Genomic DNA, 57115 nt, shown 5'->3' with positions numbered 1-57115 from the left:
CGGGCCGAGCCGCGCATCGACCTGTTATGAAGAAGGCGGCAAGGTACGCTCGCGTGGTTTCGAAGCAGAGGTCAGCGGAGAAGTGCTGCCGGGCTGGAACGTCATGAGCGGCTATACCTACAGCCACGCGGAATATGTGGCGGGCACCAAGAAAGGCCAGGACTACGCGACCGATACCTCACCCCAGCGCCTGTTCAAACTGGCGACCATCTATCAATTGCCCGGCGCGTTCGACGACTGGCGAGTGGGTGGGGATCTGTATCACCAGAGCAGGATATATCGCAACGCGGTAACGCAGGGTGCCTATAACCTGGTCAACCTGAATACTCAGTACCGGATCAACCAGAACCTCAGCGTTCAGTTGAACATCAACAACGTGTTCGACAAGACGTACTACTCCTCGATCTATGACGTGAACCTGGGGAATTATTACGGTGATCCACGTAATTTCGCGGTGACGTTGCGGTATCAGAACTGAACAAGCGAAGTTCACCTTCGAGAGACTGTCGCCGTACGTGCGCAACCACTACTGGCGTCAGGCGCTCGATTCGGCAGTCGCGTCTCTTGCACTGGCTGATCGCCGGTGCAAGGGCCTCAATGGCGACGCTTACCAGGAACGACGGGCGCGGCCGGAAAGCTCCGGCATCGAGGCCATCGGGTAGAAAAAATCAGAGCCAATCCGCGGATGCTCATCACCTAGAGCCCAGGATCATTTCAGCGTTGGATACACCGCCCCCCAATCCCGCGCCCAACAGCAGCCATGGGAATACCCGGCGCGCTCGATCACCTGGGCATGGCGCATCTGCCCGGTAAAACCCCTCACCAGTGCCGGCGGCACGACCCTGTCATCGCTACCGACAAAATGCCATTGCGGCAGATCGCGCAGGCGAGCGATCGCGGCCATGGGATCCAGCGACCCCGCCAACGGCGTCACCCGATGAAAGCGCGCCCAGGCTTGTATATCGACATTGCCCGCCACGGTGATCCAGGCCCTGACATCCCGCCGTCGTTCGGCCAATAACGCGGTGATCGCGGCGCCGCCGGAATAGCCCACCAAGACCACGCTTTGCGCATGACGTTGCTGTTTCAGGGAGTTGATCGCTTGATCCATGGCATCCAGCACTTCGCCACTGAAGCGCTTGTCGGTCCAGTAGGCGCTCTCGCAGCGAGCATCTGCCTTGAGGGTGTACTGGCAGGGCCGGGCCAGATAGACCGCGTCTCCCAACGGCTGCGCAACGGCCATGGCCAAGACCATGGGCTGCGTGGGGGTCGGGTCATCCGAGGGGGTGGAGCTATCGAACCAAGCCAGGCCATCGCCTTCGACGTACAGGGTCAGCACAGTGCCGGTGGCAGGTTTGCTGGGCACCCAGGCTTGCAGGGTGAAGGTCGAGGTATGCAGCACTTGCGCCCGCCACCCCTGCCCCGCCGCCACGTCGCTCGCGCGTTGCACGCGAGCATCGAGGTCCGGCAGGCTGCTGCAACCCTGCAGGAGCAGGGTGCAGCACAGGGCGACAGTGGCAAGCAGGCTGTTGGGCACGGCTCATCTCCTTAAAAAACAACCGCGCCCTACCATCAAAAGGCCCAGCGCACCTCGGCCGAGGCCGTCTGGTTGCTGAACGACTTGCGCGCTTCGGCATCGTAGCGCACACCCACCTGCACCCGCTCGTTGACCTTATAGGCCGCGCCCACGCCGCCACGGCCGATCCAATGCTGGGCCGCGTTGCCGTAGGTGGTGAAGCCCGCGCCAGGTGCGCCGGCGTAGGTGGTGGTGATCGAGTTGCGGTCGGCGAGGAAATCGTAGCCGACCCCCGCGTTCAGGCTCACGGTGAGCTTGTCGCTCACATCATGCGCCACCTTGCCATCGACCCCGAGGATCAACGAGTCGGTGCTGCGCGACTTGCTCTGCAGGTTCAGCGCGTCGGCGCCTTTTTCGGTGTAGCTGTCGTCTTTGATCCAGGTGTAGTCGGCGCGTATCGACGGGGTCACGCGGGTCTTGGGCGCCAAGGTATAGGTGCGGTCCACCGAGGTGCCGGCGTGAGCGGTCCAACTGGAGTACTTGGACTTGGCCTGCAGGCCGGCGAAGCTGATGTCACGCTTGCCGTCGTTACGGTTCTGGCCGCCATCGAGCTGGAAGTTGAGCGCCGTGATCGGGTCCAACTGGTAGCTGCCGTAGCCGATCAACTGGAACACGTCGGTGTCCAGCGACTGGCGCGGCGCATCGCCGGTGTTGTGGCTGTTGACGTTGGCGTAGACGAACGCGGCACCTAGGGTCAGGTTGTCGTTGCGCTTGCCGTCGGCGCCCACAGCGAGGCCGCCGACCGAGGCTTTCATGTCGGCGCCGCCGTCGCTACCGTCCTGGCGTGCCCAGGAACCGAAAGGCTTGAGCCAGACGTGGCCATCGCTGACGAAGCCTTCACCCGAGGCCAGGCCGCGCATCAGGTCGCTGCGTGCCTTGATGACCTGGTTCATGCTGGCGATCGCGGTGCTGGCTGCGGTGGTCGAGGCGTTCGGCGCCGGCAGGGTTTCGCTGACCGCGCGCGAGACCTGGCCGGTGGTGGTCAGCGGTACGAAGTAGCTTGCCAGGCGCCCGTTGGGAGCGCTGGCGAAGGTAGCGTCGAGCACCCGGGCAGCGCGCAGGCCGAACTGATTGTTGTTGGCCAGTACGCTGCTGACGGTCGTTTGCACACTCGGGGTTGGCACGCTCGGGGCAGGCGCGCTCGGGACAGGCGCGCTCGGCGTTGGCGCGCCCGGCTCGACCACAGCGGCCGACACCACGTTCATGCCCACCGTGGTGCTGGTGTAGGTCGGCGTGAAGTTGAACAGCAGGCTGTTGTCGCTGACCGTCGCGAATCGGCCCGTGATGGCGTTGGCGCTGATCACCGGCGTCAGGGTGTTGCCCAGTGCCAGACTGTTGCCCTGGCTGACGTCCACGGCCAGGGTACCGGCGAGCTGCGCGCTGCCGCTGACCACCAGCTTGTCGAACTGGTTGCCGCTCAGGGCACGCACGGTCAGGGTACCGCTGCTGGTCTGGATAAAGCTGCCGGTGGTCAGGGTATTCATCGCGGACGTGCCACCGCCCAGATTGAGGTTACCGGCGTTGTTCAGCGCGCCGGCCAGAATGGCGTTGGCACCCTGCAGCGTACCGCCTTGGGCGACCGCGACGGTGCCATCAACCTGACTGGCGTCGCTGAGCACGAAGGTGCCGCCGCTGACGTTGACGCCGCCCAGCAGCTCGGTGTTGTGGTCCAGGGTCAGGCTGCCGGCGAGCACGTTCCAGGTTTCACCCACGGCGTCGATGCCTTGCAGCAGCCAGTTGCTCAAGCCTTCTTTGGTGTAGGTGCTGAAGCCCTGGTACTGCCCGTTGACGCTGGCGAGGTCGAACAGGTTGCCACCTTGCGCGGTGGTGTCGCCGCCCAGTGCCAGGGTGTCGCTGCCGTTGAGGCTGACCACGTTGCCCTGGATGTTGGAGCCGTTTTCGAGGACGAGCTTGTTGCCGCCGTTGCTGAGTTCGATGGCGTTGGCCTGGACGCCGTTACCGTTGTCGGCGAAACCGCCAGCGATAAGCCCCGCGTTGTAGATCGTGGTGTTGCCAGTGGCCTGAACGCCTACGCCGCCAAAGCCGTAGGTGCCGCTGCTGCCGTGGAGGCCCGCGGTGCCAGCGGTGCCGTTGCTGGATCCATTGTTGTAGTTGTAGAACTGGCCGGCTTGGCCCCCCGCGCCACCCGTACTGCCAGTGCCGCCGTTGCCGCCGATGATGGAGCCGGTGTTGATCAGCGTAGAGGCATTGGCGACCACGCCAGCGCCGCCGGTGCCCCCACTGCCGCCGTTGCCGCCATTACCGCCATTGCCACTGGTGCTGATGTTGGCGACCCCGCTGCCATAGTAGTTGTAAACGTAGCCGCCATTAGCGGCCGCGCCGCCCGCACCGCCGATGCCGCCGTTGCCGCCAGCGATAGAACCGCTGTTGGTGACTTGCGAGGCCGTGGCGATAACGCCCGCGCCGCCATCGCCACCATTGCCACCGGCGCCACCATTGCCACCGGCGCCACCATTGCCGCCCGAACCGCTGGTTATGCTGGTCGAGCCGCTGGTGCTGTAGTAATTCTCAAGGTAGGCAGCCCCGGCGTTGCTGCCACTACCGCCGGCGCCGCCATCGCCACCGTTGCCGCCGATGATTGCCAACCCATTGGTGACGTTTGCACTGCTGACCGCAAGCCCGGCGCCCGCTGCTGCACCCGCGCCGCCTGCGCCACCCGAGCCGCCGGCACTGCCCAGGACCGTGTTGCTATACGTCAGGTTGGTATTGGAGTAGTAATCCCTGAACAGGTAGGTGATGCTGGTGCCGCCAGCGTTGCCACCGCGACCACCGTTGCCCCCGGCCCCGCCGGTGAGTGTGCCGTTATTCAGCAGGTCAACGGCATGACCCGACACCGCCGCCCCCCCGGCCCCTCCCAGACCACCGGCGCCCCCATTGCCGGCATTGCCACCGGTGACCGAAATATTTCCAACCGCGCTGTTACTGCCCAGGTAGCTATCGTAATAGACCGTGCTCGTGGCGCCTCCGGTACCCCCAGCGCCACCGGTACCGCCCGATCCGCCGCTGATCTGCGCGCTGTTGGTCACCGAGCTGTCGTTGGCAACCACGCCAGAGCCGCCAGCGCCACCGGCGCCACCGGCGCCTGCGCTGCCACCCTTGCCGCCCACGACCGCCTGGTCCGCTGTGGAGCTATTGTTATAGGCGTCACTGTAGGCATAGCCCCCACCGCCGCCGTTCCCTCCCGTGCCGCCACTACCACCCGCGCCACCCAAAACATCGGCGCTGTTGGTCAGGGTGCTGCGAATGAGGTTGATGCCCGTCCCACCGGCACCGGCGCCCGCTCCGAGCCCACCCGCAGCGCCATCGCCGGCCACGGCGGATGTGAGGTTCTGGTACGAATAGCTATTGCCCCCGGCGCCGCCGGCTTGGCCATTGCCGCCAATGCCACCGCTGCCGCCGCTGACACCGGCGCTGTTGTCCAGCGTCACATCGCTAGCGTCCAGGCCTATGCCGCCCAGCCCGCCGAGACCGCCATTGCCGCCCGCACCGCCCGATGTGCTCGCCGTGGCGGTTCCGTTGGAACCTGAGTAGCCACTGCCCCCCGTGCCGCCGGCGCCACCGCTGCCGCCGCTGCCGCCGGTCAACATGTCGAGGCTGCTGTAGCTTCCCTGTGGCGAAACCAAGGCAGTACCGCCGTTGCCGCCGTCAGCCCCGGCACCAGCGGCGCCGCCCATCGTCGCAGCGTCGCTCGAGGCCGTGCCGTTGGTGCCGACGGTGCCGCCGTTGCCGGCCGTTCCGTAGGCTCCCGCGGGCACCGCCATCGCGCTCCCGGCCACACACGCCGCCAGCATCGCCAGCGGCCACGCCACGCGCCTGGCCGCACGGTTTAGCGCCGGCGCTGCGGCTTTACCGCCGCCACAACGGCCCCGTGCCTTGGCCAACTCAGAAGCCACCTGCAAAGCTCCCACGCTGTGATTCCACACAAGCCGGTAGATGGATTTATTCACGTACAACGCTCCTTTGATTTTCCTTATCGGCTTGAGCGGCCTTGCAGCACTTCTTTTGCCGGCAATGGGGGCGTCACGGCCGGTTGGAAGTTTCAGGCCCGTTGACATTCCATTGGGTCGGCCGACTTTCGCTTTACTGGAGGGAGACTGGTCGTTCTGTGCACTTTTCTGCCGAGCGGCGCATTGCCAGCATGCTGAACCCATTGGCTTTGCAATGGGGCCGATTCATAGAAGGCAAAGGCCTATCAGACAAAAGCCCCTGGACTTGCGTCTAGGGGCTTGTCAGCGATCTGAAACGGCGGGCCAGGGAACGCGCTGCTTCAGTGCCAGTGGTCATCCGATCAGCGCGATACCCGCTGGCGGTGCTACGGCTTGGCGATATCGATACGCGCCGACGCCTCTTTTTCCAGACTGGCCCGCACTGCCTTGACCTGCTCGGCGCTTGCCGCAGGTGCCTGGTTACCCCAGCTGTTGCGGATGAAGGTCAGCAACTGCGCCACCTCCTGATCCGACATGCGCCAGGCGAAGCCCGGCATGCCCAGGTCCGACGGCGCGGCGCCGGTAGAAGGCAAACGACTGCCGTCCAGCACCAGGCGAATCATCGACACCGGGTCTTGCGACAGCACCGACGAGTTGCCCGCGATGCGTGGGAACACCCGCGCGTCACCCATGCCATTGGTGCGGTGGCAAGCGGCGCAGTTGTCGATGTACAACTCGGCGCCGCGACTGCCTTCCTGGCCGGCGGCGAGCGCCTTGGCGGTGGCCGGGTCGGCCTGGAAACTCGAAACCTGGTGGGCACTGGCCGGCAAGGTCTTGAGGTACGCGGCCACGGCTTGCAGGTCGGCGTCGCTGAGGTGCTGGGTGCTGTGCACCACCACGTCGCTCATCGCCCCGCCCAATACCGCATGACTGGCGTTACGGGCGCTGCGCAGGGTGGCGACGATGTCCTCGTTGCTCCACTGGCCCAGGCCGTCGGCGGTGTTGCCACGCAGGTTGACCGCCAGCCAGCCATCGATCACCGGGCCGCCGGAGAGAAACTCCGGCCCCGACTCATCCAGTGCCTTCTCCTGCAAGGTCAACGCCCGTGGCGTGTGGCAACTGCCGCAATGCCCCAGGCCCTGCACCAGGTAGGCACCGCGCGCCACCTCGGCGTTCGGGTAGCGCTCGGACTTGAACGCCACGGCATCCGGAGCCGGCGCGAACACCTTGCGCCAGATCGCCAGCGGCCAGCGCATCGACAACGGCCACGGTACGTCGTTGGCGCGGTTGCCCGCATCCACCGCCGCCACGCCGTGCATGAAGTACGCATACAGCGCCTGCAAGTCACTGTCGCCGATGCGTGCATAGGCCGGGTACGGCATCGCCGGGTACAGGCTGCTGCCATTGGCGGCGATGCCGTGACGCAACGCGCGGTCAAAGTCGTTCAAGGTGTAGTTGCCGATGCCCGTGGCCTTGTCCGGCGTGATGTTGGTGCTGTAGAGCGTGCCAATGGGTGAAGCGATCGGCAGCCCGCCGGCGAACGGCTGGCCGCCCTTGACGGTATGGCACGCGGTGCAGTCGCCCGCGTCGGCCAGATAGCGACCGCGCTCGACCAATGCCGCCTGGTCAGCGGCGACCGGTGCCGCGACTTCACGGGTGCTGGTGGGCCACAGCGCGAACGCCAGGGCCAAGACCACTACCAGCAGGGCCAGGCTGAGCAGGCTCAGGAATAACTTTTTCATCGCCGTCTCCTTATGCCTGAACCAGCGGGCCGGGGTTTTTCAGGTACTGCTCGCGAATCGCCTTGGCCGACCAGTACGCCAGCGCGCCGACCATGCCGGTCGGGTTGTAGCCGTTGTTCTGCGGGAAGGCGTTGGCGCCGATGGCGAACACGTTGTGCACGTCCCACGACTGCAGGTAGCGGTTGAGCGCCGAGGTCTTCGGGTCGTTGCCCATGATCGCGCCACCGCAAGTGTGGGTGCTCTGGTACTTGGTGATGTTGTAGTGCTCGCCTGGCTTCTTGGCATCGCCCGACAGCGCCGTGGGGTTGAGGATCTTCGACATTTCCATGGCCTTGCCGACCAGGAATTGCGAGGCCTTGACCTCGTTGTCGTGCCAATCGAAGGTCATGCGCAGCAATGGCCGGCCGAAGGCGTCCTTGTAGGTCGGATCGAGGCTCAGGTAGTGCTGCTGGTACGACATGCACGCACCCTGCACTTCGAAATAGAACGAGTGACGGAAGCTGTCGCTGGCCGCCTGTTTCCACGCGGTGCCCCAGTTCGGCGTGCCCGGCGGCACGTTGATGCCGCGCACCGGCCCGGCGCCCGGTTGGCGCGCCCAGATGATGCCGCCACCGACGAAACCGGCCTTGCCGTTGTCCAGTTGGTTGCCGTTGAGGTTGTCCATGGTGGTGCCGGCGCCGCCGATGCCGATGAACTGGTTGGCCTGCACGTCCTTGTCGAAGAACAGCACCACGCGGTTGAGGTTCTGGTACGAATAGTTGCGGCCGATGGTGCCCTGCCCGGTTTGCGGGTCGTAGGGCTTGCCGATACCGGACAGCAGCATCAGGTGCACGTTGTACAGCGAGAACGCGCACAGCAGCACCAGGTCGGCCTGCTGCTCCACCTCACGGCCTTGAGCATCCAGGTAGGTGACGCCGGTGGCCTTCTTGCCATCGCTGTCGAGGTTGACCTTGAGCACCTGGGCGTGGGTGCGCAGCTCGAAGTTCTTGCGCTGGCGCAGTACCGGCAGAATGCTGATGTTGGGGCTGGCCTTGGAGTAGTTCAGGCAGCCGTAGTCGCTGCAGAAACCGCAGGCGTTGCAGGGGCCCATTTGGCATCCGTACGGGTTGACGTAAGGCGCCGAAGCATTGGAAGCGGGAATCGGATAAGGGTCCCAGCCCATCTCGCGCGCCGCACCGTAGAACATCTGCGCGCCAAGGTAATCGGGGTTCGGGCCCAGGGGGAATTCACGGGAGCGCGAGCCTTCGAACGGGTTGCCGCCGGGCTGCTTGACGCCCTGGATGATGCCGCCCTTGCCGGAGGTACCACACACGTACTCGAAGTGGTCGAAATGCGGTTCCAGGTCTTCGTAGCTGACGGGGAAGTCCTGGATGCTCATGTCGCTGGGGATGAAGCTCTTGCCGTAGCGCTGCTCGACATTGCTGCGCAGCTTGAAATCTTCCGGCAGCGCGCGGAAATGGCAGCCCGACCAGTGGCTGCCGGCGCCACCGACGCCGGTGCCGGGCTTGAACGAGCCCATCTGCCGATACGGCACGGCGGTACTGGTGACGTTGTGGCGGACGGTGACGGTTTCCTGTCCCAGGCTTTGCAGGTAGCGACGGTGCACTGAGCCTTCCAGTTCGTCGACCACCTTGGGGTAGGCGAAATCCGGCTGCGTATCACGGTCTGCGCCGCGTTCCAGCGCCACTACATGCAGGCCGGCGTCGGTGAGCTCCTTGGCGAGAATCGCGCCGGTCCAGCCCATGCCGACGATCACGGCGTCCACTTTTGCTTTTGCGTTGGCCATGCTCAACCCCTCTTCCCGGACAGATCCACGGGTGGTAGCGGATACGGCTTGTCGCGCACCGTGATCCAGTCCATGTAGTCGGCGCGCATGCCGGGATAGCCGATCATCTTCCACGCGCCCATGTTCTTGTTGCCGCCGTAGGACGGGTCGGCAAAGTAGCCGTTGCGCACTTCATTGAGCAGGTTGGCGAAGAAGGTCTTCGACGAGATGCCTTCGAGCTCCAGCTTGCCGCCCTCGGCGGCCTTGAGCAGCGCTTCCTGATCACCGTGGGACAGCTCGGCGAACACCTTGCCGGCGAACTGCTTCTGGCAGCTGGCGTCCATGGCCTTGATGCCGATGCGGATCAGTTCGCGCAAGTTCAGCCGGCCCTGGTAGCCGAACTCGGCCGGGGCTTCGATGAACGGGCCCTGCATGTACCAGATGGCGCCGTTGGCGTAAGGGGTTTGCAGGTGGCGGTCGAGGAACTCCGGCACGCCCAGCTCCACCGCGCCCGGGCCGACGTGGTCGGCGGGAATCAAGCGGTCGCAGGCGGCGACCACGAAGGCCCACTCCTGGGGGGTGAAGAAGCTCGGTTTGTAGTCGCCGGCCGGCATCGCCACGGCGGCGGCAGGCTGGTCGGAGGGCGTCTGGGCAAAGGCCTGGCTGCCAAGGCCAGTGCTGGCCAGGGTTACCACGGGAATCAGCGTCAACGACTTGCGCAGAAACTCGCGACGCGCAGGGATAGCGTCATCATCGGACATCGTTCTCTCACTCTAAGGGTCTGAACACGGTGGTGTTGCGGGCTTTTATTGTTATGGCGGGCGCCTGCGCCAAGGGGGTCGAATGGACCCTGGTCATGGGCAGGCTGTATGTCAGGCACCACCATCTCCTGGTGGCGCCCGTCATGCGGGTCAAATCTTGAATTGGCCGACCAGGCTGCTGAGGCTGCTGCCCACCCGCGAAACGTCCTGCATGGTGCGGGCGCTCTGTTCGGTCTGCTCGGCCAGGTTCTCTACCGCGCCGGCAATCTGGTGCACGCTGCGGTTGATCTCTTCGGCCACCGAGGTTTGCTCTTCGGCGGCGCTGGCGATCTGCGCGTTCATCGAGTTGATGGTGCCGATCAGGCCGGAGATGGAGTCCAGCGAGCTGCCGACCTGGTTGGTCTGCTCGTTGGCCTGCTGGCCAGCGTCGGTAGAGCGGCGCATGGCCTCGACCGAGGCTTGGGTACCGGTTTCCAGACGGGTAATCATGCCCTGGATTTCGCTGGTGCTTTGCTGGGTGCGGCTGGCTAGCGCGCGCACTTCGTCGGCAACCACGGCGAAGCCGCGGCCGGCTTCACCGGCGCGGGCCGCTTCGATGGCGGCGTTGAGGGCCAGCAGGTTGGTCTGCTCGGCGATCGAGCGGATCACGTCGAGCACCGAGACGATGGCGCGCACATCCTGCTGCAGGCTGTCGAGGCTGGTGCCGCTGAGGCGAATGTCGCTGACCAGCGCGTTCATGCCGGTGATGCTGCTGCCGACCACCTTGCGCGCGGCATGGCCTTGCTGGTCGGTCTGGTCGGCGGCTTCGGCGGCGCGCTGGGCGCTCGAGGCTACTTCCTGGGCGGCCGAGGACATCTCGTTGATGGCGGTGGCCACCTGGTCCGTCTCTTCGCGCTGGCGCTGCATCGCCTGCTCGGAGCGCAGGGTCTGCTGGGTGGCCTGCTGGACCAGGCCGCCGAGTTCGGTGGTCATCTGCGCGACCTGGCGCACCATGGCGTGGATCTTGTCGACGAAGCGGTTGAAGGAGGCGGCCAGGTCGCCAAGTTCGTCGCTGCTGGTGATGTGCAGACGGTGGGTCAGGTCACCGTCGCCGGCGGCGATGTCGTCCAGGTTGCCCTTGAGGGTGCGCAGCGGGCGTACCACCCCATTGGCGATGACCACGCCCGCGGCGGCGGTCATCAACAGCAGGATCAGGGTGACGATCACGATGCCGGAGAGAATGTCCTTGGTACGCGCCTGCACAGCCTGCTGTTCCAGCAACATGGTGGCGTCGATATCGTCCATGTTGATGGCACTGCCCAGCACCAGATCCCACTTGTCCAGCAGGAGGGTGTAGCCCAGCTTCGGCACCTGCACGCTTTCATCGCCAGGCTTGGGCGCGGCGTAGTCGATGTAGTGTTTGCCGTTGCGGGCCACTTCGACAAAGGTCCGGTAGTGGTAGCTGCCGTCAGCGTCGCGGCTGTCCCAGAAGCTATTGCCGATGCCAGCCGTGCTGTCGCCGCGAAAGACCCGAACGCCCTTGGTATCGTAGCCGAAGAAGTAACCCTCTTCGCCGTACTTCATCGCCTTGAGCAGTTCCAGTGCCTTGTCGCGGGCCGCCAGATCGCCAGGCGCCGAGGCATCGTAAATAGGCTTGATAGTGGAAAGTGCAACTTCGACGAAGTTCTTCAATACTTCGCGGTTGCGTTCGACCAGTCGGGTGCGGGTGTCTTGCATTTCCTGCGCCGCACTGCGCTGGAGCATCCACGCGGCAAGACCGCTGAGAATGACTGCAAATAACAATGCTGGAACTATGCCCAAGCACATCAACTTTGATTTAACGGTCAGTTTCACCAGCGCATTTCCTATGATCGGCCAAATGGTTAGTGACCTATCGACTAAAGGTGAAGGCACTTTAACGATATTTTTATGTACTGAATGGTTAATAACCGCAGTAATAGAAGTTCAGATTTAGTACCGATGGCACAACTGCCGAGACTGAAACCATTCAGCTGCGGCATATTGCCATTATTTTATCAAGATGAAGAAAAACTCAGGATCGTGAATTAGCTGGGACTGTCTTGCGCAGTCGCTCCAATGTGATCGCGTTGCCCGCTCATGGGTGCGGGTTTGAGCGTCGCCGGATGGTCGTCAGTCATCTGTACGCCAGTGGCATTGGGCAGGCAAAGCGCGGCAACGAAAGCGATCCCATAGGAGACGATCGCGAACGTCCCCATGGCCGCCGCCAACCCCATGCTCGCCGACGCAAAACCCACGGCTGCGGGCATGACCGAACCGAAACCACGACCAAAGCTGGTACAGAAGCCCGCACCGTTGGCTCGAATGCGCGTGGGATAGAGCTCCGAGAACGCCACCGGCAGGCCAGAGGCCAAGCCACCCTGGAAGGCGCCGAGCAGCAGGCCAAGGCCGAGCAATACCGTCATGTCGACCGCAGCGAACATGTACACCGCCACCACCAGCGCCTGGCACAGCAGAAACGCCATGAACGCCCGCCCGCGGCCGATGCGGTCGCTGATGCGCCCGTAAATGAAAGGCCCCAGCAGCGACCCGATGATATTCACCGCCAGGTAGGCCGACGTCGACGCGATCGGCAGATTGAGCACCAGGCGCATGTAGGTCGGCAGCCAGGTGATCATGATGTAGGCGCCGCCGAATATACCGCTGGCGAGGATGGTGCTGATCAACGTCACGCGCCGGTGCTCGGCGCTGAAGATAATGCGCAGGTCGAATTTCTTGCGTTGCTGGCTGGCGAGGGTGAAGGCTTGCGACTCGGGCACCAACCGGCGAATGAACCAGATCAACAGCGCTGGCAGCAGGCCGATGGCAAAGAACGCGCGCCAGGCGATGTGCTCGGGCAGCCAGTTGAACACCACCGGCATCAGCCCGAGCGAAATGGCATAACCCACGGCATAGCCGCTTTGCACCGATGCTGCCACGCGGCCGCGCAGGGCTGGGGCGATCACTTCACTGATCAGCACCGCGCCGACCACTGCTTCGCCGCCGTAGCCGATCCCCTGCAGGAAACGCACTGGCAGGAATTGCCAGAAGCTGCTGCACAGCCCCGCCATGCAGGTGAAGGTCGCCACCCACAAGACGGTGCCCTGCATCACCCGTACACGCCCGAAACGGTCTGCCAGCAAGCCGGCCCCCCAACCGCCCAAAGCGCTGCCGATCAAAGACACCGAGCCCAGCAAGCCGGCGTCGGATTTGCTGAAACTCAGGACCGTCATAAGTACCGGCATCATCAGCGCGTAAATAGTCGAGTCCATTGAATCGAGGGTAAAACCCCCGAAGCAGGCCCAATAGGTGCGCTTCTCTTGCGGCGTGAGTGCCGAATACCAACCTAATTGCATAGCTATTACCGTTTGTTGTTGTATGCGAACAACTACGGTAACCATCCTGAAGCACGGCGGGACTGCGAAATGCTGATAGGGGATGCGGTTTTGCTTATGGGATGAAAGTTGTTCGGCGGCTCTCGTACGGCTATCGGGCTGTAAGCCTTGTTGCCTCACAAGGTCATGCTAACCGCCTTCACTTCCGTGAAGGTATGGATCGCCTCCGCCCCCTGCTCTCGGCCAAATCCGGACTGTTTGAAGCCGCCGAACGGCAGCGCCGGATCGAAACCATGGTGGGCATTGACCCAGACACTCCCCGCCTTGATCAGCTTGGCCATGGTATGAGCAGTGGCCAAGTTCCGGGTCCACACACTGGCGCTCAAGCCGAAAGGCGTGTCGTTCGCCTGCCTCGCGAGCGCTTGCAGACCTTCATCGCCAAACGACGTCACGCACAGCACAGGCCCGAATATCTCCTCGCGCATGACGGTCATGTCCGGGGAAGTACCTACCAGCAGGGTTGGCTGCACAAAATAGCCAGACTCGCGGGTTTCCAGGCGGGTGCTGATGACATCCCTGCGCGACTCACCAGGACCTGGAGCAGCTGATGGCGTGCCGCCGCTTTCGGGCGGACCTGTTCTACCGGGAGGAACAGGGCATCATGCAAGCCTTGCGCAGTACCCAGGGGAACGTTTCGCTTGCCGCGGAGCAGTTGGGCATCAGCCGCTCGACCCTGCAGCGTAGAATTCGCGCCAATCCCAGGTTGGTGTGCTTGCGTGACGATCAACGCTTGTTGTCGTAACAGGTCTTGCGGCAGCGAACATCGGGCGAAGGAGGCAGGCTAAAACCGATCTTTGGCAATACCACTCTCCAGCGGATCGCACTGCGCCGGTAAGCGCTGCTCCCAGACGGCGGTGCCTGCACCCGGCGGATCACCTGCAGGGCGAGTGGCTGCGTCATGATCGCTAGTCATACAGCACGGCTGCATGAAGTATCATTGCCCCTGCACTTTCAGCCACAGGACCGCCATGGCCACTCCCAATTCCGGGCTGCGCAGCCAACAAGCCGAAGAAACCCGCGCGCGCATTCTCAAGGCCGCCACCAAAGTGTTCAGTCAGGACGGCTATAGCGGCGGGCGCATCGAGAAGATCTCGCGGCTGGCCAAGTCCAACGACCGCATGATCTATTACTACTTCAAGAGCAAGGAGCAGTTGTTCATCCGCGTGCTCGAAGGCATCTACGCCGGGTTCAACGAAGCCGAAAGCCGCCAGCGCTTCGACCTCGAGCAGCCGGTCGCGGCACTGCAGCAGCTAGTAGGTTTCGTGTGGGATTACTACGGCCGCCATCCTGAATTCATCAGCATCCTCAACAGCGAAAACCTGCACAAAGGCACGCATTCGCGCAAGTCGCCCCATTTGGCGGCGTTGTCAGGCGCGGCGCTCGATACCCTGGCACCGATCATCCAGGCCGGCCAGACCAAGGGGCTGTTTCGCGCCGATGTGGACGTGGTCCATACCTATTTGCTGATCTCCTCGCTGTGCTACTTCTACAACTCCAACCTGCATACCCTCGGCGCCTTTTTGGGCGCCGACCTGAACAGCAAGGGCGCCCGCGAAAGCTGGCTGGAGTACGCCCGCGACCAAGTGCTGCGCGGGCTGGCCGCTGGCTGACAAGGTTCAGTGGCTGCCCGGGTTGGCGCGCAGCCAGGCGACTTGCTTGCCCAGCGGCGGCCACGGCGCCTTGTCGGCGGCGAAGGTACTGCGCAGGTAGGCGACCAGGTCGCTGATTTGGGTGTCGGAGAGACTGTCCTTGAACGCCGGCATGTAGCCCAGTTCGCTGACCGCGGGGTTGCCGATGCCCTGCAGGATGACCTTGATCAGGTTGTCGGGCCGGTCGCTGTGCACATTGGTGTTGGCGGCCATGGACGGGCTCACGCCGAACAGTTCGGGGCCGCCGTCCAGGGCGCTGTGGCAACCGGCGCAGGCGCCTTCGAATACCCGCCGGCCGTTGGCCAGGTTCGCCGTCGCCGGTACGCTGGCCACGGCCCTTTGCGCTTGCGGCTCGCCTTCGAGGCTGCCGATGTAGTGGGCGATCGCGCGCAAGTCGTCATCCGGGAGCGTCGACAGCTCGCTGACCACCGGCCCCATGGGCCCTGCCGCCACGCCATGCTCGGCGCTGAAGCCGGTGCGCATGTAGGCGAACAGCTGCTCCTCGGTCCAGGGCGTCGGTGCTTTCGATAGCCCGGTCAGTGCCGGCGCCTCCCAGCCATCGACCATCGCCCCGGCCAGAAAACTTGCCCCGCCCTGCTCCGCGCCCAGCGCATTGCGCGGCGAGTGGCAGGCGGCGCAGTGGCCCAGGCCATTGACCAGGTAATTGCCACGGTTCCATTGGGCGCTGCGGGCCGGGTCGTCCTGGTATTCGCCCTGCTTGAGGAACAGGCTGTTCCAGCCGGCCATCAGCGCCCGCACATTGAACGGGAAGCGCATCTGGTTGGCCGGCGGCGTGCTCGGCACCGCCGGTTGCGACATCAGGTAGGCGTACAGCGCCTGCATGTCGGCTTCCTTGATGTTGCGAAAGGCAGTGTAGGGAAACGCCGGGTACAGATGCCGGCCATCGCGGCTGATGCCCTGGCGCATGGCGCGGTCGAAGGCGGCGAACGACCACTTGCCAATGCCGGTCTGGGCATCCGGGGTGATGTTGGTGCTGTACAGGGTGCCGAACGGCGTGTCCATGGCCAAGCCGCCGGCGTTGGTCACGCCCGCTGGCAAGGTGTGACACACCGCACAGTCACCGGCTGCGGCCAGTTGCCGACCGCGCTCCAGGGTGGCGGTACTCCAGGTACCGGCGGGTGGGGGTGTAACTGCGGCGATCTCGGCGCGCCAGGGCATGGCGCTGATGCCCAGGCCCAGGGCGGTGCCGAACAGCCCCGCGAGGCCGCCGAACAGCCATTTGCGTTTTTTGCTCTTGACCGGCGCGGCATAGGGCAGCCCGACCGGGTCCTGCGGTTCGGCAGCCTTGAGCGCCGCCAGCACCCGCTCGGCGGTGATCGGCAGCTCGCGAAAACGAATACCGGTGGCGTCGAACACGGCGTTGGCGATGGCCGCAGCGCTAGGCACCGAGGCCGACTCGCCGGCGCCCAAGGGCGGCTCGTTCTGGCGCGGCATCATCATCACGTCGACTTCCGGCACCTGGGGGAACGTCAGGATCGGGTAGCCGCCCCACTCCTTGCTGGCTACGCGCGATTCCTCGAACGTCACCTGCTCCTTGAGCACGCGGCTGGTGGACTGCATCACGTTGCCGTGAATCTGATGCTTCACGCCGGCCGGATTGACCATCATGCCGGCGTCATGGCCAACCACCACGCGGGTCACGGCGACGTCACCGGTGGCCTTGTCGATGGCCACGTCCGCCACCCAGGCGGCCCAGGCGGCGCCGAAGCCAGGGAACTTGCTATGGATGTAGCGCGCATAGGCAAAGCCGCGGCCGCGCAGCACGCCGTCTTCGCCAGGGGTTTGCCCGGGCTGGGTGTGGGGAGTCCATTGCGCGCGCTCGGCGGTGGCGCGCACCAGTTCGGCGGCGCGTTCGTCTGGCAGGTAACGCAGGCGGTACTCCACCGGGTCGACGCCGGCCTCGTAGGCCAGTTCGTCGATATAGGATTCGTGGGCGAACACATTGGGCAGCGCCGACACGCCACGCAGCCAGGAGGCACGCACGATGGGGGCCATGTCTTCGATGCTGACCCGCAGCTCGGGGTAGCTGTAATGGGGCACGGCGGTGCGGTCACCCATCTCGAAGGCCACCGGCACCGGCTCGACCCGGCCAGTGAGCAGCAGTGCCAGGGTTGGCGCGCCGTTGGACGGGTAGCGGGTGCGCAAGTCATAGACGGCCAGGTCGCCAGCGGCGTCGATGCCGCCGTCGACGTCCATCAATTGCGCGGTGCCCTTGGGCTCCCAGGCGTGCTCCTGCTCGCGGGTCAGTTGCACTCGCACCGGTTTGCCGACCGCGCGGGACAGCAGCACGGCGTCGGCGCACACGTCGTCGGCGCAGTTGCGGCCGTAGCAGCCGGCGGCCTCCATGCGGATGATCTCGATGCCGGTCTCATCGCATTCCAGCAGCCAGGCCAGATCGGCGCGCAAAGCGTGAGGATTTTGCGTGCCCGACCAGATGCGGATACCCGCAGGCTGAAAGTCGGCCACCGCGCAGGCCGGGCCGATGGACGCGTGCAGCTGGTACGGCCACAAGTAGCGGCGCGTCAGGCGGGTCGCGACATTGGCCAGCGCCGCGTCGACGCCGCCCGTGTCGTGCACAACCCGCTCGATGGACGGATTGTCGCGCAGGGCCTGCTCGATATTGTCGAGGTTGGGCAGGTGCTGCTGCCAGGGCTGCCATTGCACCTTAAGCTCGCGGGCGGCCTTGATCGCCTGTTCTTCACGCTCCGCGACTACGCCAATAAAGTCGCCGATCACCACCACGCGAACGATGCCAGGGAGATGGGCGATGGAGCTTTCATCGACGCTGATCAGGCTGGTGCCGACGAACACGCCGGTGTCGTAGCCGTCATAGGGCGGGCGCACCACGCGGCCGTGGAGCATGTCGGGCACACGCATGTCGTGCACGAAAGTCAGCTCGCCGGTGGCCTTGGCCGGGATATCGACCCGCGCCGAACTTTGGCCAACCAGCTTGTAGTCGGCCAAGGGCTTCAAGGGGGCGTCGCCCGTAATAGTCAGCTCGATGCGCTGGCCCCGGATCAATTCAGCGAAACTCAGCGCCTGGCCATCCCGGCCATGCACCACGCCGGCCTCGATGCGCAGGTCATCAGTGCCGAAGCGTTCGGTGGCGGCCGCCAGCAGCCAGCGCCGCGCTTCGGCGGCGGCGTTGCGCAGCGGCACTGCAGAGATCTGCAAGGTGGCGCTGGCGATGGTCGCGCCTTGGTTGGGCGCCCTGGCGGTGTCGCCGAGCACCATGCGCAGTTGGTCCATGCGCAGGTCGAGTTCCTCGGCGACAATCTGCCCGAGGGAGGTCTGAATGCCCGTACCGAGGTCGACGTGGCCGTTGAAGGCGTAGTAATCGCCACTGTCGCACAGGGCGATGAACAGCCCTTGTTCCTTGGGCTTGAGCACGGGGGTCTGGCCCTTGGGCACCAGGCCGGGGGGTGGCTGGATTTCAGCGACTACCAGCAGCACGCCGTTGCGCGCCAGCAATTCGGCCTGGGTTGGAACGGCACGGTCATTCATTGCAGCGGCTCTCACGGTAAAGCTGGGCGGCACGGCGCACCGCAGCGAGGATTTCCAGGTGCGTGCCGCAACGGCACAGGTTGGCCGACAACGCGCGGCGAATCTGCGCTTCGCTGGGGTCGGGGTTGCGGTCGAGCAAGGCCTTGGCGGTCATGATCATGCCGTTCAGGCAGTAGCCGCACTGGGCCGCCTGGGCGTCGATGAAGGCTTGCTGCACCGGATGCGGGTGGTGACGGTCGCCAAGGCCTTCGAGGGTGGTGACGTTGCGATTCGCCACCCCGCTCAGGGGCAGTACGCAGGAGCGCGCGGCCTTGCCGTCGACGATCACCGTGCACGCCCCGCATTCGCCCAGGCCGCAGCCGAACTTCGGACCATTGAGGTGCAGGTCGTTGCGCAGCACCAATAGCAAGGGCGTATCGGCCATGGCGCTGCAGGTCACAGACTGGCCGTTGACGGTGCAACTGACGGTGGCCGTGGCGGTGGGCGAAAGAGGTTTGTTCATGCCGCTCTCTATTTTCGTGTAGTACTTACTACATCAAAAGGCAAGAACGGTGCCAATTAGCGAAGCGGGCGCGATTGCAGCAGCGCTCGCTTCGCCGAGGAAAATGGATCAGGCCGGGTCGTCGATCATCTTGCGCAGCAAAAACAGCATCGCCACCCGCTCGCCGGGGTTGAGGTTGCTCAGGGTCAGCTCGCTGATCTGCTGGGCGCAGGGCACGGTCTGCTCCACGGCCAGGCGGCCAGCCTCGGACAGGTGCACGATGACCTTGCGCCGGTCCTGGGCATCATGGCCCAGCTCCACCAGGTCGCGGGCCTTGAGACGCTCGACGATGCCGCGGATGGTGGCCTGGTCGACGGCGGTCAGCGCCACCAGTTCGGTCAGCGAACTGGGGCCGTGGTCGCGCACGCCGCACAGGGTGATGAACTGCATTGCGGTGAGCTGCGACTCGCCGACGTTCTGCTGGAAGATCGCCATGTGGCGCTGGTAAGCCTTGCGCAGCAAGTGCCCCACCTGTTCGGTGAAAGCGTAGGAAGGATCGGGGGAGCTCATGGGCAGGACGGGTCCGGGGCAGCTGGAAAACGCATACGATAACTCAAAGCCCGCCCCTGCCGCGCGCCCGGACCTTGGGTCAGGGGCGCCGGCGGCGCTGGCTTAGCGAGCGATGGAGGCTGCGGGGGCGACCACGTCGCCGGCCAGCACCACGGCCAGGTCGTCGAGGTAGATGTCGCAGTTGCGCAGCGGGATATCCATGTGGCACGGCGTCTTGCGCTTGCCGCCGACCTCCGTGTTGGGGCCGGTGGAGAACAGGAAGTTGCCGTAGAACGCGCGGGCGTCCATGCACATGCCGTCATTCTTGTCGTGCAGGCCCATGGCGGTCCACTGCGCGCGGGGCTGCAGGCCCCAGCCGATATGGGAGATGCCGTACACCTCAGGGTCGTTGAAGTACTTCATGTACTCGCGCAGGTATTCGGCCTCGAAGCCGCCGTGGATGCGGGTGATAAAGCCCTTTTCGATCTCCAGGGTGATGCGCTCGCGGCAGTAGGTCTTGAACGGCAGGAGGATATCGCCGACGTCCAGCACCAAGGTGCCCTCGGCGGTTTCCTCGTCTGGCCAGGTGAACAGAAAGCCGCTGGGCCAGTGGTCCCAACGGCCCGGGGCGTCGGCGTAACCGTATTCGGTGACGGCCGGATATTGACCTAGCGCCGCGCGGAAGTCACTGCCGGCGGTGGAGCGCACGGTCATGCTGCGGGCCTGCTTGAGCACCGTTTCGGCAGCCATCACCCGGGCCTTGTCGGCCTCGGTGGGCAGCATGCGCGCCAGCACTTCCGGGGGTTCCACGGCCAGCAGCATGCGCGTGCCGGTCTTGAGGATCTGCTCCTGCTCGGGCGAGTGCAGCAGCATCATGGTGTCGATGATCAGGTCGGCGGCCTCCAGCGCGCGCTGGGCCGCGAGGTTGCCGGTGAGCGCGGTGTCGCCGCAATAGGCGGTCATGTCGTTACCCATCGCCACCGGCGCATTGAACGCCGGCAGTTCCACCGCGTAGACCTTGGCGCCGAGGCGTTGGGCCGCCTCCATCGCAGCGCGCACGGTGCGCGGGTTGGAGTAATGGGCCTTGAGGATGGCCACGCTCTGGGTGGCATCCACTTTCGAAAGCTTGAGCACGTGCTCGAACATCTGAGTCAGTTCACCGTCGCTGACAGCCATTGCATTTTCTCCTGAGCCGATGGGCGAAATATGCACCGCGATAGCGCGGCGCGCTTCGTGATGGTGCATATTTACAACGTATACGCTATTTAATGAAACGATTAGAAAGTATCCAGCGGCGCCTGCAAAGCGCAAGCCAACCTCTTACCGCGACAATTAATCCCGTTTTACCGGGATGAACCTGCGCCACGAGCACCTTAGACGCTTTTCCAACTATTTTCAAAAACCCCTTCACAGGAAAAAAGAATAGTGCATACACTGTAAATGCGTTCCGATCCCGCGCTCTGAGATCGGCTTTCGAGGAGACACACCCATGGGGGCTACACAACGAATCGCCATAGTCGGCGCCGGGCTGGGCGGCGCTGCAGCCGCCGCCTCGCTGCAGCAGGCAGGCTTCGAAGTCGATATCTACGAACAGGCGCCGCATTTCTCGCGCCTGGGCGCCGGGATCCACATGGGCCCCAACGTGCTGAAGATCTTCCGCCGTCAGGGCATCGAGAAGCAGCTCGAAGCCATGGGCTCGCACCCGGACCACTGGTTCAGCCGCGACCAGGACGGCGAGTACATGTCACGCATCCCCCTGGGCGATTTCGCCCGCAAGGAATATGGCGCCGCTTATCTCACCGTGCACCGCGGCGACTTGCACGCCCTGCAGATGACCGCCCTCACGCCCGGCTCTGTGCACTTCAACAAGCACCTGGCCAGCCTCGATGAAAGCGGCAGCGACGTGCTGATGACCTTCGCCGACGGCACCCAGGCCCGTGCCGACATCGTGATCGGTGCCGACGGCATCAACTCCCGGGTCCGCGAGCACCTGCTGGGCGTCGAAGCGCCGACCTACAGCGGCTGGGTCGGCCACCGCGCGCTGATCCCGGCGCACAAGCTGGCGCAGTACGATTTCAACTTCGAAGACTGCGTGAAGTGGTGGTCGGCCGACCGCCACCTGATGGTCTACTACACCACCTCCAAGCGCGACGAGTACTACTTCGTCAGCGGTGTGCCCCAGGCCGAATGGGAAGGCGGCAGCGCCAGCTACGTCGACTGCAGTCGCGAGGCCATGTTCGACGCCTTCAAGGGCTACCACCCCAGCGTGCAGGCGCTGATCGAGAACGCCGAGGACATCACCAAGTGGCCGCTGCTCAACCGCCAGCCGCTGCCGGTCTGGAGCAAGGGCCGCATGGTGCTGCTGGGCGACGCGTGCCACCCGATGAAACCGCACATGGCCCAGGGCGCGGCCATGGCCATCGAAGACGGCGCCATGCTCGCCCGCTGCTTGATGGAGACCGGCCTGAGCGACTACGCCACAGGCTTTCGCCTGTACGAGGCCAACCGCAAGGAGCGCGCCTCCCGCGTGCAGGCGGTGTCTAACGCCAACACCTGGTTGCGTACCCAGGAAGACCCTTCGTGGGTATTCGGCTACGAGCTGTTCGACCATCCACTGAAATCGGAGAACGCGGCATGAGCCGCTTTCTTTACGGCGCCAATGTGCAAGCCAACGGCATCCGCCAGCACTACCTGCGCTATGGCGGCAAGGGCCAGCCGCTGCTGCTGATTCCGGGCATCACCAGCCCGGCGATCACTTGGGGTTTCGTCGCCGAGCGCCTGGCCGAGCACTTCGACACCTACGTGCTGGATGCCCGCGGCCGCGGCCTGTCGTCCACCGGGCCGGAGCTGGACTACGGCACCGACGCCTGCGCCGATGACATCGCCGCCTTCGCCCAGGCCCTGGAACTCAAGGACTGCCTGCTGGTGGGCCATTCCATGGGCGCGCGCTTCATCCTGCGCGCCGCCACCCGCCACCCCGAAGCGTCGTTCAGCCGCCTGGCATTGATCGACCCGCCCGTATCCGGCCCCGGCCGCCGCGAGTACCCCGGCAAGCTGCCTTGGTACATGGACTCCATCGCCCAGGCCGAACGCGGCATGAACGCCGCCGACATGCTCGCCTTCTGCCCCACCTGGAGCGAGGAACAACGGGCCCTGCGCGCCGAATGGCTGCACACCTGCTACGCGCCGGCGATCCTCAAGGCCTATGAAGATTTCCACGAAGTGGACATCCACCAGGACTTCCCGCGCAACCCCCTCCCTACCCTGCTGATGATCGCGGGCAAGGGCGGCGTGATCGGCACCGACGACGAAGCCGAGATTGGCGAACTGCAGCCGTCGATCCAGACCGTAAAGGTCGACAACGCCGGGCACATGATTCCCTGGGAAGATTTCGAAGGTTTCTTCGCCGCCTTTGGTACCTTCCTCGGCCACCCCCTGAGCTGATTCCGGAGACCCGCCATGACCAAGCTCTACCGCATCGGCCAGATCGTGCCGAGCTCCAACACCACCATGGAAACCGAGATCCCGGCGATGCTCACCGCGCGCCAGCTGATCCGCCCCGAGCGCTTCACCTACCACTCGGCGCGCATGCGCATGAAGCATGTGAAGAAGGAAGAACTCGCGGCCATGGACGCCCAGTCCGACCGCTGCGCCCTGGAGCTGTCCGACGCCCGCGTCGACGTGCTCGGCTACGCTTGCCTGGTGGCGATCATGGCCATGGGCCGCGGCTACCACCGGCAATCCCAGCAGCGTCTGGGCCAGGTGGTCATGGACAACGACTCCCAGGCCAAGGTGATCACCAGCGCCGGCGCCCTGGTCGACGGCCTCAAGGTGCTCGGCGCCAGGCGCATTGCTCTGGTGGCACCGTACATGAAGCCGCTGACCGAGCTGGTGGTGGACTACATCCAGCACGAAGGCATCGAGGTGAAGGTGTGGCATGCCCTGGAGATTGCCGACAACCTCGAAGTCGCCCGCCATGACCCGGCCAATCTGCCCGGTATCGTCGCTGGCCTGGACCTGACCGACGTCGACGTTATCGTGCTTTCCGCCTGCGTGCAGATGCCGTCCCTGGGCGCCGTCGCCAAGGTCGAGGCGCAAACCGGCAAGCCGGTGCTCACCGCTGCTATCGCCACCACCTACGCCATGCTCAAGGCCCTGCAGCTGGAGCCCATCGTGCCCGGCGCCGGCGCGTTGCTGTCTGGCGCTTACTGAGGAGCCCCGCCATGATCACCGCAGAAGACAACTACGCCGGCGTCTGGGGCAACCGCGTCGGCTTCGGCCACCGCCCGGCGCTGCTGCTGATCGACTTCATGCAGGGCTACACCACCGAGGGCGCGCCGTTGTTCGCGCCGGGGGTGGTCGAGGCCGTGGCCCACAGCGTCGAGCTGCTGGCAGCCGCGCGGGCCAAAGGCATTCCGGTGATCCACACCAATATCCGCTACCACCCTAGGCATTTTGCCGACGGCGGCATGTGGGTGAAGAAGGCGCCGGTAATGAAGGACATGGTCGAGGGCAACCCCCTGGCCGCGTTCTGCCCCGAGGTGCTACCGCTGGCCAGCGAAGTGGTGCTGACCAAGCAGTACGCCAGCGCCTTTTTCGGTACCAGCCTGGCACCCATGCTGCATTCAATGGGCGTGGACACATTGATCATGCTCGGCTGCTCCACCAGCGGTTGCGTGCGCGCCACCGCGGTGGATGCGGTGCAATACGGCTATCGCGGCATTGTGGTGCGCGAGTGCGTCGGCGACCGGCACGAAGCGCCCCACGAGGCGAACCTGTTCGACATCGATAATAAATATGGCGATGTCGTGGCCCGCGCCGAAGCGCTGGACTACCTCGCTACGCTGTAAGGACCCACCGGGCAAGCGTCCGAACAAGAGACGCACCCGGCGCACTGCTTCCTGTCTGCCGAAGAACATAGCCCGTAGCGCCGCAAAAAGCGGCAGAATCAGGAGACACGACCATGTCACTCAGTGAAACCGGAACCCTCGAAATGCCGCGCGGCGAGACGTCCGACAGCTACCGCAAGATCATCTGGAGGCTGATCCCCTTCCTGTGCTTCTGTTACCTGGCCTCTTACCTGGACCGCATCAACGTCGGCTTCGCCAAGCTGCAGATGCTCGACACCCTGCACATGAGCGAAACCGCCTACGGCCTGGGCGCCGGATTGTTTTTCGTCGGCTATATCCTGTTCGAGGTGCCCAGCAACCTGGTGCTGGAAAAGGTCGGCGCGCGCCTCTGGATCGCCCGCATCATGATCAGCTGGGGCCTGCTCTCGGGGCTGACCATGTTCGTCACCAGCGAGTGGCAGTTCTATACCCTGCGTTTTCTGTTGGGCGCTGCCGAAGCGGGCTTTCTGCCGGGGGTGCTGTACTACCTCAGCCAGTGGTTCCCGTCCTACCGCCGCAGCCGCATCATCGCCCTGTTCATGATCGGCCTGCCGCTCTCGAGCCTGCTGGGCAGCCCGCTGTCGGGCTGGATCATGGGCCATTTCGGTGGCGCCGGCGGCCTGGCTGCGTGGCAGTGGCTGTTCCTGCTGGAAGCGGTGCCCACCGTGGTGCTGGGCCTGCTGTGCTTCGCCGTGCTGCCGAATGGCATCGCAGACGCGAAGTGGCTCGACAGCGCTGAAAAGGCTGAACTCAGCGCGGTACTGGCCAAGGATGAAGGCGAGAACCCTGGCGGCCATTCGTTTCGCGACGGTTTTTTCGACATCAAGGTATGGATGCTCGGCGGCATCGACTTTTCGATCCTGCTCAGCGCTTACGCCATGGGCTTCTGGCTGCCGACCTTCATCAAGAACGCCGGGGTGTCGAACCCCGCCGATATCGGCCTGCTGGTAGCCATTCCAAGCCTGGCCGGGTTGATCGGCATGCTCGCCATCGGCGCCAGTTCGGACAAGCACCGCGAGCGCCGCTGGCACATCATCGTGCCCTTTATCATCGGCGCGGCGGCGATGTTCCTCAGCACCTTCTTCACCCAGAACCTGATCGCTACGGTGGCGTTGTTTTCCGTGGCGTCGTTGACCATCATCGGTGCCGTGCCGGTGTTCTTCAGCCTGCCGGCGACCTTTCTCAAGGGCACCGCAGCAGCCACAGGTTTCGCCCTGGCCTGTTCGGTGGCGAACATCGCCGGGCTGGTCAGCAACTCACTGATGGGCGTGGTGATGGACCACTTCCACAGCGCCCAGGTGGCGATGTGGATTTTCGCGGCTTGCCTGTTGCTGAGCTCGTTGCTGGTGGTCGCGCTGCCGGCGAAAACGGTCAACCGCTAAGCCCCTTGCTGGATCAGAACAATGCGCTGCAGCCTCGGGCGGCAGCGCATTTTTTAGGCGTCCCTTCTCTGCATGAATGCCTCTAGCTCCGCTCTTGCCGGGCAGGTCGCCGGCCCACGCCGGGTGACGGCCACTGCCGCCGCCGCGTTGGCCAATCGAGCGGCCCGGACCTCGCTCAAGCCGCGCGCCAGGCCTGCCAGCAGCACACCGGCATGGGCATCGCCGGCGCCATTGCTGTCGATGGCGTTGACCGCAAATCCCTCGACCGCCTGACGCCACTCGCCACGGGCCAGCCAGCAGCCGCCGGGACCGTCGCGCACGACCACCAAGGCCTCAGCAGATAAACGTTCGACCAGCTTTTGCAGAGCATCCTCAAGACGGGTTGCGCCGGTGAAGCGCAAGGCTTCATCACGGTTGCTGCTCCACACGGTCACCCACGGCAACAGGCGCGCCATCAATGGCGCATCCGGCTCAGTCACCAACGGCCCCGGATCAAAAGCCAGCGCACAACGGCCCGCCTGCTGCGCCAACCAGTCCAGCAGCCCCGCAGCCTTGCCGGGGTGCAGCAGGCTGTAGCCGCTGACCATGATCCAGTCTTCGGCCGTGGGCACCAGCCCGGCGAGGTCAGCCGCTGCCAGCCCGCCCTCGGCGCCGACATGGGAGATGAACGAGCGCTCGGCGCTGGCATCGGTCAGCGCCACCGACAGGCCGGTGTCCGCGCCGCTGCTGGCCGCGAGGAGAACTTCGATCCCCTCCTCGGCCATGGCCTGGCGCGCCAGCTCGCCGAAGCGGCCACTACCGTGGCGCCCCAGGTAGCAGGTGGCCAGGCCGTTGCGCGCGGCGGCGGCCATCACGTTGAAACCACCGCCAGCCTCGAAGCTGGCACTACTGGCGAGTACGTCCTGGCCGGCGGTGGGCAAGGCGTCCACCGCCATCACCAAATCGATGACCACCTGGCCGGTGTAGAGCAATCTAGCGGGCATGAAGGTTCTCTTGCATCAGGATGGAAGGCTGGCGGTCACGGCAACCGCCCAGCAGGGCATAAAGGCCGCCGGCGATCACCAGGGTGACGATCCAGCCCAGGCCGTTGTGGCCGAACCAGGAGTCGGCCAGCCAGCCGTGGAACAGCACGTTGGTGGCGCTGGTCTTGACCGTGGTGAAGCTGAAGCCGAGCACGATGGCCAGGGCCCAGGCACCCAGCGCACGCCACTCCACGCCGCCCTGGTACCAGTAGGCACTGGTGGGGCCGACATTCATCAGGTCGGCCGGCACGAAGCGGTGGCGGTGCAACAGGTCGACCAGAAAGATGCCAACCCAGGCGGTGATCGGCACGGCCAGCAGGGAAATGAAGGTGATGAACGGGCCGTAGAAGCTGTCGGCGAACAGCATGAAGTAGATGGAGCCGGCGAAGATGGCGACCACGTCGACCACCACGGCGTGCACACGCTTCACTTTCAGGCCCAGGGTCAAGGTGGTGAGGCCGGCCGAGTAAACCGACAGGTTGTTGGACAACAGCAGCCCTCCGAAGGCGGTAATCAGGTACGGCACCGCCATCCAGGCCGGCAGCAGTTCGCGGATTGCCACAATCGGGTCGGCGGCCGAGGCCAGATGATCGTTACCCACCGAAATCAGACCGCCGAGGGTGATCAGCAATACCAGGGGAATTCCCGCACCGAACGCCGCCGAGGCCACCAGGGCACCGGCCTTCACGCTCTTGTGCTGGTAGCGCGACATGTCGGCACCGGCGTTGGCCCAGCCGATACCGGTGCCCGCGGCCATGGTGCCGACGCCGATCAGCACGGCCGACAGCGGCGCAGGGGTTGCGGCCCAGACCGCGGTCCAATCGATATGCAACGCCAGAAAGCCGCCCACTATCAGGTTCAGCGCACCGAACACCCAGGTTGCCCACTTCTGGATCACCAGCAAGGTGGCATGGCCCAGGCCGGAGACGCACAGGGTCAGCAGCACGAACGCGGCGATGAACAGCAAGGTCAGCAGCGGCGCCGACTTGGCTTCCACCGGCGCGCCCTGGATGATCGAGACCAGCGACAGCAGCACGAAGGCCGCAGTGGTGGTATTGACCGTTTCCCAGCCCAGACGCGAGCCCAGCGACACCAAGGTGGGGCCGATATTGCCGCGTACCCCGAAGATCGCCCGCGACAGCGTCAGGCTCGGCGCACGCCCACGGCGGCCGGCGATGGACAGCAGCCCGACCACCGCGAACGAACCGCCCGCGCCCAGTACCGCGACGATGAATGCCTGCCCGATCGACAAGCCTTGAAAGGCCACCAGCGTCGCCCCTAATGGCAAGCCGAGGATGCTGATGTTGGCGGCGAACCACACCCAGAACAGCTGCAACGGATGGCCGCCGCACTCTTGTTCCGGTACCGGTTCGATACCCCGTGTTTCCAGTTGTCCCGCGTTGTTGGACGTACTCATGCCATGACTCCTGCGATAACTTGTTGTGGTTGGGGGCAGGTCGGAAAGCGATCGGGCAGCACATTCTTATTAGGGGCGTGCTTATTAGGGGCGTGCGCTGGCACCTGCGCGGCGCAGGGCCAGCAATTGTTCAGTGAGGGGTTCGAGGTCGAGGCTGTTGACCGACTTGATCTGGGCGATGGCTTCCAGCGGCCAGGCTTCCAGGCCGTGGGTGGCGCCGAGCATGGCGCCGAGCATGGCGGCGATGGTGTCGGTGTCGCCGCCCAGGCTCGCGGCCATGCACAGCGCCGGATACACCTCGAGCTGGCCTTCGGCGACCGCGTGGGCCAAGGCGAAGGCGGCAACCACGGATTCCTGGGAGGCCACCGAGGTGCCGATCACGTCGTAGATCACATCGGGCAGGCTGTCGGTGTCACAGCTGGCGCATACCCCTCGCGACCAGAGAATGCGCGCGGCAATATTGCCGCCCGCGACCCAATGGCCACGGCCTTGGCCCCAGCGGGCGGCTTCGATGCCGAACTCCAGAGCGGTCTGCAGATCGGCGCCCTGCACGCCGGCCGAGACCACAGCGGCCACCGCAGCGGCGCTGGCGATGCCCAGGCCGGTGTTATGGGTCACCTGGCAAGCTTGCACCACCTGGCTCATGAAGTACTCGGGATCGTCGATACCGGCGGCGATTCCAATCGGTGCAATGCGCATGGCCGCGCCGTTGGTGGTGCCGAAGCGCCCTGCTTCTTCGGGGCTGGCGCCGGCGAGGATCATCTCGATAGCGCGCTTGGTCGAGGGCCCGAGCAGGTCCTGAGAGCCTTTGGCGCGCATAGCGGCCTCCCAATCGATCAGGTCCTGGGCCAGGGCCGCAGGCTCGATACGGCCGTGGCCCGCGAGCAGACGGTGGGCGACCAGAATGGCCTGTTCGGTGTCATCGGTGATGGCCCCGGCCGGCATGTTCGGCGCGATCGGCTGCTCGCTGTCGGCCGCCTGCAGGGTAGTGATGCGGCCGTGGCGGGCGCGAATCTGTTCGCGGGACAGGGACTGGGTCGGCATGCCCAGCGCGTCGCCAAGGGCCAGGCCATAGAAGGCGCCGAGGGCACGGGTGCGGGTCTGTTCGAGGCTGATCATTGGGGGCTTCCGAAATTCAAATGCAGTTGAAAGTGCGCAGGGTCGAGCAGGCTCTCCACCTGCTCCATGAAACGGCCCTGGGTGTCGAAGGTTTCCCGCACCACCTTGAGGAACACGGTGCCGAGCGGGCGCTGCAGGCGTTCGGCGGCGCCGGCGTCGAGGGGTTCGGCGCCGATCCATTGCTTGCCGTACTGGCCCTCATAGCCATGGGCGGCCAGGGAGGCGGTCAGCGAACCGTCTTTCAGGCCGCTCAACGGCAGGTGTTCGAGGCCGTCCAAGGCTGGAATCAACGAACGCTCCAGCGACACCACGCTGCCATCAGCGGCGCGGCGGCGGCGCTCCACCAGCACGAACTTGTCGGTGCCGGCCAACAGGGCGAGATCCTCGCGCTGCACGGGGCTGATGCCCAGCAGCTCGGTACTCATCTGTACCGCCCCCGCCGCCAGCGCACGGGCCCAGCCGCCACTCTGGTCGAGCGGCACGCCATCGTAGGTGACGATCGAGCCGACCCCGGTCTGGGTGGCGATGTAGTTGCGCCGCTTGAGCTCCGACAGTGCTTCGCGCAGGGTGCCGCGGCTGACGTCGAACTCGGCGGCCAGCTCGTGCTCACCGGGCAAGCGTTCGCCGGAGCCCAGCTCACCCCGCTCGATACGTTCGGCGAGGGCTTGGACGACGCGGAATTTCTTGTCAAATCGAACCTGTCTAGTCATGTACAATTTGATACCGTGTTTGGATGTGGCTTGGCAAGGAGAATTTGAATTTTATCGCGCACACCTGACCACCGGGGGCCTAGGTACAGGGGGTGGGATGGGCAGGCAGTCGAGCGGTCACTCATTCATATGAGGACTCAGGCTCACCCTAGGTGTGGTGAGCCTTTATGGGGTTACAACGTCGCTCAGCCCGCGCGCAGGCGTCTGATGATGTCTGCGGTGGTGGTGACTTCACCGAACTCATAGGCAATGGTGCTCAGCGAGATACGCTGGATTTCTTCGGCACTGATGGCGCCAAAGCCCAGGTCGGGATAATCCATGGCGGCGTTCGCATCGCTCAGGGCAATCATCTTGTACTCGCGATGCACGCCGTCGCGGATGGTAGTCTCGCAACACACGTTGGTAACGGTGCCGCACACCACTAGGGTGTCCACGTCACGCGCCCGCAGGATGGTGTCCAGATCGGTATTGTGGAAGCCGCTGTAGAACAGCTTGTCGACGATGATGTCCGAGGGCGCCGGCTTCAACGCGTCGATGACCTCCACATCCGGATCACCTCGGGCGAGAATCTGATCGACGTTCGGATACAGGTCGCGCATGCGTCCCGTATCGGCACCATCGCCGCGCACGATATGGCGCAGGTAGATCACCGCCAGCCCTTGCTCACGGGCGGCGCTCAGCAGCGCCTGGATCGGCTCGATGATGGCAGCGGTGTTCTTCACGTACAGGGCACCCGACGGCTCGCAGAACACCTTCTGCATATCGACGACGACAATCGCCGTACGCTGCGGATTCACATCCCATTTGACCAGGGGCTTGCTCATTGCGACTGCTCCTTTCTCTGCGTCCGCACCTGCCAGGTGCAGTCTGATGACCCTGTTGACCAGGGTATTGAGTACCAACAGCGTGATGACGCCGACCATTGTCGGCTGGGTAACGATGCTTGCCACCGAGTTGGGCAGCCGCGCGACGATATCCGCCGGGAAGAACAGGGTGCCCAAGGAAATGATGAACGACGGTGCCGACTGCCAGGTTCAGGTTATCCCACTCGACGCGGTTGAAAATCTGGATACCGCTGACCGCGATAATCCCGAACAGGATAGTCGACGCTGCGCACGGTACTGGGGCCCTGCTGCCGTGTCATTCGAAGCTCTGCATCCTTCTCTCTGCTGACGTCCGGATGAAATTTGCGCGCGTGCTTTCGATAAGATCTTTTGATCTCTTCAGTAGTCGCGGTATTAGGTACGTCCAGAATCTGGTGGTAAGTTCGTGAATTCCACGGTAACGCTCCGGGGACGACGATGACGAGCATCATGCTCCCTCTAGCAGTCACCGTCTGCTGAGCGCCGAACTTAAGGTGATATAAGTCAAGAACGGCGCCTTGCCGCCTCTTTACCAGGAATAATCCGATGCTGCCCAAGCCTCGCAGGATCTTCAATGATCAACGTCTTGCCCGCGCACGGATATGGCGAGGACGAATTGGGCTCTTTCTGGTCGCAGCTCTTAGCCTGCTGTCGGGCATGACGGACGCTATTGGATTCATGGCGACTGGGGATTTTGTCTCTTTCATGAGTGGAAATACCACCCGTTTGGCAGTCGAGGTCAGTGAGGGCAACTGGCTGGCGATGCTGCACCTAGTGCTGGTGGTCATCACCTTCGTAATAGGTAACTCGGCAGGGGTGGTCATCAGCCGAAAAACAGGCCGGCGCGCCTTGCCCTTAATGCTATGTATAGCTGCCCTACTCTGCACCGCAGCGCTGTTGCCACGAGCGCCTCAGGTGCTCTCGCTGTTCAGCACCGTTTTTGCCATGGGCGCGCTGAATGCGGCCGTAGAGCAAGTCAATGGTTTGCCCATCGGTGTCACCTATGTGACCGGAGCACTATCGAGGTTTGGCCGCGGGCTCGGCGGATGGTTGACCGGAGAACGCCCCACCGGATGGCGGGTACAGCTTGTGCCTTGGTCCGGAATGCTTATAGGAGCGATTATCGGCGCGACATTGGAACGCCGCCTCGGTCTGGATGCGTTGTGGTTCAGCGGTGTACTCGCGTTGGCACTAGGCGTGGTTTTTTTGAAAATTCCCCGGCGCTGGCAATTGAGCTATACGTCACGTTAGGCTGAAGCAGAATGGGTACTTTAATGACCATTGTGACTCTCCTGACCATGGCGTCCACGGCTTAGCGTCGCGCAACTCGACACCGAGGCGGCTTTCGATGCGTGGAAGCAACGCCTTGGCGCTGCCTGGGGTCGCCAATGCCGCCGCGATGTCGGTCGCGGTACGCCAACGGTCAGATCCCTGATCTGGCCCTGCAAGCCGGTGCGCTCTTGTTCCAGCCGCCCGCCAAGCTCAGCCTGGAGGCGGTTGTACTTCTCGGACCAGGACTTTTCGAGCTCCTCAACGTTGCCAAATTTGCGGGCAGCCTCTTCACGCTCGGCGCGCGGTCTCCTCAGCCCCCTTACGGGCTTTCTCGGCGGCTTTCTTCTCGCCGAGCAGCTCTTCCACCTTGGATTTCATTCCGGTGTAGTGGTCTAATGAAACCGGACACCCATTTAGGCGAGAATGCTCGCCACAGAGAGGTGTCTGATGACCAAGCAACGTCGTACCTTTACTCCTGAGTTCAAGCGCGAGGCGGCGTGCCTGGTGCTCGACCAAGGCTACAGCCATACCGAAGCAGCCCGTTCGCTTGGGCTGGTTGAGTCGGCCTTGCGCCGTTGGGTGAACCAGCTCCAGCAAGAACGTGGCGGTGTTACTCCGACCAGCAAAGCCCTGACGCCTGAGCAGCAAAAAATCCAGGAACTCGAAGCCCGTATCAACCGGCTAGAACGGGAAAAATCCATCTTAAAAAAGGCCACCGCGCTCTTGATGGCCGAGGAACACGAGCGTTCGCGTTAATCGATCAACTTCGGGCTCAAGAGCCGATTGATCTGTTGTGCTCGGTATTTGAAGTAACCCGATCGTGCTACTACGCGTACTGCCGGAAACGTCGGTATCCAGATGCCGAACGAGTGGTTTTGCGCAGCCGCGTGAACGAGCTGTTTACGCAAAGCCGAAGCGCTGCGGGCAGCAGGAGCATCATGCTGATGATGAAAGAGGACGGCATGCAGATCGGTCGATTCAAGGTACGTAAGTTGATGCGCGAGATGAACTTGATCAGCAAACAGCCGGGCTCACATGCCTACAGAAAGGCGACCGTGGAGCGACCTGATATCCCGAACGTGCTTGATCGAGGGTTCAGCGTGGCGTCCCCCGACAAGGTCTGGTGCGGTGACATCACGTACGTTTGGGCCGAAGGTCAGTGGCACTATCTAGCGGCGGTAATCGATCTTTATGCGCGCCGGGTTGTGGGCTGGGCGTTCTCGGCCAAGCCCGACGCCGACCTGGTGATCAAAGCGCTGGACATGGCCTATGAGCAGCGTGGTCGGCCTCAAAATGTGCTGTTTCACAGTGATCAAGGCAGTCAATACGGCAGCCGGAGTTTCCGCCAGAGACTATGGCGATACCGCTTCACACAGAGCATGAGTCGGCGCGGCAACTGCCATGACAACGCGCCAATGGAGCGGCTATTTCGCAGCCTGAAAACTGAATGGATACCGACGGAGGGCTATATGAGCGCTTCGCTAGCGCAACAGGATATTGGCCGGTTCCTGATGGAGCGATACAACTGGCGGCGACCGCATCAGTTCAACGAAGGGCTAGCGCCTGCGGTCGCTGAGGAAAAACTCAATTCAGTGTCCGGGATCAGTTGACCACTACCAAGGCCGCCCTGGCGTTTAGACCGAATCACCCTTCACCGCCTCACTACCACACAGAACGCTTGGCAAGCCATTAGCGCGACCTGACGTATGTCTTCAGCCAGAAACAGGCAAACCCTGTGATTACCATTGCGCACCAAAGCGCGAACGATAATGGTCCGAACATTTTGACTAAATTAATGAAGCCCGGAAGCGCAGACAGCGCTGCTGCGGTGGTAGCGAATGCGAGAGGCACGGCGCACAAAAACAGGAGTGCAAAACCGAAGCCGGTGAGTAACTCGCAGATGGCGTCCTTTTGAGCTGTTGTCACAACAAAGCTCCGAATGGGCGATGGCCACTTCGCGATATGTTCACCCCATTCCCACCTAAATTTCTATAGCTGAACGCCTCGGCAGGCGGGCACAGCCAGTGCTGAGTTTGCCTTGGCTCGGTGAAGAGGTCCAGCGTGAGGATATTGCGCAGGAATTCAAAACTGTCCTGCAGCAACAGATTGGCGCCAATGCAAGCCTGGCGATTTGGTCGTTCGATCCAAAGTAACGTCAGTGATGGAACCGGCTAATGACCTAGCAGGATCCTAGGCCTGATCAGTTCGGGCCCACATGATTGCTCGTCAAGCGGCTCACCAAGAAGATTTACGACATCTTTCTGAGCGAGATTAGAAATCGCATTGAAATCATCAGACTCAACGTCATAGACGTGCTCGGAATGCAATTTGCTATCGGGATTGATGACCTGAGCTACGAGTTTTTGGGCTCCTGTCCTTGGTGTTCCACCCTCGATCACAATAGTGATCCCTTTGCTATCAACGCTGCGAAGATGGCGAATTGCCGGCTTGCTTGTTTCCAAGCGTCCGACTGAGAAAAAAGATTCGACACGTACTGCTCCTTTGCTGTTCTGCGGCCTTGTTGCCGCAGACCAATCTAACCCCATCCCCATGCCCGAAGGCATGACCGTCGGCCAGTTCTTCCGCGGGCTCAGTGCGAGCTACATCATCGGCTATTTCAATTCGCAGATGCGCTCGCGCCAATTCAGGGGCGAGGCGCTTGCCGAAAAGGCGCGATGCCAGGTGCTGAAGGAGCGCAGAACGTTCTGCTATGACCGCGTCAATCGCAAACTCCGGTCTCGAGATACTTGCTGACGGCTTTGATGTATCCGGAGTTCTTCACCCAGGTAGCGTCACGCATGACCAGATCGACCGAATCGCCAGACTGATGCCCCACGATGCTGGTGAACACCTGCGGACCACTAAAGCTCTGGGGCCCATATTCAATTCGAAACTCTTCATTTTTTGGGTAGATCGCGCTGCGAACAATCCATTTGATGCAGGTGCTGTCAGAGGGAGCTCCAGCTGTGAGCTTGTAGTACACATCCTCAAGATCGCCCTTCACGCTCTCCTGCTTGGTGATTGGCGCGGTGTTTATGTCTGAGGCGCACCCACTGATGCTCGCAAATAAAACTATGAGACGCCAGCTCAGAGATTCAGCCAATGTGTTGCGTCCACCGGTTGAATCCACAACCCAAAGCGGACACTGACAGTTAAACCTTCTGTCCGCTTTTCGTCATGCTCGAGCGAGATGCACATACTCGTTGCTAATATTCATTGAGTGCTTCACCAAGCCTTTAATGAATGGCAGTCGAGCCTGCTCTAACGCGCAAGCACAGTAGCAAATGTTTCTCCGGGGCTTCGCCTCGCCAGCAGATATGCCACGGTCGAAGCGTCCTCCATGCCAGTCAAAAACCCTCTGCCTGTCATCGGCGTGATGACGTGCGCAGCATCACCAATGATCGCCATGTTGCCTCGGGCAAGCCGTTGCGGAAGGTATTCAGCGATGGGAGAGCCGCTAAGCGTGTTTGGAGAGCGGATACCTGCCAGCACGGCTTCCCGCCATCTTTCCGGCCATATGGTATGGGCACGCTTCGCTAGTGCTGACCTGACGCTGTCATCGGTCATGCCTCGGGCGAGAGTTCCGACAATATGCCCTTCTGCGGTCAAACAGCCAGTACAACGCAGCAGCTCATCTTGATGGGCGTCAAACCAAGCAAATGTGATTTGTCGCTGTCCAGGCTGAACAGATCCGTCACGACCTGGCAGCGTTGCTGCAACAAGTCGGTAACCACCTATGAACTCGATCCAAAGGCCACCATCCGAGGGCCAGGACACCGGTTTTTGTAGTGATTGCTCTTCAACAAGTCCACGCCAAACGAGATAGCCCGCGTATTTCGCAAACGGGATCTCAGGTGATATCGCTCGTCGAACAATGCTGCGATACCCATCCGCCCCAATGACCACTGGTGCCGTTTGCTGATGGCCATCTGCGAAGGTGATTTGAACTGATTCGACCAGGTCAGAGACAGAAGACACTCGCTTGCCTCCCTCAAGCACTATGCCGGAAGTCTCGTTCACGCGGTCTCGTAACCAGCCATAGAGCGCTGGCCAAGTAGTGAGATCTCTGTACGCAGGGACAACGGCGAGCGCAGGTGGCATACGGGGATCGTACCCGGTTGTTGCTGCGAGCAGAGCCAGGTCGACGGTCAGGCTGTCGCCACCTGAGGCGTGTCCTTCGGACTGTTCAAGTACACGAACCCTCAAACCTGATGCTGCGCAAGCGAGCGCCAGGGTGAGTCCGGCGAGTGAGCCGCCGATGATGGTGATCTCTTCGTCCGAAGCCATTGATCAAGTTCCGCTGATGGTTCCGGCCAGGGAATAGGGTGCTGTCATGTCGACCAGAAACAGCACGAGCGAGCTGTCCCCCTCCGCCTGGATGGAGGGCAGTGGTGCCTGCGCGGAGCTTACGCCGTCGCCTTTGCCAAGGGAGTGTTCACCCACGGTCACCTCGCCATCCAGCACATATAGCCAGGACACCAGGCCGGGCCGCTCGACCGGCGTTATCTGTTGGTCTGCTTTGAGCACCGTATCGTAGACATAAACCTGGTTGCGGATAATCAAGGGTGCCTCGCTGCCTTCCGGGCCCGCGACCCAACCCCATTCCCCGACCGGAGTGCCTTCAGCGCGTTCCAGAAAATGTACGTGCCCCGACAGGTCGGCCTCACGGGGGCGAACGAAGATCTGAAGCATCTCGACCGCTTCATTGGGGGTGCTTTCTTCATGCCAGAAGCTCTTACCGGCGTTCATCATCATGAGCTTGTTGCGGGAAATCGGGATGATGTTCCCAGCCTTGTCCTCGTGAAGCATGCTGCCTTTCCACATGTAGCTGAGGATCTCGTCGTTCACATGCTCATGCATCTTCACGACGGTGCCGACGCCCAGGGTGGCGTGGTCGAATCCACTGAGTGGGCCCAGCGCCGGGTCTTTGCTGTTGGCATAAGCCAGGCCCGGTTTGACCCGTTCGATGTGAAACGAGCCTTGGCCATGTGTCGTCCGTTGTTCGGCGCGGAAAATTTGCATATCAAGCCTCCAACTTATCAGCGATGACATCGAACACTTCTGCGCATTAGCCGCTATTGAATCCCAATGGCGGAAGCCTTCGACATAATCGGTTTGACCAGAGGCGCCATCAGACAGCGCCTCTGGTTGCCATGGATTATTAGTCGCCAAATGCTTCCATTAACACTTGAACCAACTGACCGCCCTCCGGCGTAGCCCAGCTGCCCGCCAATTCGGCGATCAACTGATTGGTAGTGGTGAGGGTCACACCGGCTTTATCCATACGACGCAAGGCGATGTCGTCAGCCATTTTGGTAGGCGAAGCACCACCGTCAGCCACGACCTGAACCTCGAAACCATCGCGTACCAGCGACAGCGCTGGATAGACCGTGCAGACGTCGTTGGTCACGCCAGCGATGATGAGTTTTTTGCGGCCTGTGGCTTTCACGGCAGCGGCGAAGTTTTCGTCGTCCATTGCGTTCACGATGCCCAGACGCTTGATGCGACCGGCGAATTCGGTCGGAAGGATCTCTTCCAGCTCGCTCAGCAGAGGGCCTTGTGCATACTCCTCCATACTGGACGTCAGTACGACAGGGAGCTTGAGAATGCGAGCTGCTTTAGCGAGCATCAGCGCGTTGCGTTTGAGTTCTTCAAACGGCATGGACTTCGCCCAACCCATGGTGCCGACCTGGTGGTCGATCAGCAGGAGTGCAGCATTGTCGGCATTGAAATTTTCGTACGTCATGGTTTTTCTCCTAGCGATTGTATGGGGTGCATCACCCCGGTTGGGGATCATTAACTTCAATTGACTGCTTGCAGAGTTCCAAATGCACCGCGCTGGTACCCACTGACTGCCCTGGTCAAGGCCTCTGCGGAAGCAAGCGCCAGGGGCCCTTGCCAAAACACTGGCTGGTTCAATGGAACGCCCGAAAACATGACCGCTTTGGCGTTGCCCTTTTTGGCAGCCAGAGTCACCACTCGATCTGCTGTCTGTGGCAGATCTACAGCAGCCTCGGGCTTGGTGAGGTCGAAGGGTTTGCCGTCGACCAAAACCTCACCGTCGATGGGCATTACAAAAGCGACATGCCCTTCTGGAATAGAAATCGCGACTTCGCTCCCATCCTCCAATGAGATGTCCAGAAGGCGAACCTCGGTCGGCACTGCCAGTGGCGACACAGCACCTTCGAAGCTTCCGAAAGGCACGCGAATCTTTGCTCCTGGTTTGTAGACGACAGGCACATCCTGAGCTTCGAGACTTAACGCAAATGGCGCAGCGTCCTGCTTTCGCTCCGGCAAATTGATGAATATCTGAAGCATGTGGACGGTCTTGCCGGGTTCAGCCGGAACCTCCTCATGAACGATGCCTTGACCTGCTGCCGTCCAGTGCAGCCCACCCGGTTGGATCAAATTGCGGTTACCCAACGAGTCTCGGTTGTCGATTCCTGTTTCCGAGTCCAAAAACAGGTACGAGACCGCTGAAAAACCTGCATGAGGATGGGGTGGGAACGTCGGCCCGCTGATCCACGCGTGATCGACACCCAAAAATGGGTCGATTGGTTTTGCGTACTGGTCACCACGCAGGCCGAACGCCCTGAATTGGCTGCCATGGTTCATACGTTGCAAACGTGCACTGGATGACATGACGGTCTCCTTATGTCCGTTCGGACATGGCTGGATAGTCGATGTAGCCTTCAGCGCCTGGGGCGTAGAAGAGGTCTTTGTTCGGCACGTTCAACTCAGCACCTGCCAGGAAGCGCTGCGGCAAATCAGGGTTGGCCAGGAATGCGCCACCGAAGACAACAGCGTCAGACTTTCCTTCTGCGATCAAGGATTGGGCGCTTTCTTTGGTCTGGCCACTGCCGATCAAATAGCTGCCGTCGAACAGAGGACGCAGAGCTGCGTGGTAGTCGAACTGGGCACCAAACAGCGCCACATGCAGGTAAGCGAGGTTCAGACCGCGCAGTTGCGTGACCAGATAGGTGTAGGTTGCCTGCGGGTTGGCATCGACGATGTCGTTGAAGTTCATCTCTGGCGAAATCTTGATACCTACGCGGTCACCACCTACTTCAGTGACCATGGCAGCGAGTACCTCCAGCACGAAGCGGGCGCGGTTTTCAACCGAACCACCGTACTGGTCGTCGCGCTGGTTGCTGCCGGTGGAAAGAAACTGTTCAGGCAGATAGCCGGACGCGGCATGCAATTCGACGCCGTCGAAGCCCGCTTCAATCGCCAGACGCGCAGCGTTGCGATACCCCGCGACCACGTTTGCAATCTCGGCAACGGTCAGCGCATGCGGAGTGACAAAGTCCTGCAACCCGGTCGCAGTGTAGGTCTGACCCGCCGCCTTGATCGCTGATGGCGCCTGCGGTTGCGCGCCGTCCGGCAGCAGCGAAGGGTGGGACACCCGTCCGCAATGCATCAACTGCATGAAGATGCGACCGCCACGAGCGTGCACGGCGCTGGTCACTTTCTTCCAGGCCGCTACTTGCTCGGCGGTTTCGATACCCGGGGTGCGAACGTAGCCCTTGCCCATGGCAACGGGGAACACGCCTTCGCTGATGATGAGACCGGCAGAAGCGCGCTGGAAGTAGTAAGTGGTGACCAGATCGGATGGCACACCCGCATCGTCAGAGCGGGAGCGAGTCATCGGTGCCATGACCATACGGTTGGAAAGCGTGTACCGACCTACTTTGACTTCAGAAAAAAGAGAGTTCATTGCGGTGCTCCTCAGAGGTGATGTGACTATGATTGATCAGTCCGAATCCGGGATAAACCCGGATAAACTGAATTGACTGATCCACTCATGGAGCAATACGTTGGAATATCTCAACGACATGGCGTTGTTTGTCGAGGTTGTGAAAGTCCGCAGCTTTCGAAAAGCTGCCGAGGGACTGGACATGCCCAACTCAACGCTTTCAAGGCGAATCAGTGGCCTGGAAAAAGCGATTGGCCTGCGGCTGCTGCATCGCACAACCCGGAAAATTGAACTGACCGAGGCGGGGCAACTGTATTACGAACGCTGCAAGCGGATCGTTGATGAGGCAAGACTCGCTCATGAGCAATTGGGAGAGATGCTGGCTCGTCCTAGCGGCCTGTTGCGAGCGTCCCTTCCCGTGGATTTTGCCAATGTCTACCTGGCACCACTCATCGCCGAGTTCGCTCGGCTTTATCCGGGCATCAGCTTCGATTTCGACCTCACGCCTCGCCAAGTGGATTTGATCAGCGAACCAGTCGACGTCGTGATCCGCATGGGTGAGCCTCCAAACTCCAATCTGATTGCGCGGAAGTTGGCGAGCCTGCAACGCTTCTTGTACGCCTCACCGCAGTACCTGGAAGTCTCGGGTGAGCCACAATCTCCCCTGGAATTGACTCACCATGAGTGTTTGCGGTTGCGCGGCCCGAGTTCGGATCGCTGGACGCTGGCAGGCAAAGGTGAAACGGAGCAGATCGATATCGGCGGGCGATTCGAACTCAACAGTGTTGGGATGCTGCGACGTATGGCATCGTTGGATCTGGGGGTCACTTTGCTCCCAGAGGGCATCGCCGCTCAGGACGTGGCGGAAGGGAAACTGCGAAGGATTCTTCCTGACTGGCAGGGATCACCTGTCTCGGTATATGCCCTGACTGAAACTCGATTGCTTCCTGCCAAAACCCAGCGTTTCATTGAATTTGTGCGCGATAAGCTAGCCACTCAATAGCGAAACCGGATTGCTATGTTAGTGGCAGGTGTCCGCTTTTGGCCGATAGCTGTCTTTTGCGAAGGGCAGTTTGGGGTCGAATGCAGCCCACAGGGACTTTCACCGTTTGCAAACAGGATGTGACCTAGATTTAACATAGCACCCGTTATCAGAACTGCTGCCTATAGCCTTCTTTCCAGTTCGCCGGGCCCCCACTCAATCGGCGGCCCGCTAATACCCCCTTCATTGACGCCGATCCAGCCGCACGAAAGGTAATCGGCGCCGTCGTGGCTGTCCTCCAGCGGTGTATCTTCTGAAGAACAATGCACCGACTTGAGTATTCGGAGATGAACAGACTGCTCTATGGTCGACCTACATACATTGTTGACGATAGTTTCAAATCTTGAACCGCGCTACCATCTGATTCAAATTCACCGACAACTGCGAAAGTTCATTGCTGGCAACCAGGGTTTGCTGTGTGCCTTCGCTGCTCTGCAGGGCCAAATCGCGGATGCTCACGAGTGCGCGGTCCACGTCGCGGGCCACATAGGCCTGCTCTTCCGAGGCAGCGGCGATCTGCTGGTTGCGGTCATTGATCAGTTGCACCGAGTCGGCGATGACTTTCAGTGCCATCCCGGCTTCGTCAGCGGTGCGCTGCGTGTTGTGCACCTCGATCGTGCTGCTGCTCATCGAATCCACCACTTGTGACGTGCCCGCCTGAATGCTTGAAATCATCTGTTCGATTTCGTGCGTTGAGGTCTGCGTGCGGTGAGCCAGGGCCCGAACTTCATCGGCCACCACGGCGAAACCTCGGCCTTGCTCACCTGCCCGGGCCGCTTCGATGGCGGCGTTCAAAGCCAGCAGATTGGTCTGCTCAGCGATGGCACGGATTACGCTCAGCACTTTGCTGATGTCCTGCACTTGGCCAGCGAGACCCTGCACCTGTCCGGAGGTCATTTCCACGCGGTCGGTAAGGCTGCGCATGGCATGCAGGGTTTCATCGACTTTTTCGTTGCCGGTGGCAGCCGCGCGTGTGGTGTCCTTGGCCGCTTCGGAGGTGGAGTTGGCGTTGCGCGCAACCTCTTCGACGGCGGCACTCATTTGGTTGACCGCGGTGGCGGCCTGCTCGATCTCACTGTTCTGCTGCTCTAGGGCGCGGCTGGCGCTCTCGGTGATGGACGTCATCTCAACCGCAGCGGAACTGAGCTGCGCGGAGGCACTAGAGATCTGCCCGATGGTGCTGCGCAGGTTTCCTTGCATGGTATTGAGCGAGCGCATCAGCCGCGCCGATTCGTCATTCCCCTTGACCTCCAGGACAAGACGCAGGTCGCCGTCGGCGATTTCCTCGGCCATCTTCAGCGAGGCGCTCATCGGCTGAACAATGCTGCGGGTCAGCAAGGTGGCGAGCACCAACGTCAGCACCAGCGCGGCGAGTACCACCCCGTCGACGATGGTGATGCTGTGCGCATACACCTCAGTGGCGGTAACGCCTGCGGCAGCGGCGCCGTCGGTATTGTGCTGGCGCAACTCATTGAGTTTGGCCTGATAAGCTCCGGCACGGTCGCGTTGCTCAGTGTTGGCGAAGGTTACGGCCTGGTCATGCTGGGTGGACTCAAGGTCAACGATGCGTTGCAGGCCGTCGAGGTAGGTCTTCATTAGTGCGGCCGCGGCCTCGAATTTGGCCCCTTCTTCAGGGTCGGAAACAAGGTTCTTGCGGTAGAAATCGGTGCGGTCGTTGAGTATGCGCTTGGCGTCCTCAAGGTGCTGCACGGCGACCGCCTGCTCTTGGGGATTCGAAGTTGCCAGTAGACGGATGCTCTCCAGGCGAGCGCCGAGCAGCGCGATCTGGATGTCGTCAGCGGTCTGTACGCTGGTCAGCCAGTTCTTTTCGATGTCTTGTTCGGTAGCACGCAGCTTCCCTAACTGCACGTAGGCGAAGCCGCCGAGTGCAACGACCAGGAGCGTGATCAAGCCGAAGCATAAGGCCGCGCGAGGCGCGATATTTAGAGAACGTAGGTTCACAGGGCAATTCCGAAGGAGGAAACGTAGAATTTCTGAGTTATGTACGCAGGCCATCGGCAATAAGAGACATAAATTTAGAAAAAAAATCGTTTGCTGCGTACTGTTGCTTTCTAGTATTTCCTGGACTTCATACAGCCAAATTGCGATGGCCTGCCGTCGACCGCTGCGTCTGGATCATTGGTCCATCCCTCCTACTCCGCTAGATTTGGGCGCTCAGCTTGGCTGACCTCCGTTTCAGGGGTCCAGATCGATGGTTGAGTGCCGACGATCACAGAGATGATCCAGTGCACCCCTTGAAGCTCTGTACGCATTGCAGCTCGCCGAGCTGTTACGGTCGCACCGTCACATCGATGGATGGTAGGCTTTTCGCGGGAATTTCTTGATACATCAGTAAGTCCTATAAATATCACTCTGCGAAGAATCAGCTATGGACTCAATATTGGTTGTCGAGGACGAAAAAATCATTCTTGAGTTAATCGCTGAAATCTTGGAAACGCGTGGCTACAAGGTTCAGGCCTTCCTGAACGCGGACACCGCATGGGAATCCATCAGGGGCCGCGACTACCCTCCCCGCCTCCTGATCACTGACTTGCGTATGCCTGGCGAAATCGACGGTGCCGAGTTGGTGAAGCTTGTTCATGAAATTCAACCCCAGACCCCCATCCTGGTCGCATCGGGCTACCACAGTCATTCTGGGCTGCTAAATGACCCCAACGTCTCCTGGCTGCCCAAGCCTTTTGATATCGAGAAACTGCAGACTATTTGCCAAAAACTGGCACCACTTCCGTAAAATTCACAGCACTATCGTGCTCACAACAACCTTTATGATCATTGGCCGGAGCAGCAATGCCGAATCACCCAACACGTGTAGACGACAGCTCCACCGGCGATATTAGCGGCTCGGATCACAATATCTTTTTTGCCGCCGTCGAAACCACCCGAATGCCAATGATCGTTACGGATCCCAAGCGGCCCGATAACCCCATCATTTTTGCCAACAATGCCTTTATTGACATGACGGGCTACAGTCGCGAGGAGATCGTAGGGTCCAATTGCAGATTCTTGCAAGGGCCCGAAACTGATCCTAGTGCGGTACGCGAGGTGCGCGAGGCCATTGAGGCAAGGACCGAAGTAGCCGTCGAGCTTGTCAATTACAAAAAAGACGGATCGAGCTTCTGGAACGCCTTGTTTATTTCACCGGTTTACAACGATTCCGGAGAATTGATCTATTTCTTCGCCTCTCAACTGGATGTGAGCCGCCGTCGCGATGCCGAGGATGGACTGCGCCAGGCGCAAAAAATGGAGGCCTTGGGACAGCTCACTGGCGGTATCGCCCATGATTTCAACAACCTGCTTCAGGTGATGATGGGCTATCTGGACATTATCCAGCGAGCCGCCGACAAACCCCAATACGACCAACAGCGCATCCTACGTAGCGCCTCAAACGCACGCGACGCCGCCGAGCGTGCTAAAACCCTTACGCAGCAGCTCTTGGCCTTCGCCCGTAAACAAAAGCTACAAGGGCGCGTGGTCAATCTGAATTCGATTGTCACTTCCTCCCAAGAAATGGCCGAGCGAACACTGATTGATACGGATCTGCGGGTAGTACTCGCGGACGACCTATGGAACTGCCGTGTCGATCCCACGCAGACCGAGGTTGCACTGCTGAACATTTTCATCAACGCCCGTGATGCAATGGAATACAACGAGCACCGCCACCTAACCATGGAGACGAAAAACGTTAAAATCGAGAGCCTGAGCTCCACTTCTTACGACGGGCTTATGCCAGGTCGCTATGTGAGCGTGGCCATCACTGACAATGGATCAGGTATGCCTGCCGCTATCGTCAATCGGGTGATGGACCCGTTTTTCACCACCAAAGAAGAGGGCAAGGGGTCTGGCCTAGGGCTTTCCATGGTCTACGGATTCATGAAGCAGTCGGGAGGCACGGCGAGGATTTATTCCGAAGAAGGCATTGGTACAACGATCCGGATGTATTTTCCAGCAGATGACAGCCACCCTCATAGGCTTGTGGCTACAGAAAGTACATCAGAGCAGACGGGACATGAACGGGTTTTGATCGTTGAGGATAGACCTGACGTGGCGGAGTTGGCCAGAATGGTTCTTGAAGAGTATGGCTATTCTTGCGAGGTGGCCTATAGCGGTAAAGAAGCTCTGTCTATTTTGAAAGGCGAATCATTCGATCTGCTGTTCACCGACCTGATCATGCCCGGTGGCATCAATGGAGTGATGCTGGCTCGTGAAGCCAAGCGTCTGTATCCCAAGCTTCGGGTATTACTGACTACAGGTTATTCAGAGAATTCGTTGGAACGCACTGATACGGGGGGCAATGAATTTGACGTGATCTCAAAGCCCTACGTGCCAACTGATCTTGCCAAAAAGGTCCGACAGGCCCTCGAAGGCCCCAACGGGGTGAGCTAAGTGGTCAGCCGCGTGGGCGCAGCTTTAACCCAGTGGGAAGCTGCGCCCAATTTCTTTTTCGTAGCGTTCTAAAAAATAGTCCCACTGTGCGTTGCTCCACAACGAGTGGCGACGTAGCTGACGCACATCGTGGCGCGCAGCTCGTTTTACGGAAATCCTGGTCCGAGATTTTTCAAGGTCTAGCAATGCAAGGTCGAACCTCGGAACCCCATCTATGACGCTCGGATTAATGAACACATGTTTGGCGCGCATGCACCCGTGCTGCTGACGTCCGCGATGAAGCTTAGCCAGCAATACAGCGAGATTGGTCAGGATGACTTGATGATCCTCTTGAGAAAGATCCATCTGCGCCTGATCCGCTAACCATGTCTCCAGATCTCGGAAGCCTACCAGCTCGCGGGTGACCAACAGTCCTTGCCACTGCCCATTAATTTTCCGCGAGCCGTAGTACAGCGGCTTGGGTGCAAGCACGCCGATCTGGTCCAATTTGGACAGTGCAATCCCCTCCCTAAGAGCAGTAGGACGCCCTAAGGGGTAGCGAATGCTGCGAAAGGTGTGTCCGGTCTGGCGCTTCACGTAGACGGTGCTTCCCTCATGGCTGACGAGCTGCACACCGCTTGTGCCTTCACGGCGTACATTAGGCTCTTCAACCCAAGGCCCATTCGTATTCCACCACTGATCAAAGCGTTCATCTGCAATTTGCAACATACTTGTTTTCCCTACTTCAACGCATTATTCAGGCCATCACAGGCAATACGCCTGATTTCGGTAAATCTCGGATCGCTCTAGGATCTGGCCGCTAGCATTTGTCACCTGCCAAACGCAGTACTCGAAAGAATCTTGTCAATCAGCAGTTCAGGCATTCGATGCTCCTCCGTTTTGGACGGGCAGGACGAAAGCTGACTCGACAGGAGCCGCTATGCAGAATGTTTCGCTAAACCAACACGGAGATCGTCACCATTTCAGGAGTGCGCTTGCCTGACGCCTGACCTGCAGAGCTTCTGACCAAACGCCCAACACCCGTTGCTGGTAGCAGCCAACGGCCCCAGTTTCTAGCCTATTTTATGCCAGATCCGAAAGCCGATTGAAACGTGCGGCCGCGCAGGCTACGTCCTCAAGTTGATATCAGGGCTTGAGCTTGACCAGCTCACCGAGTTTCACCAGCGCCGCCTCAATGGCTGGATCGACAAGCCCCAAAACCCCCATGGTGGCGGCCGGATCAACTGTCAGCGGCTCCAGGGCCTTCAGCGTGGTGAAAGCAACAGCCGCCGCCGGTTGGCCATGTTCATCGAAAAACGCCATGTCATTGCTCATAAGAGCTCCTTTTTCGGAAGGCTTGAACGCGCTTGGCACTAGGCGCATCTAGTAAGGTAGACCAGAATCCACCTTCAGGCGTCCAGAGGGAGTGGGTGGCCGGCGAGCACCTGCCGGTCGACCTGTAGGGCGGGGTATTCGATGGGGGACCTTACGCACACTACCGGCGCCGGTGTATCAGCCCCCTCCCCCGATGAAAGCCGGCTGACAGCGGCACAGTTTCAGACGCTGGCCGAAATGCCGGCGGCCTTCGATTGGTTCGCCAATATCGACAACCCGCGCACCCGGCGTGCTTACCAGGGCGACCTCGAGGACTTCTGCCATTTCGTTGGCCTGGCGAATGCAGATAAATTTCGCTCGGTAACCCGGGCGCACGTGCTCGCCTGGCGCCCGATTTAGAAAATCGGGCCTGGCCGGTGCCACCATCGGACGCAAACTGATGGCGCTGGCCAACCTCTTCGATCACCTCCTGGTACATTACGCGGTCGCCGGCGGCAACCCGGTCCACGGCGTCATACGATCGAAGATCGAAAACAACGACGGCGAGACTCCTGCCTTGGGTGATCACCAGGCCAAAGCCCTGCTCGAGGCGCCGGATGAACCACGCTCAAGGGTCTGCGCGATCGAGCCATTCTCGCCGTGCTGCTCTACCACGGCCTGCGCCGCGAAGAGACGGCGCTGCTGCAGGTGAGCGACATCCAGGAGCGTTGGCGGCATCCAGCACCTGCATTCCATCCGCTGGCTCACATTAGCCGCAACTGACGCTTAGGCTGCCTGGGCGATTTGCAGCTGTATATGCAGTCCGGCGGCGGCCAGCATGTTGATGAGCGTGTCGATGCTGAACAGAGTAATCTTGCCGCGAAGCAGATCAGAAATGCGTGGCTGAGTGACGCCGAACAGCTTGGCGGCGCTCGCTTGCGACAAGCCTTGAGCCTCAATGCGCTCCTTCAACGCGATCATCAAAGCGGAACGTACCTTCATATTTTCGGCTTGAGCTGGGGTGTCCTCAATGGCATCCCAGACGCTTTCGAAACGTTGGCTCATGGGCATGACTCCTTTACCAGGTCCTTCAGTCGTTTGGTGGCCAGCACAACGTCCGCGCGGCTGGTTTTCTGCGTTTTCTTCTGGAAGCAGTGCAGTACAAAGATGGAATCTTCAAATTTCGCCACATAGATCACTCGGAAAGCCCAGACGCTTCACGGATGCGTATTTCACGAACACCGGCGCCTATGCTTGCCATGGGTTTCCAATCGTCCGGCTCGCGACCTTGCTGAATCTGATCCAATTGGTGGCCAACTTCTCGCCGGGCATCTTCTGGAAAAGTGCGCAGGTCATTAAGGGCACTGCCGCAAAATTCAATGGATTTGTGATTTCGTTTCATGGGCCATGACCATACAAAATCTTGTATGTTTTAGGCAGTCACCTTGTCCATCAAACGTAGGGTTGCTAGAAAAAATGTGCTCCAGGTGCAGTAACGCTAGTACCGAGCTAGATACCGCCGAGGCCGACAATGCAATTTAGGGTTTGCTACTCATGTTCGCCTATCTGTCAGAGGCTTCTGCGCGTCTTGAGGCGTTTTGGAGTCACGTCTTTGGCAAATGCGACATGCTCAAGGCCCACGCCGGCGCGTACATCCAGTGCGGCCCCGCTGTACCATACCTCGCTGTCCTGAATACGCACCGCATGCGTGCGCAGCCAAGCGTAACGCTCGGCAGCCAGACGCAGCGCGGCCAGTTCGTTAGCGTCGATCAGGTCGGCCGGGGGCAGCGGTTCGGTCATGGTTTATTCCCTTAACTCAGGACTGATTGGTGGCCAACTCTACGCCGCCGTCCAATTCGACCAGGACTTCTGCACCACACGCGGAGCAGGCCGCCGTGACCTCTGGCGATGTTTCGGGTAAATTCAACTTGTCTGCATGGCCGCACACGGTGGAGCGGTACACGTACAGTACAACTGGGGTAGTGGCAGTCGGCATGGGTGATTTTCCTATCCCTGATCGGGGTCAACAGCGACCCACGCTTTCGCCCCGTTGTAGTCGTCGCCACCTTCGGCCTTGAAGACCAGTCCAGCCTTGTCCACCGCGTAGACGCCAGGGCGTTCGCTTGCCGGATCCCGCAATCCATTCTTCCAGCCGTACACATTCCCCTCCCACACCAGCACGACGCCGCCGCGGTGCTCCTGATTGCCTGCTCGCCACTTGTCAGCGGTTGCGCGTAGCGCCTCGATCAGTTGTGTCATGGTCGCTTTCCTATTTTGTGCGGATAGTTTACAGGTCAGTGCTTCACACGGTGCGGGACGTGTGGGCAGCAGTCCTCATTTCACCGGCCAGCTGTCGCCACTGCTCGCTACTCAACAGCCGTTGCTCGCCCAGCGACGTCAGATAGCTGTGCACAAACTCCTCGGCGATCATGGCGATGCTCGGGTGCTTGCGCTTGCGCTCGACCATCTCTTCGAGATGGCGGCGTACCTAGGCGATCAGTTCTGGACTGTCTTGCTCGATTTGGATCAGGGGCATGGCGTTTTCCTAGACTTTGCCGCTGTCGAGTCCAAGGCGTCTTGTGATGGCTTCATGATCACCTTCTGCTAAAAGCATATCCTCTGCAAACTGGGCCGTTTGCTCCTTGTAACGACTCCAAACCTGGCGCTGTAATGGGGTCATTTGATCTGTGCCAAGCTCGATAAAGTCGACGGCACTGGCTAGTTCCTCGAAAGCAGCAGCACACCAGGCTGTAGACATTCGTCGCGGAAACTCAACCTCATGAACTAATTCGCTAATGCGTTTTTTGGTGCCTGTCATTAATGTTTTCCTACCGACATGGATACTTTTCGGAGAGTGTAGGAAGTCTGGTGAGGTGTCGGTGGCATAAAGGCATTCCTGAACGGTAGATTTCACGAAACCCGGTGTCGCCATCGTACGCGGTGCCGAGGTTCTGCCCTGTAAGACCATCCCAATCAGGATTGCGATCAAGTCTGCCGTTTCCAACCCCGTTTCCCGGCGCTGCCCCGCAGGTTTTTCAAGCCGTTACGTCACTCATCCTACCCAGCCGGTAGCGGTTTTAGGTATCACGTCGGACTCATCCAGCTTGGAAGCGAACATGCTGACCGCCTCGACGGCGTCACTGGTGCCCGTACGAATCTGCAGTATCACCAAGCCGGCCTGGTCCGCGAGGGTAACACCCCTTTGAGCCACATCCCGCGTGGTATTCATGCTGGATACGGCATCCCGGGTGTCGGTGAGAATCATGCTGATCATCTCGGCGATCTCTGCCGTCGAGCGGCTGGTGCGGCCGGCAAGCTGGCGTACCTCGTCGGCGACTACGGCGAACCCTCTGCCTTGGTCACCCGCCCGTGCCGCCTCGATGGCAGCATTGAGGGCCAGCAGATTGGTTTGATCGGCGATGCCACGGATAGTATTAACGATGGCGGTGATCTGCTCGGAGCGGTTGCCCAAATCGCCAACCAATTGGGCGGAGGCGCCGATGTTGTCGGCGATCCGCCGCATTTCCGTCGCTGTTTGCTGAATAACTTCGGCACCCTGTTCAGCGACCCGTTCGGTTTCCGCAGAAATGTGGTATGCCCGCGAAGCGCTACGGGAATCTTCTTCGAATTTCTCTACGCGCTCGGTAATATCGCTGGCGAACTTGACGATCTTGGACAGCTTGCCGTCAGCGTCGTACACGGGGTTGTAGGATGCCTCCAGCCAAACGGTGCGGCCATTTTTGCCAATGCGCTTGAACTGCCCGCTGAAGAATTCTCCCGCATTAAGGCGCTGCCAGAATTCGCTGTATTCGTGGCTATTGACCAGGCAAGGCTCACAAAACACGCGATGGTGCTTACCTTTCAGCTCGCTCGGGGCATAACCCATCACGGCGAGAAAGTTGTCATTTGCTGTCAGAACATTGCCATCCAAGCCGAACTCGATGATCGCCATTGCCCGGTCGATTGCGGCGAGTTTTCCCCGAGCTTCCGCGACTGCCATCACCTGTTTCGTCACGTCTAGCGCGTATTTGACGACCTTGCAGACTCGACCCTCTTCGTCCAGCACGGGGTTGTAGCTTGCCTCGAGCCACACGTTTTGGCCCTGCCCGGTGACGCGCTGAAAGGTACCGGAGACAAACTTGCCCGCGCGCAGATCATTCCAGAAGGCGGTGTATTCGCCAGTACGTACAAGCTGTGGGGAACAAAAGTCTCCGTGCGACAGGCGCTCTATCTGCTCCGCGTGGTAGCCCATGGTCGCCAGGAAATTAGAGTTCGCCCGAATAACCTTGCCATCGAGGCTGAGCTCAACGACCGCCATGGAGCGATCAAGCGCATTGACCAGTGACTTATAATTTGCGACCTCAGTGGTCCGAGCAGCCAATTCCTTTTTGAGTGATCCGTTGAACATGGCATACCTCCGGGAGTGGAAAAGTCAACTTGCTTGTATCGGCAGAGGTCAGTTTTTATCAAGGATAAGTTAACGCAAATATCTAGGATGCTCCGATCAACTTACCGCGCAGCGATGGCCAGCCGTAATTCACCATGCACGCAGCGCTATTTCCTGAAAACGAGCTGCCAAGCGGCACCTGAGGCGCACTGCTCGTCATCGGTGAGCGCAGGCTGACCGCTATAGAGTTCCAGCAGTTGGCGAGCGTGCCAGCTGCAGTGGAATGGTTTGCCAATATTGATGATCCTCGCACGCATCGCGCCTACCAGGGCGACCTGAAAGACTTCTGCGATTTCGTTGGGCTCACCGGCACCGAAGAATTCCGCGCGATGACCCGCACGCATGTGCTGTCCTGCGGTCTTGGCTCGAACCGCGCGGCCTGGCCGGTTCGACGATCCGACGCAAACTGGCGGCGCTGGCTAGCTTGTTCGATCACCTTCTGGATAACAATGCCGTCGCCGGCGGAAACCCCGTGCACGGTGCGAAATGGCAGAAGATCGAGACCAATGGTAACCGGCTGGCAATGTCCCCCCTAGATGAGGACGTTTATCCCATTACTTACTATTAAAGTACTGCTTCGACAAGTCGATAACGCAGTACTGACCCCACTACACCTGTGAGCCCGATGAATGTAGTCCACCGCCTATTTATCATCGCCGCGTGCGCCTGCGCCGGCCTGATTGCCATTGCCATGTTTGCGCTTCATACCCTGCATGGAACCATGCTTGAAGACCGCCGCCGCGAGATCTATACCGTGCTGAATCTGGCCAGCAAACAAGTCGAGTACTTCCAGGGACTTGAAAAAGCCGGGACGCTGACTACCGCTGCGGCTCAGGCCCGTGCTGTAGAGGCGCTGGGCGCCCTACGTGACGGCAAGAATGCATATATTTGGGCAAGGACGGATGGGGCATTGAGCATAGTCCACCCCAACCCGGACGTAATCGGCAAGGTTGACTATGGGGCCACGCTGCCTAGCGGCAAGAGCGCCTGGCAGAACTACCTAGACCATTTGCACACTGACCCCTTTGCCTTTTTCGGCGATAAAGTCGCCCGCCCTGGCCAGAGCCAGCCAGTGGACAAGATCAATGGCGTGACCCAGGTGCAGGGTTGGAACTGGGTGATGGGCTTTGGGGTATATGCCGATGACATCAGCCAAGCGTATTGGCAACTGGTGTACAAATTCCTGTCCATCGGCGTGCTGGTGCTGTTGGGAGTGATCGCCATCGCTTGGCGCATGTCTCGCAGTATCTACAGTGCCTTAGGTGGCGAGCCTCGGCAGGTGGCCGAGGTCACCGGGGCCATTGCCAACGGCGATCTGCGCCACGTCATGGGCAACAACTACCCTGCTGGCAGCCTGATGGCCGCCGTGGCACGCATGCAAACCGGACTGCGTGGCATGATAACGGACATCAAACAGGTAGCAGAGGAACTCAAGGGAACGTCGACCAGCCTAGACGAGCAGATGCAGCACATTGACAATGCGTCTCAGCATACGTCTGAGGCCACCACGCTCACGGCAGCCGCAGTAGAGCAGATGGCGGTCACTATCGACCAGATTTCCAGCAATGCCCGGATGACCCAGACCAACTCCGAGCGCTCTACGTCGCTAGCTATTGAAGGCGAACGTCTGGTCAGCCAAGCTACCGTTGCGATCGCTGAGGTCTCGCAACAGATTACTGCCGCATCGGGCCAGATAAGCGGGTTGGTGGCACGCGCCGACGAGATCGACAGCATTACCAGTACCATTCGCAATATTGCCAGCCAGACCAATCTACTCGCGCTCAATGCGGCTATCGAAGCAGCCCGCGCCGGCGAACAGGGCCGTGGGTTTGCTGTAGTCGCTGATGAGGTACGTCAGCTAGCCCAGCGCACCGCGCAAGCGACCGAGGAGATCACGGTGATGGTGGCCAGCATCCAGAGCGATACGGGCATGGCGGTGAAAGAAATGCAGGCCATTGAGCCCAAGATGAACGCAGCGGCCGGGCTGGCCCATGAAGCGGCTGCCGCATTGCGCGACATCAGCACCGAAGCGGCTGCCACCTTGGCTCAAGTTCGGGAAATGGCCTCCGCCACGTCAGAACAAAGCCAGGCAAGCGGCAGCGTGGCCCAGAACGTGGAACGCATTGCCACCATGGTCAGTGCCTCGGCGCAATCGGTTACCATCGCCAATGTGGACGTGAATGCGGTCGTGTCCTCCAGCCGTAAACTGAATGACTCCACCTCGCGCTTCAGGCTCTAGCCTCACGTTTTCAGTACGCAATCCACGCCGACGAACGCCCAACGCTCACTGAGGTTCATCAGCTATATCTTGGGTTTGGCACAATCCTAGGATAGACCAGACACCGGCGGTAAAAGATGCATAGCTCTCAACTGCTGGATTTTTTTGGTAATCAGACCATCATTCTTGACCAGTCTGCCTCCCCAACTGCAATTGCATATCTGAGGGTGGATCGCAGAAAACCTGACTTTAGCCATCCGCCTCAGTTATACGACCCCGTTCCCTTTCATGAATGATGTAATTGATTGCTTTTCTGAAGAACGTTTGAAGCTTGACTTGGAGCGCCAGGACAGACAGCCCTTTCCAGTGCAAGTCATGCCTCAAGCTGTCGGTTCCCAAGCCGATAGCTTGTCAATCTCCTCGTGGACACTGCGATGTTCAACACTCAACTGAAAGAAAAAGTTCGGCATTTAGAGCAACGACTCGCTGTGCTGGAGCATGTCAAGGATACCCTTGATCGGGAAACCGTTGCAGTCACATTGGATGCAAAAGGCGTTGTTCTGGAGGCGAATGCCTTGTTCCAAAAGGAGCTGGGTTTTACCCAAGCGCAGTTGAATGGACGCCCATTGCGCGACTTGAGTCCTCCAGAGCTTGCTAACGATGTCCATCAGCGGCGTGCTCTGGATGCCATCGCCGAGGGCAAGCACTTTAGCGGCTCCCTGCGGCTGTGCAGTTGCGAAGGCCCCGACGTTTGGCTAAGAACGATGGTAATGCCGTTCTCGGATGAAAACGGTCAGCTAGAAGGTATCGCCATCTACTCCAGCGTCCTGACGCGAACCATCGAGGCGTCACGGGAAAATGAAGCACTGGTAGGCGCCTTGATGCGCTCCACCGCCGTGATTGAGTTTTCATTGGAGGGAATGGTGCAAACCGCTAACCAGAATTTCCTTGATAGCATGGGTTATACGCTCGCAAAAATTCAAGGCAAGCATCACCAGATGTTTTGCCTGCCAGGCTACGCTCAGTCGGCCGAGTATGAGGACTTCTGGGAAACTCTGCGACGCGGCACCTATGTAGCTGGCCGATTTTGCCGAATAGACAACCATGGGCGGGAAGTGTGGTTGGAAGCGTCCTACAACCCTGTCCTAGACGCTCATGGCAAGCTATACAAGATCGTTAAGCTTGCCACGGTCATTAGCGACCAGGTTAAACGGGAGAACGCAGTGGCTGAAGCTGCTGATATGGCCCATGACACGTCCGTGCGCACCGGCACCAGTGCACGGCAGGGCCTTGACGTGGTCCAAAATACGGTAAGTGTGTTGAATCAGCTGTCGGGTTTGATGGAGGATGCTACGCACGGCATTCAAGCATTGGACGCTCAAAGCCAGGTGATCGGGACCATCGTCAAAACCATTAGCGGCATTGCAGACCAGACCAACCTTCTGGCCCTGAATGCCGCCATCGAAGCAGCTCGCGCCGGCGAGCTCGGTCGAGGCTTCGCCGTGGTGGCAGATGAGGTTAGACAACTGGCCTCACGCACCTCTAAAGCAACCGCAGAGATTGTGGACGTGGTCAACAAGAACCAGAGCTTGGCTGCCAGCGCGGTGAGCGTTATTGGGCACAGTAAACAGCAGGCAGAGACCGCGTTATCCCTGGCCAGCGATGCTGACGGGGTAATCAAAGAGATACTGGAAGGTGCTAATAGCGTAGTGACTGCAGTAGAACAATTTTCTCGACAGGCTACCGACTGATCATTCACACAGGGCGTCCAGACAATCTGTGATGCCCAAAGGCTCACGGTGACCTATCTTTAATTCGCTTTCCACTGCGTGCAAGGCTCCCCTCGTGGCGAACAACTCGCCGGGTGAAGATCAGTGATAACACATTTTGCCGCCCCCTACCCTGACAACGAGATACCCCGTGCCCAGCGGGTAACTGAGCTGTGCTACCTCGACACGGTCCAAGACGAAGTACTGGACCGTATCGTGGCCTTGGCCGCCGAAAGCTTCGGCGTACCGATATCGCTGATTTCCATACTCGAAGAACAGCAACAATGGTTCCTTGCCAAGGTAGGCATTGCTGTTTCCTCGACCCCTCGAGATATTTCATTCTGCGGCCACACCATATTGGTCGATGAGTTTCTTGAGGTACCGAACGCTCTCCTTGACCCTAGGTTCAGGCATAACGTGCTAGTGACGGGCGAGCCGGAGATCAGGTATTACGCGGGAGTGCCATTGCGCACCCCCGATGGTCTTGCACTTGGAAGCCTGTGCATCATCGACAGGCAACCGCGCGAACCCCTTTCTGCCAGACAACGGGCGACCTTGCATCAACTGGGCGAATTGGTGGTCTACAGGCTGCATGAACTGCGCACTACATCGTTTATTGATCGGCCCACCGGCCTGATGAACAGGATTCGCCTGGAAGACGACATCCATAGGCACTTAAGCGCAGGTGAAGAGCCCCTGCTGATTGCAGTGGATTTCCTCTCGCCGCTATTTCTGAACGATATCGTGAAGGCGCTGGGTTATTCGTTTCCTCAACATCTAGTCAAAGAAATAGGCCGCCGCCTGAGCGCATTGATCGGTCAGGATTGCGTCCTGTACAGAATCGGCCTGACGCGATTTGCCTTCATCAAGCCCTTCGGAGAGTGCCTTTCGACTCTGTTCTCCATGTTATCGGCGGCCTTTGCGATGCCGGTGATACACGACGGCATACCGATCCGAACCCAGATGGGCATGGGCGCATTGCAACTTGACAAGGCTAGTCTCAATGAACGCGACTGGGTTCGGCTGGCGGTAAGCGCAGCCGACAACGCCCGTGACCTAGGTATCGGCTGGTCCATGTATCAGGGTGAACTCGATGTTGCCCAGCAAAGGGCATTCAGGCTGCTAAGTTCTCTGTCCTCTGCGTTAGAGGACCGGGAGCAACTGAATCTAGTCTTCCAGCCCAGGATCAACTTCGAGACGGGTACATGCTGCGCCGTAGAGGCATTATTGCGCTGGACGCACCCGGCCCTAGGGCCCATCGGGCCTGCCGAGTTTGTGCCCCTGGCGGAAAAAACCGAGCTTATCCGGCTTTTAAGCCTCTGGGTCGTCGAGGCTGCTATTAGACAGGCCAAGCAGTGGCGAGAAAACGGCCATCATTTTAAGGTGGCCATCAATATCAGTCCTAGTGATCTTGAAGGCCCGGCTTTTACCGACAAGCTGGTCGAATTCCTTGAACGCTTTCAACTGGAAGGTTCGGCGTTGGAAATCGAATTTACCGAAGGTGCGCTGATCAAGAACCTCGCCGAGGTCCGGCTCCAACTGAAGCGCTTGCGCGCATTGGGTATCGATATTTCGATCGACGATTTCGGCACCGGTTACAGCAACTGGACCTATTTGAAGGAGCTGCCTGCCACCTCGGTAAAACTGGACAGATCCTTGATCAAGGACATTCAGAGCCAAGAGAAAGATCGGCGACTGGTGACCACACTCATCGATTTGGCTCAACGCCTGGGTTACAAAGTGGTGGCCGAAGGTATCGAAAATCAGGCGAACTTCAACACAGTTAAAGCGTGGGGTTGCAGTGAAGGCCAAGGTTTTTTCATCGCGCCTCCCCTGACCGGCCAAGAGCTGATGCAGTGGCTGGTGCAAGATGGCGCAGCGCAGCGCTTTGCCCTCGACGAAAATATTGAAGATCTATGATCAATAGCTGTCGCTCAAGCAACGTTGTGCCGGTCGGACCCGACCTCCAGACTTAGCACCGGCGGTCGATAGCACTGGTTAATACCACCTACAATACAAATATAAGGGGGCTCCCTTGATCAGTCGAAGGTCATTTTGTAGTGGTCTAATGAAACCGGACACCCATTTAGGCGAGAATGCTCGCCATAGATGCGCGAGCTGAACTTGATCAGCAAACAGCCGGGCTCCCATGCCTACAAAAAGGCTACCGTGGAGCGGCCTGATA

At 60.8% G+C, this 57115-nt stretch carries 49 protein-coding genes and 8 pseudogenes (1 of these 57 cut by a window edge); 21 read left to right on the top strand and 36 right to left on the bottom strand.

Annotation, left to right across the window (positions count from 1 at the left end):
• On the top strand, positions 1 to 478 hold the 3' end of the coding sequence (locus tag AC3WJP_RS09560; protein WP_493720669.1) for a TonB-dependent siderophore receptor. 1916 nt of this gene lie to the left of the window's left edge; 478 of the gene's 2394 nt are visible here — the last part of the coding sequence; its start codon lies beyond the left edge, outside the window; it ends in the stop codon at positions 476 to 478.
• Between the two features lie 231 nt (positions 479 to 709).
• Here the strand turns inward: AC3WJP_RS09560 and AC3WJP_RS09555 are convergent, their stop codons facing one another.
• From AC3WJP_RS09555 to AC3WJP_RS09520, 8 genes are all read right to left on the bottom strand, one after another.
• Positions 710 to 1537, bottom strand: a complete 828-nt coding sequence (locus AC3WJP_RS09555; RefSeq protein ID WP_493720668.1) for an alpha/beta hydrolase — start codon at positions 1535 to 1537, stop codon at positions 710 to 712.
• 35 nt (positions 1538 to 1572) lie between these two features.
• Positions 1573 to 5544 carry an autotransporter domain-containing protein gene (locus AC3WJP_RS09550; RefSeq protein WP_493720667.1) on the bottom strand — a complete coding sequence of 1324 codons (3972 nt, stop codon included), beginning with the start codon at positions 5542 to 5544 and terminating at the stop codon, positions 1573 to 1575.
• Between the two features lie 365 nt (positions 5545 to 5909).
• Complete coding sequence (locus AC3WJP_RS09545; RefSeq protein WP_493720666.1) at positions 5910 to 7265, bottom strand: c-type cytochrome; 1356 nt, start codon at positions 7263 to 7265, stop codon at positions 5910 to 5912.
• 10 nt (positions 7266 to 7275) lie between these two features.
• On the bottom strand, positions 7276 to 9051 hold the full coding sequence (locus AC3WJP_RS09540; protein WP_493720665.1) for a GMC family oxidoreductase: 1776 nt from the start codon (positions 9049 to 9051) through the stop codon (positions 7276 to 7278).
• 2 nt (positions 9052 to 9053) lie between these two features.
• A complete protein-coding gene (locus AC3WJP_RS09535; protein WP_493720664.1) occupies positions 9054 to 9791 on the bottom strand; it encodes a gluconate 2-dehydrogenase subunit 3 family protein in 738 nt (245 codons plus the stop codon).
• Positions 9792 to 9941: 150 nt separating this feature from the next.
• Positions 9942 to 11597 (bottom strand): methyl-accepting chemotaxis protein, encoded by a 1656-nt coding sequence (locus AC3WJP_RS09530; protein WP_493720875.1) that lies wholly within the window; start codon positions 11595 to 11597, stop codon positions 9942 to 9944.
• 239 nt (positions 11598 to 11836) lie between these two features.
• A complete protein-coding gene (locus tag AC3WJP_RS09525; protein ID WP_493720663.1) occupies positions 11837 to 13144 on the bottom strand; it encodes an MFS transporter in 1308 nt (435 codons plus the stop codon).
• Between the two features lie 155 nt (positions 13145 to 13299).
• The gene (locus tag AC3WJP_RS09520; protein WP_493720874.1) at positions 13300 to 13680 is read right to left on the bottom strand and encodes an aldehyde dehydrogenase family protein; all 381 of its coding nucleotides are present in this window, start codon (positions 13678 to 13680) and stop codon (positions 13300 to 13302) included.
• A 50-nt stretch (positions 13681 to 13730) separates the two neighbouring features.
• Between AC3WJP_RS09520 and AC3WJP_RS09515 the strand changes: the two genes are divergently transcribed.
• A complete protein-coding gene (locus AC3WJP_RS09515; RefSeq protein WP_493720662.1) occupies positions 13731 to 13925 on the top strand; it encodes a helix-turn-helix domain-containing protein in 195 nt (64 codons plus the stop codon).
• A 226-nt stretch (positions 13926 to 14151) separates the two neighbouring features.
• Entirely contained in the window at positions 14152 to 14793 is a 642-nt protein-coding gene (locus AC3WJP_RS09510; protein WP_493720661.1) for a TetR family transcriptional regulator, read from the top strand.
• 6 nt (positions 14794 to 14799) lie between these two features.
• On the opposite strand, the gene AC3WJP_RS09505 is transcribed toward AC3WJP_RS09510, so the two are convergent.
• The 4 genes from AC3WJP_RS09505 to AC3WJP_RS09490 form a co-directional block, all read right to left on the bottom strand.
• Positions 14800 to 18357 (bottom strand): molybdopterin cofactor-binding domain-containing protein, encoded by a 3558-nt coding sequence (locus AC3WJP_RS09505; protein ID WP_493720660.1) that lies wholly within the window; start codon positions 18355 to 18357, stop codon positions 14800 to 14802.
• A complete protein-coding gene (locus AC3WJP_RS09500; protein WP_493720659.1) occupies positions 18350 to 18859 on the bottom strand; it encodes a (2Fe-2S)-binding protein in 510 nt (169 codons plus the stop codon). Before AC3WJP_RS09500 ends, AC3WJP_RS09505 begins: the two co-directional genes overlap by 8 nt.
• Before the next feature lie 108 nt (positions 18860 to 18967).
• Positions 18968 to 19408, bottom strand: coding sequence for a MarR family winged helix-turn-helix transcriptional regulator (locus tag AC3WJP_RS09495; RefSeq protein WP_493720658.1), 441 nt, complete (start codon positions 19406 to 19408; stop codon positions 18968 to 18970).
• A 102-nt stretch (positions 19409 to 19510) separates the two neighbouring features.
• Entirely contained in the window at positions 19511 to 20563 is a 1053-nt protein-coding gene (locus tag AC3WJP_RS09490) for a 2,5-dihydroxypyridine 5,6-dioxygenase (RefSeq protein ID WP_493720657.1), read from the bottom strand.
• 313 nt (positions 20564 to 20876) lie between these two features.
• On the opposite strand from AC3WJP_RS09490, the gene AC3WJP_RS09485 reads away from it, so the two are divergent.
• From AC3WJP_RS09485 to AC3WJP_RS09465, 5 genes are all read left to right on the top strand, one after another.
• Complete coding sequence (locus AC3WJP_RS09485; protein WP_493720656.1) at positions 20877 to 22025, top strand: FAD-dependent monooxygenase; 1149 nt, start codon at positions 20877 to 20879, stop codon at positions 22023 to 22025.
• Positions 22022 to 22831: an alpha/beta fold hydrolase gene (locus tag AC3WJP_RS09480; RefSeq protein WP_493720655.1), complete on the top strand. Its 810-nt coding sequence runs from the start codon at positions 22022 to 22024 to the stop codon at positions 22829 to 22831. The genes AC3WJP_RS09485 and AC3WJP_RS09480 overlap by 4 nt, the downstream gene beginning before the upstream one ends.
• 15 nt (positions 22832 to 22846) lie before the next feature.
• Positions 22847 to 23599, top strand: coding sequence for a maleate cis-trans isomerase family protein (locus AC3WJP_RS09475; RefSeq protein ID WP_493720654.1), 753 nt, complete (start codon positions 22847 to 22849; stop codon positions 23597 to 23599).
• 11 nt (positions 23600 to 23610) lie between these two features.
• Positions 23611 to 24237, top strand: a complete 627-nt coding sequence (locus AC3WJP_RS09470; RefSeq protein WP_493720653.1) for an N-carbamoylsarcosine amidohydrolase — start codon at positions 23611 to 23613, stop codon at positions 24235 to 24237.
• Between the two features lie 113 nt (positions 24238 to 24350).
• Positions 24351 to 25658 (top strand): MFS transporter, encoded by a 1308-nt coding sequence (locus AC3WJP_RS09465; RefSeq protein WP_493720652.1) that lies wholly within the window; start codon positions 24351 to 24353, stop codon positions 25656 to 25658.
• Between the two features lie 53 nt (positions 25659 to 25711).
• Here AC3WJP_RS09465 and AC3WJP_RS09460 read toward each other — a convergent pair whose 3' ends face one another.
• From AC3WJP_RS09460 to AC3WJP_RS09440, 5 genes are all read right to left on the bottom strand, one after another.
• Positions 25712 to 26641: a PfkB family carbohydrate kinase gene (locus AC3WJP_RS09460; RefSeq protein WP_493720651.1), complete on the bottom strand. Its 930-nt coding sequence runs from the start codon at positions 26639 to 26641 to the stop codon at positions 25712 to 25714.
• Positions 26631 to 28097 carry a purine-cytosine permease family protein gene (locus tag AC3WJP_RS09455; protein WP_493720650.1) on the bottom strand — a complete coding sequence of 489 codons (1467 nt, stop codon included), beginning with the start codon at positions 28095 to 28097 and terminating at the stop codon, positions 26631 to 26633. Before AC3WJP_RS09455 ends, AC3WJP_RS09460 begins: the two co-directional genes overlap by 11 nt.
• Before the next feature lie 84 nt (positions 28098 to 28181).
• A complete protein-coding gene (locus AC3WJP_RS09450; RefSeq protein WP_493720649.1) occupies positions 28182 to 29216 on the bottom strand; it encodes an ADP-ribosylglycohydrolase family protein in 1035 nt (344 codons plus the stop codon).
• On the bottom strand, positions 29213 to 29926 hold the full coding sequence (locus AC3WJP_RS09445) for a GntR family transcriptional regulator (protein WP_493720648.1): 714 nt from the start codon (positions 29924 to 29926) through the stop codon (positions 29213 to 29215). The genes AC3WJP_RS09450 and AC3WJP_RS09445 overlap by 4 nt, the downstream gene beginning before the upstream one ends.
• Before the next feature lie 185 nt (positions 29927 to 30111).
• Complete coding sequence (locus AC3WJP_RS09440; RefSeq protein WP_493720647.1) at positions 30112 to 30750, bottom strand: cysteine hydrolase family protein; 639 nt, start codon at positions 30748 to 30750, stop codon at positions 30112 to 30114.
• Between the two features lie 46 nt (positions 30751 to 30796).
• Here AC3WJP_RS09440 and AC3WJP_RS09435 point away from each other — a divergent pair, with 46 nt between their 5' ends.
• The gene (locus tag AC3WJP_RS09435; protein ID WP_493720884.1) at positions 30797 to 31099 is read left to right on the top strand and encodes a hypothetical protein; all 303 of its coding nucleotides are present in this window, start codon (positions 30797 to 30799) and stop codon (positions 31097 to 31099) included.
• Between the two features lie 31 nt (positions 31100 to 31130).
• Here AC3WJP_RS09435 and AC3WJP_RS09430 read toward each other — a convergent pair.
• A pseudogene (locus tag AC3WJP_RS09430) lies at positions 31131 to 31238 on the bottom strand (hypothetical protein); the annotation flags it as partial.
• A 97-nt stretch (positions 31239 to 31335) separates the two neighbouring features.
• Here AC3WJP_RS09430 and AC3WJP_RS09425 point away from each other — a divergent pair.
• Entirely contained in the window at positions 31336 to 32040 is a 705-nt protein-coding gene (locus tag AC3WJP_RS09425; protein ID WP_493720646.1) for a YoaK family protein, read from the top strand.
• Between the two features lie 57 nt (positions 32041 to 32097).
• Here the strand turns inward: AC3WJP_RS09425 and AC3WJP_RS09420 are convergent.
• A pseudogene (locus AC3WJP_RS09420) lies at positions 32098 to 32448 on the bottom strand (hypothetical protein); the annotation flags it as partial.
• A 60-nt stretch (positions 32449 to 32508) separates the two neighbouring features.
• On the opposite strand from AC3WJP_RS09420, the gene AC3WJP_RS09415 reads away from it, so the two are divergent.
• Together AC3WJP_RS09415 and AC3WJP_RS09410 are read left to right on the top strand one after the other, a co-directional pair.
• Positions 32509 to 33671, top strand: a protein-coding gene (locus tag AC3WJP_RS09415) for an IS3 family transposase (RefSeq protein WP_493720645.1) whose coding sequence is annotated in 2 segments (ribosomal slippage) — positions 32509 to 32761 and positions 32761 to 33671 — 1164 coding nt in all. Because the reading frame shifts where the segments join, the coding sequence is not laid out codon by codon here.
• An 838-nt stretch (positions 33672 to 34509) separates the two neighbouring features.
• A complete protein-coding gene (locus AC3WJP_RS09410; RefSeq protein WP_493720644.1) occupies positions 34510 to 34815 on the top strand; it encodes a phiTE_072 family protein in 306 nt (101 codons plus the stop codon).
• Here the strand turns inward: AC3WJP_RS09410 and AC3WJP_RS09405 are convergent.
• The 6 genes from AC3WJP_RS09405 to AC3WJP_RS09380 form a co-directional block, all read right to left on the bottom strand.
• Entirely contained in the window at positions 34781 to 35164 is a 384-nt protein-coding gene (locus AC3WJP_RS09405) for a hypothetical protein (RefSeq protein WP_493720643.1), read from the bottom strand. The two genes, AC3WJP_RS09410 and AC3WJP_RS09405, sit on opposite strands and share 35 nt — an antisense overlap.
• Before the next feature lie 158 nt (positions 35165 to 35322).
• Positions 35323 to 36348: an FAD-dependent monooxygenase gene (locus AC3WJP_RS09400; protein WP_493720642.1), complete on the bottom strand. Its 1026-nt coding sequence runs from the start codon at positions 36346 to 36348 to the stop codon at positions 35323 to 35325.
• Between the two features lie 3 nt (positions 36349 to 36351).
• A complete protein-coding gene (locus AC3WJP_RS09395; RefSeq protein ID WP_493720641.1) occupies positions 36352 to 37083 on the bottom strand; it encodes a pirin family protein in 732 nt (243 codons plus the stop codon).
• Positions 37084 to 37222: 139 nt separating this feature from the next.
• Positions 37223 to 37807 carry an isochorismatase family protein gene (locus AC3WJP_RS09390; RefSeq protein ID WP_493720640.1) on the bottom strand — a complete coding sequence of 195 codons (585 nt, stop codon included), beginning with the start codon at positions 37805 to 37807 and terminating at the stop codon, positions 37223 to 37225.
• 56 nt (positions 37808 to 37863) lie between these two features.
• Positions 37864 to 38703, bottom strand: a complete 840-nt coding sequence (locus AC3WJP_RS09385) for a pirin family protein (protein ID WP_493720639.1) — start codon at positions 38701 to 38703, stop codon at positions 37864 to 37866.
• Between the two features lie 10 nt (positions 38704 to 38713).
• Complete coding sequence (locus AC3WJP_RS09380) at positions 38714 to 39778, bottom strand: alkene reductase (RefSeq protein ID WP_493720638.1); 1065 nt, start codon at positions 39776 to 39778, stop codon at positions 38714 to 38716.
• A gap of 100 nt (positions 39779 to 39878) precedes the next feature.
• Between AC3WJP_RS09380 and AC3WJP_RS09375 the strand changes: the two genes are divergently transcribed.
• Positions 39879 to 40760 carry a LysR family transcriptional regulator gene (locus AC3WJP_RS09375; RefSeq protein WP_493720637.1) on the top strand — a complete coding sequence of 294 codons (882 nt, stop codon included), beginning with the start codon at positions 39879 to 39881 and terminating at the stop codon, positions 40758 to 40760.
• A 375-nt stretch (positions 40761 to 41135) separates the two neighbouring features.
• Here AC3WJP_RS09375 and AC3WJP_RS09370 read toward each other — a convergent pair whose 3' ends face one another.
• On the bottom strand, positions 41136 to 42761 hold the full coding sequence (locus AC3WJP_RS09370; protein WP_493720636.1) for a methyl-accepting chemotaxis protein: 1626 nt from the start codon (positions 42759 to 42761) through the stop codon (positions 41136 to 41138).
• 427 nt (positions 42762 to 43188) lie between these two features.
• Between AC3WJP_RS09370 and AC3WJP_RS09365 the strand changes: the two genes are divergently transcribed.
• Complete coding sequence (locus AC3WJP_RS09365; protein WP_226507245.1) at positions 43189 to 43551, top strand: response regulator; 363 nt, start codon at positions 43189 to 43191, stop codon at positions 43549 to 43551.
• Positions 43552 to 43607: 56 nt separating this feature from the next.
• Complete coding sequence (locus AC3WJP_RS09360; RefSeq protein WP_493720635.1) at positions 43608 to 45203, top strand: histidine kinase famiy protein; 1596 nt, start codon at positions 43608 to 43610, stop codon at positions 45201 to 45203.
• Between the two features lie 24 nt (positions 45204 to 45227).
• Here AC3WJP_RS09360 and AC3WJP_RS09355 read toward each other — a convergent pair whose 3' ends face one another.
• Both AC3WJP_RS09355 and AC3WJP_RS09350 read right to left on the bottom strand, forming a co-directional pair.
• Positions 45228 to 45911 carry a lipopolysaccharide kinase InaA family protein gene (locus AC3WJP_RS09355; RefSeq protein WP_493720634.1) on the bottom strand — a complete coding sequence of 228 codons (684 nt, stop codon included), beginning with the start codon at positions 45909 to 45911 and terminating at the stop codon, positions 45228 to 45230.
• A gap of 417 nt (positions 45912 to 46328) precedes the next feature.
• Positions 46329 to 46517: a hypothetical protein gene (locus AC3WJP_RS09350; protein WP_226507248.1), complete on the bottom strand. Its 189-nt coding sequence runs from the start codon at positions 46515 to 46517 to the stop codon at positions 46329 to 46331.
• 141 nt (positions 46518 to 46658) lie between these two features.
• Here AC3WJP_RS09350 and AC3WJP_RS09345 point away from each other — a divergent pair.
• Positions 46659 to 47244, top strand: a pseudogene (locus AC3WJP_RS09345) (tyrosine-type recombinase/integrase); the annotation flags it as partial.
• Between the two features lie 38 nt (positions 47245 to 47282).
• On the opposite strand, the gene AC3WJP_RS09340 reads toward AC3WJP_RS09345, so the two are convergent.
• The 8 genes and pseudogenes from AC3WJP_RS09340 to AC3WJP_RS09305 form a co-directional block, all read right to left on the bottom strand.
• Positions 47283 to 47561 (bottom strand): helix-turn-helix domain-containing protein, encoded by a 279-nt coding sequence (locus AC3WJP_RS09340; protein WP_226507249.1) that lies wholly within the window; start codon positions 47559 to 47561, stop codon positions 47283 to 47285.
• A pseudogene (locus AC3WJP_RS09335) lies at positions 47558 to 47898 on the bottom strand (type II toxin-antitoxin system RelE/ParE family toxin). The gene AC3WJP_RS09340 and the pseudogene AC3WJP_RS09335 overlap by 4 nt, the downstream one beginning before the upstream one ends.
• 167 nt (positions 47899 to 48065) lie before the next feature.
• On the bottom strand, positions 48066 to 48296 hold the full coding sequence (locus AC3WJP_RS09330; protein ID WP_226507250.1) for a hypothetical protein: 231 nt from the start codon (positions 48294 to 48296) through the stop codon (positions 48066 to 48068).
• Between the two features lie 207 nt (positions 48297 to 48503).
• Positions 48504 to 48755: an antirestriction protein ArdR gene (locus tag AC3WJP_RS09325; RefSeq protein ID WP_493720633.1), complete on the bottom strand. Its 252-nt coding sequence runs from the start codon at positions 48753 to 48755 to the stop codon at positions 48504 to 48506.
• A gap of 43 nt (positions 48756 to 48798) precedes the next feature.
• Positions 48799 to 48963, bottom strand: a complete 165-nt coding sequence (locus AC3WJP_RS09320) for a hypothetical protein (protein WP_226507252.1) — start codon at positions 48961 to 48963, stop codon at positions 48799 to 48801.
• Between the two features lie 78 nt (positions 48964 to 49041).
• Positions 49042 to 49314, bottom strand: a complete 273-nt coding sequence (locus tag AC3WJP_RS09315) for a hypothetical protein (RefSeq protein ID WP_493720632.1) — start codon at positions 49312 to 49314, stop codon at positions 49042 to 49044.
• A gap of 234 nt (positions 49315 to 49548) precedes the next feature.
• Positions 49549 to 50022: pseudogene (locus tag AC3WJP_RS09310) on the bottom strand (methyl-accepting chemotaxis protein); the annotation flags it as partial.
• Positions 50023 to 50136: 114 nt separating this feature from the next.
• A pseudogene (locus AC3WJP_RS09305) lies at positions 50137 to 50904 on the bottom strand (PAS domain-containing protein); the annotation flags it as partial.
• A 188-nt stretch (positions 50905 to 51092) separates the two neighbouring features.
• Here AC3WJP_RS09305 and AC3WJP_RS09300 point away from each other — a divergent pair.
• From AC3WJP_RS09300 to AC3WJP_RS09280, 5 genes and pseudogenes are all read left to right on the top strand, one after another.
• Positions 51093 to 51451 (top strand): annotated as a pseudogene (locus tag AC3WJP_RS09300) (site-specific integrase); the annotation flags it as partial.
• A gap of 117 nt (positions 51452 to 51568) precedes the next feature.
• Positions 51569 to 53182: a methyl-accepting chemotaxis protein gene (locus AC3WJP_RS09295; RefSeq protein ID WP_493720631.1), complete on the top strand. Its 1614-nt coding sequence runs from the start codon at positions 51569 to 51571 to the stop codon at positions 53180 to 53182.
• A gap of 413 nt (positions 53183 to 53595) precedes the next feature.
• Positions 53596 to 54369, top strand: a pseudogene (locus tag AC3WJP_RS09290) (PAS domain-containing protein); the annotation flags it as partial.
• 33 nt (positions 54370 to 54402) lie between these two features.
• Entirely contained in the window at positions 54403 to 54912 is a 510-nt protein-coding gene (locus tag AC3WJP_RS09285) for a methyl-accepting chemotaxis protein (RefSeq protein ID WP_493720873.1), read from the top strand.
• 123 nt (positions 54913 to 55035) lie between these two features.
• Positions 55036 to 56850, top strand: coding sequence for an EAL domain-containing protein (locus tag AC3WJP_RS09280; RefSeq protein WP_493720630.1), 1815 nt, complete (start codon positions 55036 to 55038; stop codon positions 56848 to 56850).
• The last annotated feature ends 265 nt before the right edge of the window (positions 56851 to 57115 follow it).

Source organism: Pseudomonas sp. GW821-FHT01A09, assembly GCF_058986725.1.
This window is presented reverse-complemented; position numbering and strand designations above follow the sequence as displayed.

Bases quoted from the DNA above. Each gene is read 5' to 3' on its own strand.
- AC3WJP_RS09545 (WP_493720666.1), bottom strand. From the start codon at position 7,265: ATGAAAAAGTTATTCCTGAGCCTGCTCAGCCTGGCCCTGCTGGTAGTG.
- AC3WJP_RS09540 (WP_493720665.1), bottom strand. From the start codon at position 9,051: ATGGCCAACGCAAAAGCAAAAGTGGACGCCGTGATCGTCGGCATGGGC.
- AC3WJP_RS09535 (WP_493720664.1), bottom strand. From the start codon at position 9,791: ATGTCCGATGATGACGCTATCCCTGCGCGTCGCGAGTTTCTGCGCAAG.
- AC3WJP_RS09530 (WP_493720875.1), bottom strand. From the start codon at position 11,597: ATGTGCTTGGGCATAGTTCCAGCATTGTTATTTGCAGTCATTCTCAGC.
- AC3WJP_RS09525 (WP_493720663.1), bottom strand. From the start codon at position 13,144: ATGCAATTAGGTTGGTATTCGGCACTCACGCCGCAAGAGAAGCGCACC.
- AC3WJP_RS09515 (WP_493720662.1), top strand. From the start codon at position 13,731: ATGGCGTGCCGCCGCTTTCGGGCGGACCTGTTCTACCGGGAGGAACAG.
- AC3WJP_RS09510 (WP_493720661.1), top strand. From the start codon at position 14,152: ATGGCCACTCCCAATTCCGGGCTGCGCAGCCAACAAGCCGAAGAAACC.
- AC3WJP_RS09505 (WP_493720660.1), bottom strand. From the start codon at position 18,357: ATGAATGACCGTGCCGTTCCAACCCAGGCCGAATTGCTGGCGCGCAAC.
- AC3WJP_RS09500 (WP_493720659.1), bottom strand. From the start codon at position 18,859: ATGAACAAACCTCTTTCGCCCACCGCCACGGCCACCGTCAGTTGCACC.
- AC3WJP_RS09495 (WP_493720658.1), bottom strand. From the start codon at position 19,408: ATGAGCTCCCCCGATCCTTCCTACGCTTTCACCGAACAGGTGGGGCAC.
- AC3WJP_RS09490 (WP_493720657.1), bottom strand. From the start codon at position 20,563: ATGGCTGTCAGCGACGGTGAACTGACTCAGATGTTCGAGCACGTGCTC.
- AC3WJP_RS09485 (WP_493720656.1), top strand. From the start codon at position 20,877: ATGGGGGCTACACAACGAATCGCCATAGTCGGCGCCGGGCTGGGCGGC.
- AC3WJP_RS09480 (WP_493720655.1), top strand. From the start codon at position 22,022: ATGAGCCGCTTTCTTTACGGCGCCAATGTGCAAGCCAACGGCATCCGC.
- AC3WJP_RS09475 (WP_493720654.1), top strand. From the start codon at position 22,847: ATGACCAAGCTCTACCGCATCGGCCAGATCGTGCCGAGCTCCAACACC.
- AC3WJP_RS09470 (WP_493720653.1), top strand. From the start codon at position 23,611: ATGATCACCGCAGAAGACAACTACGCCGGCGTCTGGGGCAACCGCGTC.
- AC3WJP_RS09465 (WP_493720652.1), top strand. From the start codon at position 24,351: ATGTCACTCAGTGAAACCGGAACCCTCGAAATGCCGCGCGGCGAGACG.
- AC3WJP_RS09460 (WP_493720651.1), bottom strand. From the start codon at position 26,641: ATGCCCGCTAGATTGCTCTACACCGGCCAGGTGGTCATCGATTTGGTG.
- AC3WJP_RS09455 (WP_493720650.1), bottom strand. From the start codon at position 28,097: ATGAGTACGTCCAACAACGCGGGACAACTGGAAACACGGGGTATCGAA.
- AC3WJP_RS09450 (WP_493720649.1), bottom strand. From the start codon at position 29,216: ATGATCAGCCTCGAACAGACCCGCACCCGTGCCCTCGGCGCCTTCTAT.
- AC3WJP_RS09445 (WP_493720648.1), bottom strand. From the start codon at position 29,926: ATGACTAGACAGGTTCGATTTGACAAGAAATTCCGCGTCGTCCAAGCC.
- AC3WJP_RS09440 (WP_493720647.1), bottom strand. From the start codon at position 30,750: ATGAGCAAGCCCCTGGTCAAATGGGATGTGAATCCGCAGCGTACGGCG.
- AC3WJP_RS09435 (WP_493720884.1), top strand. From the start codon at position 30,797: ATGACCCTGTTGACCAGGGTATTGAGTACCAACAGCGTGATGACGCCG.
- AC3WJP_RS09425 (WP_493720646.1), top strand. From the start codon at position 31,336: ATGCTGCCCAAGCCTCGCAGGATCTTCAATGATCAACGTCTTGCCCGC.
- AC3WJP_RS09400 (WP_493720642.1), bottom strand. From the start codon at position 36,348: ATGGCTTCGGACGAAGAGATCACCATCATCGGCGGCTCACTCGCCGGA.
- AC3WJP_RS09395 (WP_493720641.1), bottom strand. From the start codon at position 37,083: ATGCAAATTTTCCGCGCCGAACAACGGACGACACATGGCCAAGGCTCG.
- AC3WJP_RS09390 (WP_493720640.1), bottom strand. From the start codon at position 37,807: ATGACGTACGAAAATTTCAATGCCGACAATGCTGCACTCCTGCTGATC.
- AC3WJP_RS09385 (WP_493720639.1), bottom strand. From the start codon at position 38,703: ATGTCATCCAGTGCACGTTTGCAACGTATGAACCATGGCAGCCAATTC.
- AC3WJP_RS09380 (WP_493720638.1), bottom strand. From the start codon at position 39,778: ATGAACTCTCTTTTTTCTGAAGTCAAAGTAGGTCGGTACACGCTTTCC.
- AC3WJP_RS09365 (WP_226507245.1), top strand. From the start codon at position 43,189: ATGGACTCAATATTGGTTGTCGAGGACGAAAAAATCATTCTTGAGTTA.
- AC3WJP_RS09360 (WP_493720635.1), top strand. From the start codon at position 43,608: ATGCCGAATCACCCAACACGTGTAGACGACAGCTCCACCGGCGATATT.
- AC3WJP_RS09355 (WP_493720634.1), bottom strand. From the start codon at position 45,911: ATGTTGCAAATTGCAGATGAACGCTTTGATCAGTGGTGGAATACGAAT.
- AC3WJP_RS09350 (WP_226507248.1), bottom strand. From the start codon at position 46,517: ATGAGCAATGACATGGCGTTTTTCGATGAACATGGCCAACCGGCGGCG.
- AC3WJP_RS09340 (WP_226507249.1), bottom strand. From the start codon at position 47,561: ATGAGCCAACGTTTCGAAAGCGTCTGGGATGCCATTGAGGACACCCCA.
- AC3WJP_RS09330 (WP_226507250.1), bottom strand. From the start codon at position 48,296: ATGACCGAACCGCTGCCCCCGGCCGACCTGATCGACGCTAACGAACTG.
- AC3WJP_RS09325 (WP_493720633.1), bottom strand. From the start codon at position 48,755: ATGACACAACTGATCGAGGCGCTACGCGCAACCGCTGACAAGTGGCGA.
- AC3WJP_RS09320 (WP_226507252.1), bottom strand. From the start codon at position 48,963: ATGGTCGAGCGCAAGCGCAAGCACCCGAGCATCGCCATGATCGCCGAG.
- AC3WJP_RS09315 (WP_493720632.1), bottom strand. From the start codon at position 49,314: ATGACAGGCACCAAAAAACGCATTAGCGAATTAGTTCATGAGGTTGAG.
- AC3WJP_RS09295 (WP_493720631.1), top strand. From the start codon at position 51,569: ATGAATGTAGTCCACCGCCTATTTATCATCGCCGCGTGCGCCTGCGCC.
- AC3WJP_RS09285 (WP_493720873.1), top strand. From the start codon at position 54,403: ATGGCCCATGACACGTCCGTGCGCACCGGCACCAGTGCACGGCAGGGC.